The 44,175-nt window shown below is 71.2% G+C and carries 49 protein-coding genes; 34 read left to right on the top strand and 15 right to left on the bottom strand.

What is annotated here, in order from left to right; genetic code table 11:
- Positions 1-125 precede the first annotated feature (125 nt).
- Positions 126-908, bottom strand: coding sequence for an SAM-dependent methyltransferase (locus CLV67_RS45165; protein ID WP_106330108.1), 783 nt, complete (start codon positions 906-908; stop codon positions 126-128).
- A gap of 393 nt (positions 909-1,301) precedes the next feature.
- On the opposite strand from CLV67_RS45165, the gene CLV67_RS45160 reads away from it, so the two are divergent.
- Entirely contained in the window at positions 1,302-2,138 is an 837-nt protein-coding gene (locus tag CLV67_RS45160) for a sulfite exporter TauE/SafE family protein (RefSeq protein WP_203737133.1), read from the top strand.
- A gap of 88 nt (positions 2,139-2,226) precedes the next feature.
- On the opposite strand, the gene CLV67_RS45155 is transcribed toward CLV67_RS45160, so the two are convergent.
- On the bottom strand, positions 2,227-2,718 hold the full coding sequence (locus tag CLV67_RS45155; protein ID WP_106330104.1) for a DUF3307 domain-containing protein: 492 nt from the start codon (positions 2,716-2,718) through the stop codon (positions 2,227-2,229).
- Positions 2,719-2,988: 270 nt separating this feature from the next.
- The gene (locus CLV67_RS45150; RefSeq protein WP_239166354.1) at positions 2,989-3,768 is read right to left on the bottom strand and encodes a LamG domain-containing protein; all 780 of its coding nucleotides are present in this window, start codon (positions 3,766-3,768) and stop codon (positions 2,989-2,991) included.
- A gap of 129 nt (positions 3,769-3,897) precedes the next feature.
- Between CLV67_RS45150 and CLV67_RS45145 the strand changes: the two genes are divergently transcribed.
- The 3 genes from CLV67_RS45145 to CLV67_RS45135 all read left to right on the top strand — a co-directional run bounded on the left by CLV67_RS45145 (position 3,898) and on the right by CLV67_RS45135 (position 6,167).
- Positions 3,898-4,359 carry a hypothetical protein gene (locus CLV67_RS45145; protein ID WP_146169554.1) on the top strand — a complete coding sequence of 154 codons (462 nt, stop codon included), beginning with the start codon at positions 3,898-3,900 and terminating at the stop codon, positions 4,357-4,359.
- A 269-nt stretch (positions 4,360-4,628) separates the two neighbouring features.
- Positions 4,629-4,958 (top strand): hypothetical protein, encoded by a 330-nt coding sequence (locus tag CLV67_RS45140; protein ID WP_106330100.1) that lies wholly within the window; start codon positions 4,629-4,631, stop codon positions 4,956-4,958.
- A gap of 105 nt (positions 4,959-5,063) precedes the next feature.
- Complete coding sequence (locus tag CLV67_RS45135; RefSeq protein ID WP_146169553.1) at positions 5,064-6,167, top strand: WD40 repeat domain-containing protein; 1,104 nt, start codon at positions 5,064-5,066, stop codon at positions 6,165-6,167.
- A gap of 15 nt (positions 6,168-6,182) precedes the next feature.
- Here the strand turns inward: CLV67_RS45135 and CLV67_RS45130 are convergent, their stop codons facing one another.
- From CLV67_RS45130 to CLV67_RS45120, 4 genes are read right to left on the bottom strand one after another with little or no spacing between them, the layout of a single operon-like run.
- Positions 6,183-6,608 carry a cupin domain-containing protein gene (locus CLV67_RS45130; protein WP_373873161.1) on the bottom strand — a complete coding sequence of 142 codons (426 nt, stop codon included), beginning with the start codon at positions 6,606-6,608 and terminating at the stop codon, positions 6,183-6,185.
- 20 nt (positions 6,609-6,628) lie between these two features.
- On the bottom strand, positions 6,629-8,056 hold the full coding sequence (locus CLV67_RS45125) for an FAD-binding oxidoreductase (RefSeq protein WP_106330093.1): 1,428 nt from the start codon (positions 8,054-8,056) through the stop codon (positions 6,629-6,631).
- Between the two features lie 39 nt (positions 8,057-8,095).
- A complete protein-coding gene (locus CLV67_RS52410) occupies positions 8,096-8,251 on the bottom strand; it encodes a hypothetical protein (protein WP_170154246.1) in 156 nt (51 codons plus the stop codon).
- A 23-nt stretch (positions 8,252-8,274) separates the two neighbouring features.
- Positions 8,275-9,171 carry a S66 peptidase family protein gene (locus tag CLV67_RS45120; RefSeq protein ID WP_106330143.1) on the bottom strand — a complete coding sequence of 299 codons (897 nt, stop codon included), beginning with the start codon at positions 9,169-9,171 and terminating at the stop codon, positions 8,275-8,277.
- 112 nt (positions 9,172-9,283) lie between these two features.
- Between CLV67_RS45120 and CLV67_RS45115 the strand changes: the two genes are divergently transcribed.
- Genes CLV67_RS45115 through CLV67_RS53995 form a run of 4 tightly spaced genes read left to right on the top strand, consistent with a single transcriptional unit; the run spans position 9,284 to position 13,813 of the window.
- A complete protein-coding gene (locus CLV67_RS45115) occupies positions 9,284-10,633 on the top strand; it encodes an SMI1/KNR4 family protein (RefSeq protein WP_106330091.1) in 1,350 nt (449 codons plus the stop codon).
- Between the two features lie 11 nt (positions 10,634-10,644).
- Positions 10,645-11,283, top strand: coding sequence for a response regulator (locus CLV67_RS45110; protein ID WP_203737140.1), 639 nt, complete (start codon positions 10,645-10,647; stop codon positions 11,281-11,283).
- 47 nt (positions 11,284-11,330) lie between these two features.
- Positions 11,331-11,873 carry a D-alanyl-D-alanine carboxypeptidase family protein gene (locus CLV67_RS45105; RefSeq protein WP_106330087.1) on the top strand — a complete coding sequence of 181 codons (543 nt, stop codon included), beginning with the start codon at positions 11,331-11,333 and terminating at the stop codon, positions 11,871-11,873.
- Complete coding sequence (locus CLV67_RS53995) at positions 11,870-13,813, top strand: sensor histidine kinase (protein ID WP_239166355.1); 1,944 nt, start codon at positions 11,870-11,872, stop codon at positions 13,811-13,813. The genes CLV67_RS45105 and CLV67_RS53995 overlap by 4 nt, the downstream gene beginning before the upstream one ends.
- On the opposite strand, the gene CLV67_RS45095 is transcribed toward CLV67_RS53995, so the two are convergent.
- Positions 13,810-14,274 carry a GNAT family N-acetyltransferase gene (locus CLV67_RS45095; protein ID WP_106330085.1) on the bottom strand — a complete coding sequence of 155 codons (465 nt, stop codon included), beginning with the start codon at positions 14,272-14,274 and terminating at the stop codon, positions 13,810-13,812. The genes CLV67_RS53995 and CLV67_RS45095 overlap by 4 nt on opposite strands.
- Before the next feature lie 39 nt (positions 14,275-14,313).
- On the opposite strand from CLV67_RS45095, the gene CLV67_RS45090 reads away from it, so the two are divergent.
- The 3 genes from CLV67_RS45090 to CLV67_RS45080 all read left to right on the top strand — a co-directional run bounded on the left by CLV67_RS45090 (position 14,314) and on the right by CLV67_RS45080 (position 15,604).
- Positions 14,314-14,688: a hypothetical protein gene (locus tag CLV67_RS45090; RefSeq protein WP_146169552.1), complete on the top strand. Its 375-nt coding sequence runs from the start codon at positions 14,314-14,316 to the stop codon at positions 14,686-14,688.
- Positions 14,689-14,816: 128 nt separating this feature from the next.
- Entirely contained in the window at positions 14,817-15,287 is a 471-nt protein-coding gene (locus CLV67_RS45085; protein ID WP_106330081.1) for a hypothetical protein, read from the top strand.
- A complete protein-coding gene (locus CLV67_RS45080; protein WP_106330079.1) occupies positions 15,284-15,604 on the top strand; it encodes a winged helix-turn-helix domain-containing protein in 321 nt (106 codons plus the stop codon). Before CLV67_RS45085 ends, CLV67_RS45080 begins: the two co-directional genes overlap by 4 nt.
- Positions 15,605-15,869: 265 nt before the next feature.
- Here CLV67_RS45080 and CLV67_RS45075 read toward each other — a convergent pair whose 3' ends face one another.
- Positions 15,870-17,045, bottom strand: coding sequence for a sensor histidine kinase (locus CLV67_RS45075; RefSeq protein WP_106330077.1), 1,176 nt, complete (start codon positions 17,043-17,045; stop codon positions 15,870-15,872).
- On the bottom strand, positions 17,042-17,698 hold the full coding sequence (locus CLV67_RS45070) for a response regulator transcription factor (protein ID WP_106330075.1): 657 nt from the start codon (positions 17,696-17,698) through the stop codon (positions 17,042-17,044). The genes CLV67_RS45075 and CLV67_RS45070 overlap by 4 nt, the downstream gene beginning before the upstream one ends.
- Before the next feature lie 105 nt (positions 17,699-17,803).
- On the opposite strand from CLV67_RS45070, the gene CLV67_RS45065 reads away from it, so the two are divergent.
- From CLV67_RS45065 to CLV67_RS45050, 4 genes are read left to right on the top strand one after another with little or no spacing between them, the layout of a single operon-like run.
- Positions 17,804-18,334, top strand: a complete 531-nt coding sequence (locus CLV67_RS45065) for a hypothetical protein (protein WP_106330073.1) — start codon at positions 17,804-17,806, stop codon at positions 18,332-18,334.
- Positions 18,331-19,368 (top strand): peptidoglycan-binding protein, encoded by a 1,038-nt coding sequence (locus tag CLV67_RS45060; RefSeq protein WP_106330071.1) that lies wholly within the window; start codon positions 18,331-18,333, stop codon positions 19,366-19,368. The genes CLV67_RS45065 and CLV67_RS45060 overlap by 4 nt, the downstream gene beginning before the upstream one ends.
- Entirely contained in the window at positions 19,365-20,021 is a 657-nt protein-coding gene (locus tag CLV67_RS45055) for an ABC transporter ATP-binding protein (protein WP_203737134.1), read from the top strand. Before CLV67_RS45060 ends, CLV67_RS45055 begins: the two co-directional genes overlap by 4 nt.
- Positions 20,018-21,229 (top strand): ABC transporter permease, encoded by a 1,212-nt coding sequence (locus tag CLV67_RS45050; RefSeq protein WP_106330069.1) that lies wholly within the window; start codon positions 20,018-20,020, stop codon positions 21,227-21,229. Before CLV67_RS45055 ends, CLV67_RS45050 begins: the two co-directional genes overlap by 4 nt.
- On the opposite strand, the gene CLV67_RS45045 is transcribed toward CLV67_RS45050, so the two are convergent.
- Positions 21,230-21,553: a hypothetical protein gene (locus CLV67_RS45045; RefSeq protein ID WP_106330137.1), complete on the bottom strand. Its 324-nt coding sequence runs from the start codon at positions 21,551-21,553 to the stop codon at positions 21,230-21,232.
- A gap of 132 nt (positions 21,554-21,685) precedes the next feature.
- The gene (locus CLV67_RS45040) at positions 21,686-22,693 is read right to left on the bottom strand and encodes a hypothetical protein (protein ID WP_106330067.1); all 1,008 of its coding nucleotides are present in this window, start codon (positions 22,691-22,693) and stop codon (positions 21,686-21,688) included.
- A 124-nt stretch (positions 22,694-22,817) separates the two neighbouring features.
- Between CLV67_RS45040 and CLV67_RS45035 the strand changes: the two genes are divergently transcribed.
- The 5 genes from CLV67_RS45035 to CLV67_RS45015 all read left to right on the top strand — a co-directional run bounded on the left by CLV67_RS45035 (position 22,818) and on the right by CLV67_RS45015 (position 28,009).
- The gene (locus tag CLV67_RS45035; RefSeq protein WP_106330135.1) at positions 22,818-23,225 is read left to right on the top strand and encodes a helix-turn-helix transcriptional regulator; all 408 of its coding nucleotides are present in this window, start codon (positions 22,818-22,820) and stop codon (positions 23,223-23,225) included.
- The gene (locus tag CLV67_RS45030) at positions 23,222-23,632 is read left to right on the top strand and encodes a VOC family protein (RefSeq protein ID WP_106330065.1); all 411 of its coding nucleotides are present in this window, start codon (positions 23,222-23,224) and stop codon (positions 23,630-23,632) included. Before CLV67_RS45035 ends, CLV67_RS45030 begins: the two co-directional genes overlap by 4 nt.
- Before the next feature lie 28 nt (positions 23,633-23,660).
- Positions 23,661-24,008: a VOC family protein gene (locus CLV67_RS45025; RefSeq protein WP_106330063.1), complete on the top strand. Its 348-nt coding sequence runs from the start codon at positions 23,661-23,663 to the stop codon at positions 24,006-24,008.
- A gap of 49 nt (positions 24,009-24,057) precedes the next feature.
- Positions 24,058-26,400 (top strand): ATP-binding cassette domain-containing protein, encoded by a 2,343-nt coding sequence (locus CLV67_RS45020; RefSeq protein ID WP_106330061.1) that lies wholly within the window; start codon positions 24,058-24,060, stop codon positions 26,398-26,400.
- Between the two features lie 319 nt (positions 26,401-26,719).
- The gene (locus tag CLV67_RS45015) at positions 26,720-28,009 is read left to right on the top strand and encodes a hypothetical protein (protein WP_146169551.1); all 1,290 of its coding nucleotides are present in this window, start codon (positions 26,720-26,722) and stop codon (positions 28,007-28,009) included.
- 88 nt (positions 28,010-28,097) lie between these two features.
- Here CLV67_RS45015 and CLV67_RS45010 read toward each other — a convergent pair whose 3' ends face one another.
- Positions 28,098-28,889, bottom strand: coding sequence for an MBL fold metallo-hydrolase (locus CLV67_RS45010; RefSeq protein ID WP_106330057.1), 792 nt, complete (start codon positions 28,887-28,889; stop codon positions 28,098-28,100).
- A 468-nt stretch (positions 28,890-29,357) separates the two neighbouring features.
- Between CLV67_RS45010 and CLV67_RS45005 the strand changes: the two genes are divergently transcribed.
- The 12 genes from CLV67_RS45005 (at position 29,358) to CLV67_RS44950 (ending at position 41,203) form a co-directional block, all read left to right on the top strand.
- Positions 29,358-30,821 carry an APC family permease gene (locus CLV67_RS45005; RefSeq protein WP_106330055.1) on the top strand — a complete coding sequence of 488 codons (1,464 nt, stop codon included), beginning with the start codon at positions 29,358-29,360 and terminating at the stop codon, positions 30,819-30,821.
- Between the two features lie 22 nt (positions 30,822-30,843).
- Positions 30,844-31,845 carry a hypothetical protein gene (locus CLV67_RS45000; protein WP_146169550.1) on the top strand — a complete coding sequence of 334 codons (1,002 nt, stop codon included), beginning with the start codon at positions 30,844-30,846 and terminating at the stop codon, positions 31,843-31,845.
- Positions 31,846-31,849: 4 nt separating this feature from the next.
- On the top strand, positions 31,850-33,124 hold the full coding sequence (locus CLV67_RS44995; RefSeq protein ID WP_106330051.1) for a histidine decarboxylase: 1,275 nt from the start codon (positions 31,850-31,852) through the stop codon (positions 33,122-33,124).
- Positions 33,125-33,163: 39 nt separating this feature from the next.
- Positions 33,164-33,688 carry a P-loop nucleotide/nucleoside kinase family protein gene (locus CLV67_RS44990; protein WP_170154244.1) on the top strand — a complete coding sequence of 175 codons (525 nt, stop codon included), beginning with the start codon at positions 33,164-33,166 and terminating at the stop codon, positions 33,686-33,688.
- 75 nt (positions 33,689-33,763) lie between these two features.
- Positions 33,764-34,714: a GlxA family transcriptional regulator gene (locus tag CLV67_RS44985; RefSeq protein ID WP_106330048.1), complete on the top strand. Its 951-nt coding sequence runs from the start codon at positions 33,764-33,766 to the stop codon at positions 34,712-34,714.
- Positions 34,715-34,718: 4 nt separating this feature from the next.
- Positions 34,719-35,363: a DJ-1/PfpI family protein gene (locus tag CLV67_RS44980; protein ID WP_106330046.1), complete on the top strand. Its 645-nt coding sequence runs from the start codon at positions 34,719-34,721 to the stop codon at positions 35,361-35,363.
- Between the two features lie 10 nt (positions 35,364-35,373).
- Positions 35,374-36,003, top strand: coding sequence for a lysophospholipid acyltransferase family protein (locus CLV67_RS44975; protein WP_106330044.1), 630 nt, complete (start codon positions 35,374-35,376; stop codon positions 36,001-36,003).
- A 93-nt stretch (positions 36,004-36,096) separates the two neighbouring features.
- Positions 36,097-37,635: an ABC transporter substrate-binding protein gene (locus CLV67_RS44970; protein WP_106330042.1), complete on the top strand. Its 1,539-nt coding sequence runs from the start codon at positions 36,097-36,099 to the stop codon at positions 37,633-37,635.
- Positions 37,632-38,597, top strand: coding sequence for an ABC transporter permease (locus CLV67_RS44965; protein ID WP_239166356.1), 966 nt, complete (start codon positions 37,632-37,634; stop codon positions 38,595-38,597). Before CLV67_RS44970 ends, CLV67_RS44965 begins: the two co-directional genes overlap by 4 nt.
- Positions 38,590-39,414: an ABC transporter permease gene (locus CLV67_RS44960; RefSeq protein ID WP_106330040.1), complete on the top strand. Its 825-nt coding sequence runs from the start codon at positions 38,590-38,592 to the stop codon at positions 39,412-39,414. Before CLV67_RS44965 ends, CLV67_RS44960 begins: the two co-directional genes overlap by 8 nt.
- A complete protein-coding gene (locus CLV67_RS44955) occupies positions 39,411-40,541 on the top strand; it encodes an ABC transporter ATP-binding protein (RefSeq protein WP_249037988.1) in 1,131 nt (376 codons plus the stop codon). The genes CLV67_RS44960 and CLV67_RS44955 overlap by 4 nt, the downstream gene beginning before the upstream one ends.
- Positions 40,538-41,203, top strand: coding sequence for an ABC transporter ATP-binding protein (locus CLV67_RS44950; protein ID WP_106330036.1), 666 nt, complete (start codon positions 40,538-40,540; stop codon positions 41,201-41,203). The genes CLV67_RS44955 and CLV67_RS44950 overlap by 4 nt, the downstream gene beginning before the upstream one ends.
- On the opposite strand, the gene CLV67_RS44945 is transcribed toward CLV67_RS44950, so the two are convergent.
- Positions 41,187-41,885 (bottom strand): hypothetical protein, encoded by a 699-nt coding sequence (locus CLV67_RS44945; RefSeq protein ID WP_146169549.1) that lies wholly within the window; start codon positions 41,883-41,885, stop codon positions 41,187-41,189. The two genes, CLV67_RS44950 and CLV67_RS44945, sit on opposite strands and share 17 nt — an antisense overlap.
- A 134-nt stretch (positions 41,886-42,019) precedes the next feature.
- Here CLV67_RS44945 and CLV67_RS44940 point away from each other — a divergent pair, with 134 nt between their 5' ends.
- Positions 42,020-43,153, top strand: coding sequence for an NAD(P)/FAD-dependent oxidoreductase (locus CLV67_RS44940; protein WP_203737136.1), 1,134 nt, complete (start codon positions 42,020-42,022; stop codon positions 43,151-43,153).
- A 191-nt stretch (positions 43,154-43,344) separates the two neighbouring features.
- Here the strand turns inward: CLV67_RS44940 and CLV67_RS44935 are convergent, their stop codons facing one another.
- Positions 43,345-43,713 (bottom strand): nuclear transport factor 2 family protein, encoded by a 369-nt coding sequence (locus tag CLV67_RS44935; RefSeq protein ID WP_106330030.1) that lies wholly within the window; start codon positions 43,711-43,713, stop codon positions 43,345-43,347.
- 124 nt (positions 43,714-43,837) lie between these two features.
- Here CLV67_RS44935 and CLV67_RS44930 point away from each other — a divergent pair, with 124 nt between their 5' ends.
- The gene (locus CLV67_RS44930; protein ID WP_106330028.1) at positions 43,838-44,059 is read left to right on the top strand and encodes a hypothetical protein; all 222 of its coding nucleotides are present in this window, start codon (positions 43,838-43,840) and stop codon (positions 44,057-44,059) included.
- The last annotated feature ends 116 nt before the right edge of the window (positions 44,060-44,175 follow it).

Here is a 44,175-nt window from a genome sequence, read left to right as displayed (position 1 = left end):
GCCAGCGCGGCAACCGTCACCGGATGCGCCAGCCACGCGAACGCCCTCCCCCGAACAGTGTTCACAGCCGACACACTGTCAGCGCACGATCACGCGCAGATCCCGGCTGGGAAACCGTTCGGGTGTCAGCGTTTGCGGGCCACGCCGCCGTAGAGGGCGACCTGCGCGTCGGTGAACCCGGTCTGCTCCTCGGGGCGCCACTGCAGGATCGGCACCACACCGGGGCCGACCGGCTCCAGCCCGTTGAAGAACCGGGCCACCTCGACCCGGTCACGCAGCCGGGAGTCGATGCCCTGCCGGCGCATGATCTCGGCGAACCGGGCCCACGCCTCGGGGTCGTGGTCGGCCGTGATGTGCGAGACGACAAGGTGGCTGCCGGACGGCAGCTCGGCCATCAGACGAGCGACGATGCCGTACGGGTCGGCGTCGTCGCCCAGGAAGTGCAGGACCGCGAAGAGCAGCACCCCGACCGGCTCGCCGAAGTCGAGCACCCGCCGCGTTTCGGTGAGGATCTTCTCCGGGTCCCGCAGATCCGCGTCGATGTAGGCGGTACGGCCTTCGGGTGTGCCGGTCAGCAGCGCCCGCGCGTGAGCCAGGACCAGCGGGTCGTTGTCGACGTAGACGATCCGCGCCGACGGATCCGCCGCCTGCGCGACCTCGTGCACGGTCGGCGAGGTGGGCAGGCCGGTGCCGATGTCCAGGAACTGCCGGATGCCCGCATCGGACAGGAACCGGACGGTGCGCCGCATGAACGCCCGGTTCTGCAGGGGCGCGGTCGCCGCGTTCGGGTTCGCCCTCAGGCCTTCGGCCGCCGCGGCCCGGTCGGCGGCGAAGTTGTCCTTGCCACCGAGCAGCACGTCGTAGACGCGAGCGGGATGAGGCCGCCCGGTGTCGAAACTGTCGGACATCCACAAAGGATAGCGGTCCGTGTTGACCCGGTCGCGCCGCGCGTCGCCGTCCTGAGAGCATCGTCGCGAACCTCCGGCCGCTCGCCGAGAGCCCGGGTGGCACACCCGCCGCCGCACCCGGCAGTAGGGTGGCCGGATGGGCGCATTGAAGCCGGTCCACCTGCTAGGTCTGCTGGCGTGCATGTTCGTCGTGACGGTCGTGGTGGCGGCGGTGCTGCTCGTGGTGTCGCTCCGCAACCGCCCGCCGCGTTCCTGACGGGTCCCGCCATCCAGGTTCTGGGACCGTCGGCCGCCGCATGATCATCTCTTTCTAGGCTTGACCCCGACCACGAACTGATGGACGGCGGCGACCCTCACCGGCGGCGACCGTTCCCGTGCGAGAGGCGAAAGCCCGTGCAACTCATCGAGGCTGCCCAGATCCTGGCGGCGGGCGCCGCGGCCGGCGCGATCAACGCGCTGGTCGGCTCCGGAACCCTGGTGACCTTCCCGATCCTGCTGGCCCTCGGCTACCCGCCGGTCGTTGCGAACGCGTCCAACGCGGTCGGGCTGGTGCCCGGTTCGTTCGCCGCGGCCTACGGCTACCGCGCCGAGGTCGCCGTGCACCGCCGCCTGCTGCTCCCGCTCGGCGCGGCCGCCCTGGCCGGCGGCATCGTCGGCGCGGGGCTGCTGCTGGTCCTGCCGGATGCCACGTTCCGGGCGGTGGTGCCGGTCCTGATCATCGGCGCGCTGATCCTGATCGTGCTCCAGCCGTGGCTGGTCCGGCTCCTGCGCCGCCAGGGCGTCACCGTCGGCGCAGGTGCCGGCCGGGAAGGCGGCGCAGCGGGCTGGGAAGGCGGAACCAAGGGCGCGGGCCCGGAAGGCGCGGCCAGCCGCGTGGCCGCCTCCAGTCCCGCGCTCGTCGCCGGGGTCTTCTCGGCAGGTGTCTACGGCGGTTACTTCGGTGCGGCGCTGGGCGTCTTGCTCCTGGGCCTGCTCGGAGTTCTGGTCTCATCGAACCTTCAGCAGGTCAACGGCCTCAAGAACATCCTCGCCGGAGTGGCCAACACGGTCGCCGCGGTGGTCTTCGTGGTCGCCGGGGTCGTCGCCTGGCTGCCGGCGCTGCTGATCGCGGTCAGTGCGGTGGCCGGCGGAATGGTCGCCGCCCGCTACGGCCGCCGTCTCCCCGACGCCGTCCTGCGAGCCGTGATCGTCGTCGTCGGCGTGATCGCCGTGATCCGCATGGTCGCCTGACCGCAGTTCACCACACCGGCGGAAGCGGCCGAGGCGAGGCGGGGAAAGCGGGAGGCGGGGAAAGCGGGACGTGCGGGAAAGCGGCCGGTCAGACGGGCGGGCCGGCGATGAGCAGGGCGGACACCGCGAGCCAGCCGATGTGCCAGGCCTGGTCCAGTTCGAACAGGCCGGTACCCGGACCGCTGTTCGCCGGACCCGACGGCCGGACCACACCCACATGGTCGAGGTAGCCGCCACGGCCCAGGAGGCGTCCCAGCCGGATGAGCGGCGTACGCAGGTCGGCGGCGAAATGGGTGACCGCGTTGAGCACGATGCCCGCCACGAGCCACCCGGGCTGCAGCGGCAGACGCAGCCACCAGGCCGCGGCGAGCAGGAAGAGCGTGGTCGTGGCCGTCCACGACATGACGTGCTTGGCGCAGTGCCAGACCGCGACCTTGCGTACGCAGCCGACCCTGTCGAGGCCCTTGCCGTAGGCCTGTCCGCTGGTCTGCACCCAATGATCACCGATGTAGTGCCCGGCGAGCATGACCGCGAACGCCACCGCCGCGGTGGCCGCCCTGACCAGATCTCCGTGCTCCATGCCGCGAACCGCCTTCGCCGAGAGTGCCGTCCCCCTGCCAACTCCAGCACCACAATGCCGTTCACGCCTGCAAACGTGTCCGCGCACACTGCGTCACGTCCGTCACGCCAACCCCCAAACCCCCTTGAAGGCCATCATGTCGTACGCCCAAAGCGGTCCCGTACCTACACAGGTGAGTAGCGCCTCGAAGGATCTTGCCCCAACCGCCACGAGTCCCAACCCCCGGCTGTGGCATACCGCTGTCTCAGCGCGCGTGAGAGACAGCGGGGTTCAGGCGTGCCAGCCTCGGAGGGTGTGGATGCGGGCGGTCTTGGGGTAGGTGTGGGAGCGGCCGCCCGTCTCGAACAGGTCGATCATCAGGATCAGCGGGTAGTCCGTGGCCTGGGCGAAGCGGGCCACCACCCGGCCCTCGCAGCCGATCACGGTTCCGGCCGGGCCCCAGATCGCGGTCCACGTGTGCGGCCGGGTCGCGTCCAGCGGGACGGTCACCTCGGTCATGTCGGTGCGCAGCCGGTCGTCGTGGTGGGCCTTGATGCCGGTCCGGGCGGTCACCTCGCTCCCGCGGACGGCCTCGGCGTCGATCTCGAAGACGCAGATCTCTCCGCTGTCGCGCGGGTCCAGGTGTTCGCTGCCGACCAGCCAGACGGCGAGCATGCTGCCCGGATCGGTGGCGGCGCTGACGGTCACGTCGATCCGGCCGGCCGACGGGGTCCAGAGCAGCCGCGTCTCGCCGGGACTGCGGACGGTCAGCCCGTCCGGCCGGTGCCGGTGGGTGCCCCGGTCCTCCCCGGCGGCGCCGGAGAAGTTGCCGGTCTGGATGTTGGAGACGCGCAGCGGGGCGTCCTCGGGCCGCCAGTCCGGCTGGTCCTCGTCGATCCGCAGCCGCAGCCCGTCACCGTCGAGGTCGTACCGCGCCCGGGATCGCGACGGGGTGGTCCAGTGCGGCAGATAGTGGTCGATCCAGACGTCCTCGCGCAGGTCCGGCCCGGTGAAGTCGTCGGCCAGGTCGGGTGCGCGGGAGGGCGGTGCGGGCAGCGCTTCGCGGGTCACGATGCCATCCCACCACACGGCGCACCTGGTAGCCCTGCGTGACCAGCGGCCCCCGCATGCGAACGACGTTCGTCACATCCGGTCCGGTCCGGGGCCCTCGAAACGGACCGGCCCGGTAGCCTCCGGGCCATGCGAGGAATCAGCACCGTGGCCGTCCTCACCAGCACCCTTCTGGTGATCACCGGCTGCGCTACCAGCGGACAATCCGTCGCGCCGGCCGCTACCGCGGCCCCGGCCGTGACGATCAGCGGCCTGGACGAGGCGACCGCCGAGGTCTGTGGAATCTCCCACCAGGCCACTCTTGGTGAGGGCGGCTACGACTTCGATGTGGCCACGGCCACCCGGATCGTGACCCTCGGTAAGGCGTCGAAGAGCACGATCATCACGGCCGCCGCCGCGGTGCTCGAGGTGCCGGTGCGTCAGGCGCAGGCGGCGGCGGGTGAGCCGACCGAGGCGGGCCATCTGGCCGAGCTGCGGACCGCGATGCTGAAGTTCCAGACCATCTGCCAGGACGCGGACGCGCTCGTCGGCAGCATCGAGGAGAGCCGGACCGCCGTCGACTCCGGTGCCGACCAGCAGGCCACCCGCTGACCGATCGCGGTGATCGCGGGAGCCCCGGGCCGGACGGTCCGGGGCTCCCGCCGTTCACCCTCGGTTGTGGACAGGACGCGGATCACGGTGATCGAAATCCGTCCCATGCCTGGTGGGAGCCGCGGCAGGCTGGTACGGTTCGCGCGCTCACCCGGGAGGAGTCGTGTGTTCGACAGAGATGATCGGCTGACCGGCCCATGTGTGCCGGATCGTTCCAGCGTTAGGTTCACCGTCCACACGTCACTGGGCCTTGGGGGAGTGCCTTGCACGTGAACGAGACGGCCCGCGACGCGTTGCGGCAGGTGGAGAGCGCGGCTCACCTGTACGCGACCGATGACGAGGAGATAGCCGCGTTCCGGGAGATCCTGTCCCGGCAGCACCCCAACGATCGGGGTACCTACGCGTGCGCCGCCCTCGACCGGGTGGTGACCGACATCGCCCTGGACCACCGCACCGAATGCGACGGCGGCCCCGACTGCCGCACGTGCGCGGGTCTGCGGGATGCGCTGACGATCGCGGTGGCCAGCATCCGCGCGATGATCGCCGACGAGATGACCTGGCGCCGCCGGGGCTACCGCCGCTGGTTCTGGTCGCGCTGACTCGCGCCGCTCCGCCAGAGGGCCGCTTCGTCCGTACGAAATCGGTGGGTTTATGGTGACCGTTTTCGATGGATGCGTGACCGGGCGGCAGACGGGGAGTTTCGCATGGTTGCCGAGGGGTCTCCGGCGCAGCCGGTGTCGCGGGGGAAGCGGGTGCTCCTCACGGTTCTGACCGTGACGGCCGTCTTCTGCGGTGCCGGCACGATCGTGATCGGCGCGACGACGGACTGGTTCGGACTGACCGGCGGCCGTGAGAAGGACCCGTGCGGGCAGCCGCTGGGTGTGGTCCCGGCCGAGTTCGCCGAGAAGGAGCACCCGGTCGCGGCCAGCCCGGACGGACGGTTCGTGCTCGACCAGGTGGCGATGGAGCTGTTCGACGTCGGCACCGGCCGCAAGGTGCGTTCCTTCGATCAGGACCGCCCGACCGCCTCCGCCGTGTTCACGCCGGACGGCAAGCTGATGGTGGCGTACGGTGAGGTACCCACGAAGAGCAACCTGATCGGCTGGGTGAACGCGGCCGTGGTGTGGAACGTGGACACCGGCAAGGCCGTGCGCACGTTCCCCGTGCCGAACAACATCGGGACAGGCGGGCGCCAGAACGACGTCCGGCTCATCCTGTCGCTCGCGATCAGCCCGAACGGCCGGTACCTCGCCACTGGCAGTGACGATCTGGTCCGCATCTGGGACGTCAGGACCGGGCGGCGGGTGAAGGACATCAGCGAGAAGTTCGGGTTCGCGATCAACCTGGACGGTGCCAGCACCCTGCAGTTCAGCGCGGACGGCAGCCGGCTCGCGGCCATCGGCAAGGGCGGCCAGGTGCTGATCTTCCGCACCGAGGACTGGAGGCCGGAGGCGGAGCCGTTCATCCCCGGCGGCGGCGTACGCACCCTCGCGTTCAGCCCCGACGGGAAGTACCTCGCGGCCGTCTCGTTCGACCGGCGGTCACGGGTGGTCGAGCTGAGCACCAACCGGACCATCGTCGTCGAGTACGCCATCCCGATGATGCGGACCGTGGCGTTCAGCCCGGACAGCGCCAGCCTGCTGTCGCTGTCGGAGTGGGGCGTCGCGGTGCGCAGCGAGCCGCTGACCGGCCGGGTGCTCGCGGTGGCCGACAGCTGCGACTACGCCGGCATTCCGCTGCACCTGCCCGGCGCGAAGACCTTCCTCACCGTCGAGCCGGGACAGTTCGCCAAGGTCGGCGTGCCCTGAGGCCTGCATCGCGCCTCAGGCCATCCGGAAGTCGGCGAAGTCGAAGCCGGGCGCCACCACGCAGCTGACCAGGACCGGCTCGTCACCGGCCGGCTCGGCGGCCTGCCAGACGCCGGGCGGGATCAGCACCTGCGGCTCCTGACCGGCCGCGACGTCCGGGCCGAGCAGCACCTCGTCGCCGTCGCCGGGCTCGTCGCCGCTGCCGCCACGGCGCAGCAGCAGCGGGCCGCCGGAGTGCCAGAACCACAGTTCGGCCGAGCGGACCACGTGCCACGCCGACCGCTCACCCGGGTGCAGCAGGAAGTAGATCGCGGTGGCGGCGTGCCGTGGCCCGTCGTAGCCGTCCGGCTCGAACATGACCGGGGAGCGCCAGGTCTCCCTGTACCACCCGCCCTCCGGGTGCGGCCGCAGACCGAGACGCTCGACGAGATCGGAAGCCATGGGCATGATCCTATGCGCCGTCAGATCGGGCAGGCCGAGCGGAACACGCGGCTCGGGTCGGCGGCGGCACGCACGCGGCGCAGCCGTTCGAGGTGGGCGCCGTGATAGCGGACCGGATCGGTGGGACCCGGCTCCAGGTAGTTGACGTAGCGCCCGGCCGACCACGGCGCCACGGCCCGGTGGCCGGAGTCGATCCAGGTGTACCCGTCGGCGATCGACGCCGCGTCCGCGACAGGCGGTTCCACCAGCCACTGCAGCATGCTGGCGGCACCGTGCCACGGAAACGCGGTGGCGTCGGCCGCGACCCGGGCCGGCGCCCCGGTCATCCGCTTCAGCTTGGCCAGTCCCGGCCGCCTGCTCGCGGCCCGCGCCTGCACCACGCCGAGCAGGGCGGTGATCCCGGCGGGCGGCAGCGACTGCCGGAAGATCTCACTGCCGATCAGGTGGGTTGCCCGGGCGGCGCCGGCGGCCCGCTCCCTGAGGATCTGCACGTGCGGCTTGCTCTCGATGACGGTGGTGACCGGGGAACGGCCGATGGCGGTGGTCATCGCGGTCACCTCGGCGGCGGCATCCGAGTCGAGGACGAAACCGGCGACGCGTACGGACAGCGCGCCCACCCGGTCGGCGGTGAACTGACACGACGACCAGCTGTTGTCGGGCGCCACCGCGATCCGGTTCTGCCAGCCGGTGGCCACCGCGGCGGCGTCCGTCCAGCCGAAGGTGAGCTGGAACGTCCCGGTGTTCCCGGCCGGGTGGGTGCGGATCCGCCACGAGGTGACCACCCCGAACTGCCCGCCCCCGCCGCCGCGCAGCGCCCAGAACAGCTCGGGTTCCCGGGCGGCGTCGACGGTCCGGTAGCGGCCGTCCGCGGTCACCACGTCGGCGGCCACGACGCCGTCGCAGGTCAGGCCGTACGCGGAAGCGGCACCGCCGATCCCGCCGCCGCTGGTCAGGCCGCTGATGCCGACCGAGCCGCAGGTGCCCGACGGGATCGAGACGTTGTAGGCGCCGAGGCCGGTGTAGACGTCGAGCAGCGAGGTCCCGCCGCCGATCGTCGCGGTGGAGGTCGGCGCGTCGTAGCCGACGCCCTTCATCGGCCGCACGTCGAGGACCAGTCCGCCCGTCGTGGTGGAGGCGCCCACGTAGGAGTGGCCGCCGCCGCGCGGCACGATCGGCAGTCCGGTCCGGACGGCGAACCGGACCGCCTCGACGACGTCGGCCGGGCTGGCGCAGTGCACGATCGCGGGCGGGAGGATGTGGTCGAAGCGCGGTGAGAACAGCCGCCGGGCCTGCTCGTAGGAGACGCTGCCGGGCAGGTCGAGGGTGCCTTCGAGCCCGTCGGCGAGGGCACGCCAGTCGGCCGCGCCGGGGCCGGGGGTTCCGCCCGGACGCGGGGACGCCACACCGATCAGGGCGGCGCTGAGCAAGGACCGACGTGACAACCGCATACAAATATCGTGACATATGCAGTTGTGTCCGTTATGGGATTACCGTTCCGGCGCCACCACCCAGTACAGCTGCTTGTGCCCGCGAGCCTCCAACTCGGCCGCCAGCTTCTCGGCCTCCTCACGCGACTCCAGGCGCCGCACGACGTACCGGTTCCCATTGTCGTCCTGCCGCCACACCACCCATTCGTCAGCCACGGGACCATCCTTCCGCAATGTCGCTACCGGGCAGGGGCCTCGACGGTCAGGGTGCCCGCCGCCGTGTCGATCCGGGCCGGCAGCCCGAGCCCGACGGCGATCTGTGCCAGGTCGTGGCCGATCGGCAGGCCGCCCAGCACGGGCACACCGAGCCCGCCCAGGTGCTCGGCCAGCACCGCGTCCGCCCCCGGACAGTTCGTGAAGTGGCCGAGCGCCACCCCGGCCACACCGTCGAGCCACCCGGCCCGCCGCAGCTGCACCAGCGAACGGTCCACCCGGTACGCAGCCTCGTTCACCTCCTCCAGCAGCAGGATCGCCCCCGCGACCGGCGGCTGGTGCCGGGTGCCGCAGCTCGCCGCGAGCAGGGTCAGGTTGCCGCCGAGCAGGATGCCGTCCGCCCGGCCGGGAACCCCGGCGGCCGCGGGCCCGGCCGTCACGACCACCGGCTCGGCGGTCATCATGCTCCGGCGGACCGCCTCGGCGGCCGGAGTGTCCTCCCGCAACGCCACGCCGACCGGACCGTGCACGGTGGCCAGCCGCGCCTCGCACCACAGGGCCAGGTGCAGCGCCGTGATGTCGGAGAACCCGACGACCACCTTCGGGTCGGCGCGCACGGCCGCGAAGTCGAGCCGGTCCACGATGCGCTGACTGCCGTAACCGCCCCGCAGGCACATCACGCCCCGCACTGACGGGTCACGCAGGGCGGCGTTCAGGTCGGCGAGGCGCTCGTCGTCCGTACCGGAGAGGAAACCGCTGCGGCCGAGAGAATGCCGCCCCTGTCTCGTCCGCAGACCCCACCCGGCCAGGATCCGCTCGGTGCGGGCCGCCTGGTCCTCGGGCACCGGCCCGGCCGGAGCCACGAGCGCCACCAGGTCACCGGCCCGCAGCCGGGGCGGCCGGACCGCCACGACGTCGATCATCCGTGCAGCGTAGGACCGCCGCGTCAGCGCCAGGGGCAGGGGCCGGGGCAGCGGTTCACCCGGACGGGTCGCGATAATCGCCCACACTGTCCGCCGACTCCGGGAGACGCCGATGTCCTCGATCCACGACTACGCCACCTGGGAGCCGCTGATCCGTGTGGTGAGCGAGGGCAACGCGAGCGCCCTGGCCACTCCGGGCGGCTATGTGACGGGCCGGGTCGGCGTCGGCTCCTGGAGCGTGCCGATGCCGCGCCGGACCCCGCCGCCGGGCCGGGCCATGCTGGTCTCGGACATGCAGGACGAGTGGGACGCGGTGCAGCGGGTCCGCGACACGCTGATCGCCGGCGGTGTGGACAGCGTCGGTTTCCTGCTGGAGACGCCGGGCCGCCCGGTGCTGCACCTGTTCGACCACGGACCGGCGGTGGAACCCGGCCTGCAGGGCTCCTATCCGGGGGCGCTGCTGCTGGTCGAGGGCGCCGTCGCGCACGCGTGGCGGCAACGTCCGGAGGAGTTCCCCGGTCGCGGCCCGGCCCCGGCGGCCGACGCCGCACTGCTGGAACGCACCCTGCGGGAACGCCTGCCGAACGCGATCGGCGCCACCGAGGACGAGATCGCGGCCGCCGAGGCACGGCTCGGACTGGCGTTGCCGGACGAGCTGAAAGCGGTGTACCGGGTGGTCCGGGCGCACTGGCAGGACGAGAACGAGGACCACATCGGTGTGCTCGGCGTCGATCTGGCACCGCTGGAGGGACTGGAGATCGCGGACGCCGCCTCCCGGCCGACGATGTGGCAGTTCGCCGCCGACGTGACCCTGCGGACCGGTCCCGGCGACGCCGTGCAGGACCTGGTCGGCTCACCCGGCTGGATCGTCTTCGGCGGCAACGGCGGCGGGGACCGGTTCGCCGTCGACCTGACGCCCGGGCCCGCCGGGCACACCGGACAGATCATCTTCATCAGCCACGAGGACAGCTCCGGCGCGACACTGCACGCCGACTCGCTGACCGATATGGTGGCCGGCCGCAAGCCGTCCCGGCCGGTCGCGGCGGCGAGCGAGGAGCCGCCGGCCGCGGTCTGGGTGAATATCAACAGCACCCGGAGCATCGCCGAGGCCGCACATCCGGGACTGGAGGTCCTGCAGATCGGGTTCTGGGACGGCGAGCCGTTCAGCCTCGAACCGGTCGCCGATCTGCCTCGGCTGCGGACGCTGAGCGCCTACCCCGGCACGCTCGCCGACCCGCGCGAGATCGGCCGGCTGACCGGACTCGAGTTCCTGATGCTGCCGCCGGAGGAGTGGCGCGTGCTGCTCGACGCCCGGGCCGTGCCGCGCAGCCTGCTGGCGGCCGGGATCCAGGTGAACAGCGGCAACCCGATCCCGGTCCTCGACCTGGCCGACGAGCTGCTGGCACTCTGGAACCGGCCCCGGATCGCCCGGACCGTTCTGGAGGGTTCCCGATCAGCGTGACCGTACGTGTGATGGTCGTCGACGACCACCCGATGTGGCGGGACGGCGTGGCCCGCGACCTGACCGAGGCCGGTTACCTGGTCACCGCCGCGGTCGGTGAGGGCGCCCAGGCCCTGCGCGTCGCCGCGGCCGCCGCCCCGCAGGTGGTCGTGCTCGATCTGCAGCTGCCCGACCTGTCCGGTGTCGACGTCATCCGTGGGCTGCTGGCGGCGGTTCCGGGCGTACGCATCCTCATGCTCTCCGCCAGCGGCGAGCAGCAGGACGTGCTGGACGCGGTGAAGGCCGGCGCCAACGGTTATCTGATCAAGTCGGCCGGCCGGGACGAGTTCCTGGAGGCGGTACGCCGGACCGCCGGCGGCGACGCCGTGTTCACCGCCGGGCTGGCCGGACTGGTGCTGGGGGAGTACCGCCGCCTCGCCGCCGTTCCGGCCGAACGGGACACCGACCGCCCGCAGCTGACCGACCGGGAGACCGAGGTGCTGCGGCTGGTCGCGAAGGGACTCACGTACAAACAGGTCGCCGACCGGCTGGTCGTCTCGCACCGCACGGTGCAGAACCACGTGCAGAACACCCTCGGCAAACTGCAGCTGCACAACCGGGTCGAGCTGGTCCGCTACGCGATGGAGCACGGAATACTCAGTACCGATTGAGTACGCGTACCCATGTGCGGCGATCCATCAGCGGCGATCTTTTGTGCATGCATGAAGAACGCCGCCGCGATCCGGTCTACCGGACGATCACCCGGATGACCGCTTTCGCCCTCGCCCCGGTCGCGTGCCTGGTCACGCCCGGCCGGGCCCGGCAGACCGCCTGCCGGTGGGCACTGTCGCTGCGCTTCCCGGCCGAGACCCTGGACGGCCTTCACCCGGATGCCCGCGTCGCGTTCGAGGCGGCCCGCACGCGGGCGCTGTGGTGGCACGGCGAGCTGATCGGCCTCACCTCCGGCTACCGAACGGCGGCCCGGCAGGCGGTGCTCTACGCCGAGGAGATCCATCGCAGCGGCTCGGCCGAGGCGGCCCGCCGGTGGGTGCTGCCGCCGCACGAGTCCCGGCACGTGGCGGGCACGGCCATGGACGTACGGCCCACCGAGGGCGCCCGCTGGCTCGAGGAGCACGGCGCCCGGCACGATCTCTACCGGGTCTACGACAACGAGTGGTGGCACTTCGAGTACCGGCCGGAGGGCCGCCCGCGCCGTCTGCCACACCCCGGGGTCAGCGGTGCCGCGATGGATCAAGCATGATCACGACCATGGATGTGCGGTGGCGGATCGCCCTGGCCGGGCTCGGTGGAGCCCTGGTGATCGCGGTGGCGGCGCCGAGGCACATGTTCGGCTCGATGCTGATGCCGGTCTCGATGAGCCGCCCCGAGTTCCACGGTCTCGGCTGGGCGATGGCCGCCACCCCGGTGCTCGTCACCCTGGCCGGGCTGCTGCTGGCGCGCTGGTGGCCGTACCTGCTGATGGCGGCCGGGCTGCTGGTGACGCCACTGGTGGCGTACGACCTCGTGCCCGTGCTCGTGCCGACGAAACTGCTGCTGGTCGCCAACCTGGTGCCGTACCCGCTGGCCCTGGCCGGTCTGCTCGGCGGCGCGCAGAGCCTGGTGCTGCGCCGGCATCCGGGACTCGGCTCGGTCGTGGCCGGGCTGTCCGTGGGTTCGGTGCTGTTCGTCTCCGCGCTGCGCGGCGCGGAGTGGTCGCGTACGGCCGACGCGCTGCCGTGGTTCGCCGTCCTGCTGGTGCTCGGCCTGATCGCTCTGGTTCCGGCGTTGCTCGGGCTGCGGCGGGGCGACCCGGAGGCGGTGGCCCCGGCCGGCACGCCGTGGTGGGGCCGGCGGCTCGTCCTCGCCGTGATCGGTGCCGGCGCCGTGTCAGTGGACATCCCGCTCGCCCTGCTGGGCACCGACCGGCTCGCCGGGCTTCTCGACGTGAGCGGGTCCTCGCTGCAGCGGAACCCGGCCGCGACGGCCGCGGTGATCGGCGCGATCGGCCTCGTCCTCACCGCGGTGCTCGCCGCGGCGGCCGGTCTGTGGGCCCTGGCCGGGACGCTGACCGCGGGCGCCCTGCTGGTCGGTCTGTCGGCCCCGATGCTGCTGGCCGTCTCGGTGTTCGGCTACGACAGGCGGCTCGGAGTGATAGGCGCGCTGGCCGGGGTGGTGATCGGTGCGGGGGTCGCGGTGACCCGGTGGCGGGTCGCCGGCGGTGTGGTGCTGAGCACCGGCGCTGCCGTCGCGGCGTACCTCGCCCACTCGGCCACCGGCGGGGAGCCGCAGAAGCTCATCGAGCAGCGGAGTTACGTCGCGGCGCTGGTGCTGATCGTCTTCCTGGCGGCGGCGGGGACCGCGGTGTCCGGAGCGATCGCGCCGGTGCTGGCACCGCGCGGATCGGTCCCGGTCGTGCTCGGGCCGCTGGTGGTGGCGCTGATGACCAACGGGCTGCGGACCGTTCAGGTGACCTATCAGGACGTGCCCGGCGGCTATTCGGGACTGCTGCTGCCCGCCCGGAACGTGAGCACGTCGGCGTTGCTGCTGCTGGGTGCGGCGGCCGGGCTGGCCGGGATCGGGGTGGCGCAGTACCTGACCGAGCGGTGGGCCGAACGCAAGCGGGCCGAGCAGATCCGCAAGGAGGCGGCCGAGGCCGAACGCGAGCGGCTGGCCCGGCCCATCCACGACGGTGTGCTGCAGGTGCTCGCCATGGTCAAGCGCGGCGAGGCGGGCAGTGAGCTCGCGGCACTGGCCGGGGAGCAGGAGGCGGCGTTGCGGAATCTGCTGCGGGGTGGGGGCTCGCTCGCCCGTACCGCCAAGGAGGATCTTGATCTGAACGCCGCGCTCGCCCTGCCGGGAGTGCAGCTGTCGGCCCCGGCCACCGCGGTGATGTTGCCCGGCAGAGCCGGAGACGAGCTGGTCGCGGCGGTGCAGGCGGCCCTCGACAACGTCCGGCGGCATGCCGGCGAGGGTGTGCGCGTCTGGATCCTGCTGGAGGACGAGGGAGATGGGGTACGCGTGACCGTCCGCGACGACGGCGCCGGATTCGCTCCAGGGCGTCTCGCGGAGGCCGAGAGCGACGGACGGCTCGGAGTGGCCCAGTCGATGCGCGGCCGGATCACCGACCTGGGCGGCACCACCACCATCCACAGCGCGCCCGGTCAGGGCACCGAGGTCGAGTTCTGGGTGCCGCGTAGCTAACCGAGCTTGAGCACCACGAACTCGTCCGGGCCGTCCTCGACGACCTCCAGCTCGTCGAAGCCGTGCCGTTTGAGTGCCCGGACCGACGCGACGTTGTGGACCGCGGCCTCGGCATAGAGCGGGCGTGTCTCCTCCTGACCGGGAGCGAGGAACAGCGACAGCGCCCGCGTGCCGATGCCGCGTCCCCAGAACTCGCGGCCCAGCCAGAAGCCGATCAGGCGGCGTCCGTCCTGCCACCAGGCCGCGATGTTGCCGGCCAGCTCGTCTCCGGCCATGATCGCGCGCACCCGGACGGTGGAATCGCCGAGCACCCGGCGCTCCCAGTGCTCGAAGAACGTCTTGCGGTCGCGGGCCGTCCAGTTTGCCCGGCGCAGCGCCTCGGGGTCGTTTTCCTGCAGGTAGAAGACCTCGACGTCACTCACGTCGACCCGGCGCAGGCGTACCGACTCACCGTCGTCCACCCATCGACTCTACGCGGCCCGCGGTGCAGGATCACGATCGTGTTCCGTAGAAGCATTCTCCTGTTCAGCTCCATAGCCGTGGTCACCGTCGCGATCCTCACGTGGGCGGTCGCCGACGTGCTGTACGACATCAGCCTGCCGCGCTGCTCCAGCGGCCGCCGGGTCGTCAGCTGCGGTGGTGACGAGGGCTGGCACGGCACGTCCGGGCTGGTCAGCGCCCTGCTCGCGACTCCGGCACTGTTCGCCCTCGTCGGCTCCTATCTCTACCTCGCGTCCCGGCTGGTCCGCGCCGAGAAGGCGAAGCGCCGGGACGCGTTGCGCCGTTCCCTGCGCGTGAGATTCCTGCTTGCCTTCCTGGCGGCCACGGTCGTCGCTCTGCCGGCGGTCCTGGCGGTGCGCTCCGCGATCTCCTGACACTGGTTCGCTCCCCGCGTTCTCCCGGTCGGGGCGTTTCGCGGCTTCCTGGCACGGAAAGCACTTGCCTACTGGGAAAGTGAGGCTGTATTTTCCTAGTAGGCAAGTGCTTTCTTGAGGAGGAAGTCATGGAGATTCCGCCGGTCGACGCCGAACTCGCCCTCGCCGAGATGCGGGCCCGCCGCGAGCAGGTCGTCGACACCAACCTGGTGCCCTCCTGGTTCTGGGTGGCCGTCAGCGTCCTGATGCTGGGGTTCGTGGCCGGCATCGAGACCCGGATCGGGTGGGTGATCGCGGTCGCCACGCTCGTCTACACCCTAGGATTGGGCGCCGTGATCCTCGCCCTCGTCCGCAAGGCCCGTGTGCAGGTGCGGCAGACCCTGATCGGCACCCGCGGCATCCTCACCATCCTCGGCTTCGCCGCGGCCCTGGTGGCGGTGGGTATCGGCCTGGGGTTCGCGTTCGAGGCCCTGGCGGTGCCGTTCCCGGCGACCCTGGCCATCCTGCCCGTCGCCGCCGGACTCGTCCTGGGCGGTCCCCGTCTGATGGCCCACCTGCGCAAGCTGATGCTGTCCCGGCCGCTGGCGGGTTCCCGGTGAGCAGCGAGCCCCGCTTCGACGAGCTGATCCACGCGCCGACCCGGCTCTCCCTGGTCAGCCTGCTCGCCGCCACCGACTGGGCCGACTTCCGCTTCCTGCGCGACAGCCTCGAGATGTCCGACTCAGCCCTGTCCAAGCAGCTCACCACGCTGGAGGAGGCCGGCTACGCGGAGATCCGCAAGGCCTTCATCGGCAAGCGCTCCCGCACGTCGGTCAAGCTCAGCCCGCGCGGTCACGAGGCGTTCGCCGGCCACGTCGCGGCGCTGCAGCAGATCGTCGCCCGCTCGGGCCTCGCGGTCCTTCCCGACCAGGTATAGACGCCTCAGGCCGCCCGACGACCACGACAGATGGTCGCCGCACACACTCGGGTCTCCCGTGTGCTTCCGACGTCGCCGGCAACGACGGCCCGGTCCCACATAGCGAATCCGTGGACGCCTACCGTCGCCCGCGCGACGTCAAGGTCGCACGCAGCAGCTGCGTGCGACCTCACCGCCGCAGACGCGGCCGGAGGGCTCGTACCCTGACCGCTCACCAGGCGCCAGAACCGTTTCGGAGCCACCGCCGGGCGCGCCGGGGCACGGCTCAGGCGGGCGGCAGGTCGACGGTGACGGTGAGGCCTCCGCCGGGGCGCGGCTCGGCGGCGACCGTACCCCCGTGGGCGGTCACGATCGACCGGACGATCGACAGACCCAGCCCGCTGCCCTCGGCCGAACCGACGCGGTCGGTCAGCCGGCGGAACGGCTCGAACAGTCCCGGAATCTCATGGGCCAGCACCACCGGCCCGGTGTTGGCGACCGTCAGCCGGGTGCCGGCGCACTTCACCCGAACCTCACCACCACCGATGTTGTACGCGATCGCGTTGCGCAGCAGGTTCTGCACCAGCCGTTCCAGCAGCTCCGGATCACCGTGCACCGGCGCCGGCCGCAGCTCGGTGCGCAGGCCGACACCGGCGGCCGCCGCCTCCGGGCGGGCCACGTCCACCAGCCGTTCGCTCAGCGCCGCCAGGTCGACGGGCTGGTGGGTGGTCAGCTCCCGATCCGAGACGGCCAGCACCAGCAGGCCCTCGAGGAGCCGCTCGTGCCGGGTGTTCACGGCCAGCAGGGTCTCGCCGAGTCGCCGCAGCTCGGGAGGGGGGTCCGGATGGCTCAGCGCCACCTCGATCAGCGTCCGGTTGATCGTCAGCGGGGTGCGCAACTCGTGCGAGGCGTTGGCGACGAAGCGGCGCTGAGCCCCGAACGACTCGTCGAGGCGGGCCAGCATGTCGTCGAAGGTGTCGGCCAGCTGCCGCAACTCGTCCCGGGGGCCGGTGAGGCCGATCCGCTCGTGCAGGTTGCGGCCCGCGACCCGGCGGGCGGTCGCGGTGATCTGCTGCAGCGGCCGCAGGGTCCGGCCGGCGATCAGCCAGCCGACCCAGATGCCGACGAGTGTCACCCCGGCCAGCGCGACGGCGCCGCGCTGCACCAGTGACGTCAGGGTCTGCCGGCGGAACTCCACGCGTAGCTCGTCGGCCAGCTGGAACCGCTGCAGCTCGACCGCCGGATACGTCTCCGTGACCGGGCTCGTCTCCGTGATCGGGCCCGCCACGCCCGCGGTGCCCGCCGGTACGGCCAGCACGGCCTCCCGGCTGAAGCTGTCGTTGTTCAACGCCTGGGCGAGCAGCACGTAGGTGATCGCCAGCAGGATGACCCCGGCCAGCAGGAACACACCCCCGTAGAGCGCGGTCAGCCGGGCGCGGACGGTCAGCCGGTGCGCCGTCACGGGATCTGGTACCCGGCGCCGGTCACCGTGTCGATCACCGGTGGCGCTCCCAGCTTGCGGCGCAGCGTCAGCATCGTCACCCGTACGACTCCGGTGAACGGGTCGGTGTTCTCGTCCCACGCCCGCTCCAGCAACTGCTCGCTGCTGACCACCGCACCGTCGGCCCGCAACAGCTCCTCCAGCACGGCGAACTCCTTGCGCGACAGGGCTACGTGATGCCCGTCGCGGTAGACCTGACGGCGGGTCGTGTCCAGCCGCAGCCCGGCGCGTTCCAGCACCGGCGGGGCGGCTGGCCGGGCGCGCCGGCCCAGCGCCCGCACCCGGGCGATCAGCTCCACGAACGCGAACGGCTTCGGCAGGTAGTCGTCGGCGCCCAGGGACAACCCGGCCACCCGGTCGGTCAGCTCGCCGGACGCCGTCAGCATCAGCACCCGCACCGGCCAGTCCGAGCTCACCACCGTCCGGCACACGTCGTCGCCGTGCACCACCGGCAGATCGCGGTCCAGCACCAGGACGTCGTAGCTGTGCACCGCCAGCCGTTGCAGCGCGGCGTCGCCGTCGTAGGCCACGTCCACGGCCAGCGACTGCAGCCGCAGACCCTCCGCGATCGCGTCCGCCAGTACGACCTCGTCCTCCACCACCAACACTCGCACGCGATCATCGTGCCGGGTCAGGCCGTTAGAAACCTGTTAGTGCCGACGCTGACGACGCTTTAACCGGCGTCCTGGTGTGGTGGCTCCCGACCGAGAGGAGCCGTGATGGGACACGGAACGACGCGGCTGATCGCCGTACCGATGATGCTGCTGGTTGCCGCGCTGGGCGGATGCACCGGCGACGGCGGGGGCACCGGAGCGGCCCCCACCGGGGGTGGCGCGTCGGCGGCCCCGGACGAGGCGGCGCAGGGCCGGAAGTTCGCCCAGTGCATGCGCGCCGAGGGGATCGACATGCCCGACCCCGGCGCCGACGGCATGGCCGGGATACCGGGTCTGGCCGTCGGCGACGAGGCCGGGGCCAAGAAGATGGACGCCGCCATGGAGAAGTGCCGGGACCTGCTGCCCGACGGCGGTGAGCCGCCCAAGGCGTCGGCCGAGGACATCGCCAAGGCTCGCGAGTACGCCAAGTGCGTCCGCGAGAACGGTGTGCCCGGCTTCCCCGACCCGGACGCCGAGACCGGCCTCTTCCGGATGGACCCCGACCAGGCCGACGACCTCGGCGACCTGGAGAAGGCGTCGAAGAACTGCCAGCAGTTCGGCTCGGGCATGATGCCCGGGATCACGGTGGGCCGATGACCCGCCGGACCCGGTGGCTGCTGGCCGGCACGCTGGTCACGGCTGGTATTGCGGCGGCCGTCGTGGCGGTCCTGCACGGCGCCGGGAGCGAGGAGCCGCCACCCGCCGCCGGACCCGGAGCGACCACCACGGTGCGGCGCCAGACCCTGGCCGCATCGGTCACCGTCGACGGCGAACTCGGGTACGGCGAACCCGTCCCGCTGCGGTCGTCGGCGAGCGGCACGGTGACGTGGCTGCCCAGGTCCGGCCGCGTCATCCGGCGCGGCGGCACCCTGCTGCGCGCCGACAACCGCCCGGTGGTGCTGCTCACCGGGGTGCTGCCGGTGTATCGGCCGCTGTCGCCGGGCGTGGAGGGCCCGGACGTGCTGCAGCTCGAGCGCAACCTGCGGGCGCTGGGACACGACGGCTTCACGGTCGACGACGAGTACAGCGACGCCACGGCCCAGGTGGTACGACGCTGGCAGAGGAAGCTGGGTCTGCCGCAGACCGGGACCGTCGACACGTCCTGGGTGACCGTGGCCGCCGGTCCGGTCCGGATCGCCGAACTCAAGGTGCGTGTCGGCGACCCGGCCACCGGCACGTTCGCCACCTACACCGGCGAGACCTCGGTCGTCACCGTCGACGCCGAGGCCGACGCGGCCGGATGGGCGGCCCCGGGGACGAAAGTGACGGTGCTCCTGCCCAACGGCCGGCGGACCGCCGGGACGGTCACCCACGTCGGTGCCGAGGCCGTCGCCGCCGAGGGCAAGGACCCGACCGTGCCGGTCACCGTGCGGCTCGGCGATCCGAAGGCCGCCGGTGGCCTGCGGGCCGGTCCGGTGGAGGTCACCTACACCGGGAAGCAGCGCAAGGACGTCCTGACGGTGCCGGTCGCGGCCCTGCTGGCGCTCGCCGAGGGCGGCTACGGCCTGCAGGTCGTCGAGGGTGGCGCCACCCGTGATGTGGCGGTCGAGGTCGGCATGTTCGCCGAGGGCCGCGCGGAGGTCAGCGGCGGCGGACTGGCCGACGGCACGGTCGTGGGGATGCCGTCGTGATCCGGATGACCGGGGTGGGCAAGACCTACCCGGGTGGCGTCGCCGCCCTCACCGACGTCACGATGCACGTCGAGGCGGGCGAGCTGGTCGGCGTCGTCGGTCCGTCGGGCTCCGGCAAGTCGACGATGCTGCACCTGCTCGGCGCCCTCGACCTGCCGTCCGGAGGCGTCGTGCGGATCGACGGGCACGACGTGGCGGCGCTGCCCGACCGCTCCCTGTCGGCGCTGCGTGCCCGTACGATCGGCTTCGTCTTCCAGCAGTTCCACCTGGCACCCGGGGTGCCGTCGCTGGACAACGTCGCCGACGGCCTGCTCTACACCGGCGTACGCCGCCGGGAGCGCCGCCGCCGGGCGGCTCAGGCCTTGCGACGGGTCGGCCTGGAACATCGGGCCCACCACCGCCCGCACGAGATGTCGGGCGGCGAACGGCAGCGGGTGGCGATCGCGCGGGCGATCGTCGGCGACCCGGCGGTGCTGCTCGCCGACGAGCCGACCGGCAACCTCGACTCGGCGTCCGGCGCGCAGGTGATGGAGCTGCTGGGCGGCCTGCACGCTGCCGGCACCACGGTCGTCGTGATCACCCACGACCGTGAGATCGCCGCGGGCCTGCCCCGTGTCCTGCGGATGCGCGACGGCCGGCTGGACGCGTCATGAGCGCGCCGCGACGCCCTGGACCGGCCCGGCCGCGTCCGGCCCGGCTCGCCCCGGCGGATGTGGTCCGGGTCGCCGCCGCCGGCCTGCGCACCAGGCCCCTGCGGATCGTGCTGTCGGCGCTGGGGATCGCGATCGGCATCGCCGCGATGGTCGCCGTCGTCGGGATCTCCGCCTCCAGCCGCGCGGACCTGGACCGCACCCTGCGGGCACTGGGCACGAACCTGCTGACCGCCGCTCCGGGGCAGACCCTGACCGGCGCGGACGCGAAGATGCCGGCCGAGGCCCCGGCGATGGTACGGCGGATCGCCGCCGTCGAGTCGGCGACCGCTACCGGGCGGCTGGACGCGAGCGTCTACCGCAACGAGCACATCCCCACCGGGGAGACCGGCAGCATCGCCGTCCTGGCCGCCCGGCCGGACCTGCTCGGCACCGTCGGTGCCCGGACGGCGGCGGGGCGCTGGCTGACCGAGTCGGCCGACGGCCCGGCCGTGGTGCTGGGGTCCGCCGCCGCGCGACGGCTCGGCATCGCGTCGCCCGGCCCGCGGGTGTGGCTGGGCGGCCAGTGGTTCAGCGTCGTGGGCATCCTGGCGGCGGTGCCACTCGCGCCCGAACTGGACTCGGCGGCGCTGATCGGCTGGGCCGCGGCGCAGCGGCTGCTCGCCTTCGACGGCGCGCCGACGACCGTCTACACCCGCTCGGCGGAGCCGGCGGTCGAGCAGGTCCGCCGGTTGCTGGCGGCGACGGTCAATCCGCAGGCGCCCAACGAGGTGAAGGTGTCGCGGCCCTCCGACGCGCTGGCCGCCGCCCGGGCCGCCGACGGCGCTCTCAGCGGGCTGCTGCTCGGTCTGGGGGCGGTGGCCCTCGTCGTGGGCGGGGTCGGCGTCGCGAACACCATGGTGATCTCGGTGCTGGAGAGGCGGGCGGAGATCGGGCTGCGCCGGGCGCTGGGCGCCACCCGGGGCCAGGTCCGCCTGCAGTTCCTGGGTGAGTCCCTGCTGCTGGCGACACTCGGCGGCGCGGCCGGCGTGCTGACCGGTGGCGTGGTCACGGCCGGTTATGCCGGCTACCGGTCGTGGCCGCCGGTGATCCCGGTGTGGGCGCTGGCCGGTGGTGTCGCCGCGACCGTGCTGGTGGGCGTGGTGGCCGGTCTGTATCCGGCCGGACGGGCGGCGCGCCTGCCACCGAGCCGGGCGCTGTCGAACGCCTAGCTAGCCGAGTGGGACACGGCGGCCGAGGCCCCACTCCGGGGCCTCGTCGTCGGTGACCATGGCGAACGCACCGGCAGGCACGTCGTCCAGCGCCGCGACCCGGGAGGCCGCGGCCAGCAGATCGGCCTCACCCGCCCCGCGGATGACGAAGACGTAGACGTCGCCGAACTCCTCGCCGTCGTCGGGCACCTCGACCGTCCCGTCGTCCTCCAGCTCGCTGAGGAACTCTTCGACCGTGTCGATCCACGGGAACGGGTAGTCGCCGGGCTGAAGCCCCGGATTGGGTGTCAGCGGCACATGTATCTCGACGACGGTGTCAGCCATGCCTCCCAGCTTGGTCGCCAGAACCGCACTCCGCAGGATCTTGACCGGCGGTGCGGCACAGCCGGTCAAGATCGGGCGGTGCGCTACCGCTGTCTCCAGGCTGGTGAGACAGCGGTAGCGCACAGCCGGGGGTCAGTCGACGGTCGGGGGGAGGGACTGGGCGGCCTTCAGGGCGGCCGCGGCGGCGGTGAACGGGTTGTGGGTGTAGGCGCGCGACAGCGTTCCGGTGTTCGAGAAGTAGGAGGCGGCCAGCTTGGCCGGGTCGGTGGCGATCTCACCGCGGTTCACCGCGTCGTTGCCGTCGTCCCAGCCCCACGGCGCGTTGGCCGAATTGGTGCCGCAGGAGTAGGTGCCGGTGCCGCAGCCCCCGGTGGTGTCACCGGCGAAGGTCCCGAGCGACGCGAACAGCTGGGTGTTGTTGCGCTGTGCCCACAGCCCGCCCGGCGCGAAGATGTCGACGAGCTGATAGCGGACGTCACGGTCGTCGGCGTGGCCGGGCGACTCGGACACGGTCAGGGACGGGTAGTAGACGATGCCGTCGCCGTTGATGTCGTACTGCGGCCGCGCCTTGAGCCCGTGCCCACCCCGCTCCTGGGCGGTGACCGGGTGCTGGAACGCGTCGTGCGGCGACGACTGCAGCTGCAGCGTCCCGTCGATGGTCTCGCTGCCGCCGGCCCAGCCGCTGGAGGACGGCTTGTAGGAGAAGAAGTCGCTGTGCGCCACCGTGACCGCGCCCTTCAGCGAGCCGTACTCGGAACCGTCCTTCTCGACGATCTCCAGCACGCCTTCGCCGTCGTTCTCGTGCTCGGTCTCGAAGAACGGGTGGTCGATCCAGTCACGGGGGTGGAAGAAGAGGTACGTGAGGTAGTAGTGCGTGCTCGTCTCCAGGACCGAGTAGTAGACCGCGGCGTCAGTGTTCGTCCCGGTGTTGTCCCAGTTGTCCCGGCCGTTCAGGTTCCCGTCGAAGTCGTAGCGCGTGATGTGGTCACTCTTGCCGCCGAGCGCGTGCGAACCGGTCGTGTCCACGTCCTGGTAGTGGATCGGGGCCCAGCGCAGGGCGATCTCCGCCCGGCTGGGCGCGGCCTGTGCCGGGGTGGTCAGAGCCGCCGCGACCAGGACACCGGCCGCCATTGAGCGCATGATTCGCACACGTCCTCCTTATATAGGTGGACGTAAATATAAAAGGTTATTCACATAAGGGGGCGGCCGGCAGGTGAACTATTCTTGGCCGGTGACCGACGCCCGGCTGCGCGAGCTCAAGCTGATGCGCCGTGTCCGCGACCGGATCGACCGCGACTACGCCCAGCCGCTCGACGTCGAGGCGCTGGCCCGGCACGTGCACCTGTCGGCCGGGCACCTGAGCCGGCAGTTCAAGGCCGCGTTCGGCGAGTCGCCGTACAGCTATCTGATGACCCGCCGGATCGAGCGGGCGATGAACCTGCTGCGCCGTGGCGACCTGAGTGTCACCGAGGTCTGCTTCGCCGTCGGCTGCTCCTCGCTCGGGACGTTCAGCACCCGGTTCACCGAGCTGGTCGGCATCTCGCCCAGCGCGTACCGCAAGCTCAGCCACGGGATGGAAGGCCTGCCGGGCTGCATCACCAAACAGGTGACACGACCGGTCAGGAATCGAGAAGCCGCAGATGAGAAGGCATCCCTAGCATCGTCGGCATGAGCGTTGTCATCCACTCCGCGTTCCTGCCCACCGACAATCCCGACGAGTCCCTCGAGTTCTACCGCGACGGCCTCGGCTTCGAGGTCCGCCTCGACGTCGGCTACGGCGACATGCGCTGGATCACCGTCGGCCCGCCCGGCCAGCCGCAGACCTCGATCGTGCTCCAGCCGCCGGCCGCCGACCCGGGCGTCACCGACGAGGAGCGCCGCACCATCGCCGAGCTGATGGCCAAGGGCGCCTACGCCGGGATCGTGCTGGGCGCGACCGACCTGCAGGAGACGTTCGACCGGCTCGCGGCCACCGGCGCCGAGGTCGTCCAGGAGCCCGCCGACCAGCCGTACGGCCTGCGCGACTGCGCCTTCCGCGACCCGGCCGGGAACCTCGTCCGCATCAACCAGCTCACCTGAGATCGGGAGACGACCTAGCGTGACTGACATGACGACCGAAGGCATCAAGACCGTCCTGCACCCGGTGACCGATCTGGAGAGGGCGAAAGCGGTCTACACCGCGCTGCTCGGCGCCGAGCCGACCGCCGACAGTCCCTACTACGTCGGCTACGACGTGGCGGGCCAGCACATCGGCCTCGTGCCGGGCGGCGGACCCCAGGGCCTCAAAGCGCCGGTGGCGTACTGGCACGTGGCCGACATCGATGCGAAGCTGGCCGGACTGACCGCCGCCGGGGGCGTGGTCAGCGAGGCTCCGCACGAGGTCGGCCCGGGCCGCCGGGTGGCGAGCGTGACCGATCCGGACGGCAACGTGCTCGGCCTGCTCCAGGACAGCTAGCTCATTTACCGGGCTCATCTCACAGGGCTCACTTCACAGGGGGAGAACGATGAGCGCCCACCGCTCGATCCGCGTGCACGGCGCCCGGGTCAACAACCTCAAGGACGTCAGCGTCGAGATCCCGAAACACCAGCTCACGGTGTTCACCGGGGTCTCCGGCTCGGGCAAGAGCTCACTGGTGTTCGGCACCATCGCGGCCGAGTCCCAGCGGTTGATCAACGAGACCTACAGCGCTTTCGTGCAGGGGTTCATGCCGAGCCTGGCCCGGCCGGACGTGGACGTGCTGGAGGGTCTCACCACCGCGATCATCGTCGACCAGGAGCGGATGGGGTCCGACCCCCGCTCCACGGTCGGCACCGCCACCGACGCCAACGCGATGCTGCGGATCCTGTTCAGCCGGCTCGGCGATCCGCACATCGGCTCTCCACAGGCGTACTCCTTCAATGTCGCCTCGATCTCCGGGGCGGGCGCGGTGACCATGGAGAAGGGCGGCGTCACCACCAAGGAGCGCCGCAGTTTCAGCATCACCGGCGGCATGTGCCCCAAGTGCGAGGGCCGTGGCAACGTCAACGACTTCGATCTCACCCAGCTGTACGACGAGACGAAGTCGATCAATGAGGGCGCGATCTCGATCCCCGGGTACAGCATGGAGGGCTGGTTCGGCCGGATCTTCCGTGGCTGCGGCTTCTTCGACGTGGACAAGCCGATCGGCAAGTACACCAAGCGGGAGATGCACGACCTGCTGTACAAGGAGCCCACCAAGATCAAGGTCGACGGGATCAACCTGACCTACACCGGTCTGATCCCGGGTATCCAGAAGTCGTTCCTGTCCAAGGACGTCGACGCGATGCAGCCGCACATCCGCGCCTTCGTCGAGCGGGTCATCACCTTCACGAAGTGCCCGGAGTGCGACGGCACGCGCCTGGCCGAGCACGCCCGCAACTCCAAGATCAGGGGTGTGAGCATCGCCGACGCGTGCGCGATGCAGATCAGCGACCTGGCCGTGTGGGTGCGCGGCCTCGACGAGCCGTCGGTCGCCCCGCTGCTGGAGAAGCTGCAGCACACGCTCGACTCGTTCGTCGAGATCGGCCTCGGTTACCTCTCGCTGGAGCGTCCGGCCGGCACCCTCTCCGGCGGTGAGGCGCAGCGCACCAAGATGATCCGGCACCTCGGGTCGGCGCTCACCGACGTCACCTACGTCTTCGACGAGCCGACCATCGGCCTGCACCCGCACGACATCGAGCGGATGAACGAGCTGCTGCTGCGCCTGCGCGACAAGGGCAACACGGTGCTCGTGGTGGAGCACAAGCCCGAGGCCATCGCCATCGCGGACCGGGTGGTCGACATCGGTCCGGGCGCCGGCACGGCCGGGGGCAACATCTGCTTCGAGGGTACGGTCGAAGGCCTCCGCTCCAGTGGCACCATCACCGGCCGCCACCTCGACGACCGTGCCACGCTCAAGGACGCGGTCCGCGTCTCCTCGCAGAAACTGGAGATCCGCGGCGCGGCCACCCACAACCTGCGGGACGTGGACGTCGACATCCCGCTCGGCGTCCTGGTCGTGGTGACCGGGGTGGCCGGGTCCGGCAAGAGCTCGCTGATCCACGGCTCGGTCGCCAAGCGCGACGGCGTGGTGTCGATCGACCAGACGGCGATCCGCGGCTCCCGGCGGAGCAACCCGGCCACGTACACCGGCCTGCTCGAGCCGATCCGCAAGGCCTTCGCGAAGGTCAACGGAGTGAAACCGGCACTGTTCAGCGCCAACTCCGAGGGCGCCTGCCCGACCTGCAAGGGCGCCGGCGTGATCTACACCGACCTGGGCATGATGGCCGGGGTGGCCACCACGTGCGAGGAGTGCGAGGGCAAGCGCTTCGCGGCGGAGGTGCTCGACTACAAGCTCGGCGGCAAGGACATCAGCGAGGTCCTGGCCATGCCGGTGACCGAGGCCGAGCCGTTCTTCGGCGCGGGGGAGGCCCGGATCCCGGCCGCGCACGCGATCCTCAAGCGCCTGGTCGACGTGGGTCTGGGCTATCTGACCCTGGGTCAGCCGCTGACCACGCTCTCCGGCGGTGAACGGCAGCGGATCAAGCTCGCCACCCACATGGGCGACAAGGGCGGCGTCTACGTCCTCGACGAGCCGACCACCGGTCTGCACCTGGCCGACGTCGAGCAGCTGCTGGGCCTGCTGGACCGCCTGGTCGACGCGGGCAAGTCGGTGATCGTGATCGAGCACCACCAGGCGGTCATGGCGCACGCCGACTGGATCATCGACCTCGGCCCGGGTGCGGGCCACGACGGCGGAAAGATCGTCTTCGAGGGAACGCCGGCCGATCTGGTGAAATCACGTTCCACGCTCACCGGAGAGCATCTGGCCGACTACGTCGGGTCCTGATCCTTATTCCGTTTTCCGGCCGAGACCATTTCGTGTCGTGATTTCGAGCACTCGCAGAATATCGCGGCAGCGCAACGAATAGATCTCGGCCGGGAAACGGGAGTCGGGTGAAGCTTCCGGTCGAAATGTCCTACGGGAAGCGTTGAGGTGCGGAAACACGCTCTGCTGGACCGCTGTGAAGTCGGGCTTTCGGTCAGAGTGTGCGACCGGACGACCCCGCGCGGGGGAATTGGCGCGCGAGTTGTTGATTGATGCTCGTACACTGCCAAACCGCGGCACGGGGGAGTGTCGTCCGCCTCTCGAATGGAGAATTCTGCGCATGAAGCGCTTTGTGGCCGCAGCGGTGGCCGGCGTCACCGCCCTGACCCTCACGGTCGGGTGTGCCAACCAGCTCCAGCAGCTCGAGCCCAAGCTGGAGCTCAAGAAGGCCGCGGAGAACCTCGGCGCGGCGAGCAGCACCGGCTTCACCATCCGGCCGGGCGGCAGCGTCGACGACCTGATCGCGCTCGCCAAGAAGGAGTCCGGGTCGGAGGGCTTCACCGACGAGGACGCGGACATCCTGCGCAAGCTCTACAACTCGTCCTTCACCGTCGCCTGGGACAAGGGCGGTGAGGGCGTCGCCGACGACAAGGCGCTGCTCAACGCCACCATCGACGGCGTCACCGGCGCCGAGATCCGCGTGATCGACAAGATCGCGTATGTGAAGGTCCCGGTCCGGGCGCTCGCCGCCAAGTTCGGCGCCCCGGCCGACGAGGTCGACCAGATCGCCAAGGAGGCGGGTGCCGAGATCCCCGGCATCGACAAGCTCATCGAGGGTGGCTGGATCTCGATCGACAGCGCCGAGATCGAGGAGTTCACCAAGAAGGCGGGCGTCAGCGCGAGCCCGGCCAGCCAGCAGGACAGCGACAAGATCGCCGCCGAGCTGAAGACCAGCGCGCAGAACCTGCTCGACGGCGCGGACGTGGTCCGCGACGAGAAGGACAAGAAGCACCTCGTGGTGACCACCTCGACGACCAAGGCACACGCCGAGGCCAAGCGTTTCGTCGAGGCGCTCGAGAAGATCGCGACGAAGGAGCAGTCCTCGATCCTGGAAGAGGCGATCGGCAGCGAGCTCGACAAGGCGCCCGCCGACAAGCCGATCGTGCTGGACCTCTGGATCGACAACGGCAAGTTCGAGGCCTTCGAGATCAACCTGCTGCAGTTCGTCGAGGGCAACACCGGCCGCGCCTCGGTCCGGGTGGACATCGCGAGCAGCGCCGACATCGTCGCCCCGACCGGCGCCACCAAGATCGACCTGGCCCCGATCTTCCAGGCGCTGGGCGCGGGCCTCGCCGGCACCGGCGCCGGCCCGGACACCGGCCTGGGCGGTGGTGAGGCCAAGACCTGGGCGGAGCTCGTCGGCCGGCAGGCCATCGTCTCGGCGCTCGGCAAGGGCGGCAAGCCGTCGAAGTACCTCAAGCAGGCCGCCGAGGACATGGCGTTCTCCGGCGTCGAGGTCAAGGTCGTCCGCACCGGCGTGGCCGAGGTGACCTCCGGCAGCAGCGTCGCCTGTGTGACCGTCCCGGCCACCACCAGCGGTGACCCGAAGGTCGTCGACGGTCCCTGCTGACGTTTCGCAGATCCGGCCCGGTGCCCGGTCCGCCCTCGAAAGGGGCGAGCCGGGCACCCGGCGTTTCGGGCCGGACGGCGTACCCCCGCTACATCGAAGGCTCGGCGGCGGCGCGGCGCAGCAGTTCCGGGTCGTGGGCGTTGACGATCGTCAGCTCCGGCCCGGCCTCCGCCCAGAGTTCGGCCAGCCGGGCGTGATTGGCCTGCACCAGGGCCCGGTCGTGGGCGATCATCCGCTCCGACCGGACCAGCATCCGCGGCGCCGGGGTGCGTCCGTCGAGCTGCCCGCGGTGATAGAACGCGTCCCCGGCATGCAGGATCCACCGCTGCCCGGCATCGACCGCGACGGCCGCGTGGCCGCGCGTGTGGCCCGGCAGGCCGATCAGCACCACGCCGGGGCGGATCTCGGTGCCCGCGGCGAAACCGCGCCACACGTCGCCGGATGCGGGAGAGTGTTCGACCAGGTGGGGGCCGTGCTCGCGCTGGGCGGGCAGGTACCGGTAGCGCTCGGTCCGGGTGCGCGGGCGCTGGGCGGCGTCGGACTCGGCGGCCGTCAGATGCACCCGGGCCTGTGGGAAGTCGGCCAGGCCGCCGGTGTGGTCGGCGTCGAAATGGGTGAGCACGATGTCGCGTACCTCGGCCGGATCGTGACCGAGACGTTCCACCTGCCGCACCGCGCTCTCGTCCGGGTCCAGGACCGGGCGGATCAGGAACCGCGCCGCGCCGACCCGCCGGGCCGGCTCGGCGGCGTCGCGCAGGCCGAAACCGGAGTCGACCAGCAGCAGCCCGTCGGGCGTCTCCACGAGCAGGACGTGGCAGACGAGGCCGCCGGGCGTCAGCGCGGGACGCATGGTCCCGCAGTTGAGGTGATGGACCCGCATGCCGCCTCCGTTTAATTCATCGAAACATGAGTTCCGGCACGGAAATCTTATGCGGTGCGATCGAATGGCGATGTCACCGTCTGTGCACACCGCTGATTTTCAGCGTTGAAGATCGTTTTCCGTCGCTTTGGCGGGCACTGTCGATGGATTCCAGCTCGCGTAGGCATTGCCGGTTCCGAATACTCATGAGTAACGGTGATCGGCCGCGTCGAGCGCCACGTGAGCGCGGAACCGGTCCCGAGCGTGGTGACCGAATGTGAGTTTTCGGTCTTGTGGCACAGCGCTCGCATTGAATGTGACTGATAGCCATACCCACCGTTCAACGCGTAAGGTGCATGCGGCGAGTTGATCTAGTGATCTGCTGGCCCCTGAGGGGAGGGGCCCGGAAAGGACCGATTAACCTACTGCATCCGTCCACATAGGACTTCTCTCCTACCGACTCCTCCCCCCTCAAGGAGATAGATAATCATGGCTACAGTAGCCGCGGCCATGGCCCGTCGAACAGTGACTGCGGGCGCTGCCTGGGCTCTGGGCGCCACCACGTCCGCCCCGATGGTCGTACTCGTCGGCGGTATCGTCGCGACCTACGCCGGGTCTGAGGTCACCGCGCTGCCTCTGCTCTTCGCCCTGGTCGGCGGCGTGGTCACGCTGCTGCTCGTCGGGTACGCCGCCATGGTGCGGGCGGTTCCGCACTCCGCGCCCTACTACGCGATCACCGCCCGAGGGCTCGGCCCGACCGCCGGCGTCGGTGCCGGTTTCGTCGCGCTCCTCGCGTACAACGCCCTGCAGATCAGCCTCTACGGCCTGTTCGGCGCGATCATGTCCGGGATAACCGGCATCGGCGCGTGGTGGGTCTTCTCCGCTGTCGCGATCGGCGTGGTCACGGTCCTGGGCACCCGGCGCATCGTGCTGTCCACGCAGATCGTCATGGGCGTGCTGATCCTGTCCCTGCTGGTCGTCGGCCTCTTCGTGGTCGTCGGCTTCCTCGACCCGGCCGACGGCATCCCGGCCGCCGCCTTCGACCCGGCCGGACTGAGCGTTCCCGGCCTCGGCCTGGCGGTCGCGCTGACCCTGGCCGCCTATACCGGGCCCGAGGGCATGGCCGCGTTCATCGAGGAGGAGGACAGCGCGGCCGGCAAGCGCGGACAGCAGATCAGCCGCGGCATGATGATCTGTGCGCTCAGCCTCATCGGCGTCTACACCGCCGCGGCGTGGGCCATGCAGTCGGCCACCGGATCCGGCGAGGTCGCCGCGGCCGCCGCCGCCGACTCGAACCTGCCGATCACCATCCTGTCCGACCAGGTGCACCCGGCATTCGGCATCCTCGGCGTGGTCATCCTGGTTCTGGCGATCCTGACCTCGCTGATCAGCTTCCACAACATCATCAACCGGTACGCCTTCGCGATGAGCCGCGAGCAGGTCCTGCACCAGTACCTCTACCGCACCGGCGCGGGCACCGCGGCCGACGCCCCGGTCGGCGCGAGCCGGGCCCAGAACGCTCTCGCCGCCGTGGTCGTGCTCGTGTGGGCCGTCTCCGGTGCAGACCCGCAGACCACCCTGTTCGGCTGGGCCAGCACCGTCGGCGCGATGGGGCTGCTCGCCCTGCTCATCGTGTCCGCGGCCGCCGCGCTGCGCTACTTCGCCCGCAACGCCGACTCCGGTGAGAGCGGCTGGAACACCACGGTCGCGCCGCTGTTCGGCCTGGCCTTCGGTCTGGCCATCCTCGTCACCATGCTCCTTCAGCTCGACGCCCTCGTGGGCGCCAAACCGGGTTCGCTCGCTCCGTACGCCCTGCCCGCCCTGCTCGTCGTCGCCGCCCTCGCCGGGATCTGGCGGGCCGCCGTCCTGCGCCGGTCCAAGCCACAGGTCTACGAGGGCATCAGCCACGGCGTGCCGAGCGTGTACGCGGTCCCGGACCGGATCGACCTCTGAGCCTGCGAAGGAATCCTCCAACATGTCGTACAACGTTCCCGGCCGACATGCTCAGCCCTCCTGGGAGGACGGCGCGCAGCCTTCTCCCTGGGGGCCTGCAGTGAACCCGCAGCAGTACCCCCCGCAGGACCCCTACCCGCCGCAGCAGCAGTCCTATCCGCCGCAGCAGCCACAGGAGTACCAGCAGCCCTATCCGCAGCAGTACCCGCCGCAGCAGCCGGCGTGGCATCAGCACGCCACGCCGCAGCAGCCGCCACCGGCGCCGCAGTGGCACCAGAACCAGTCCGGGCCCAGTCCGGAGGACCGGCGCTGGGCGTACCTGCGGCACAGTGCCGGGACGAGCCTGCGCGGGATAAACGCCATCCACGTCACCCGGGCGCTGGAGCGGCTGCACTCGCGCGACCAGCCCCTGGCCCCGCACGGGGTGACGCTGTTCTTCATCACCGAGGCCCCGTCGCAGCACCTGGGCTACCAGGTCCTCAGTGCCTCCCGGTGGGGGTACGCCGGACCCGAGTACGACAACCTGCTGGCGTTCCTGACCGGTCTGAACGCCACCGCGGAGACCTTCATCACGCAGCACGAGAAGGTCGAGCGGATCTGGGACCCGCGGGACCCGGACTACCTGATGGTCAATGTCGGTGACATACAGCGTCCCCCGACACCGACGCGTTACGTCGGGATCGGCATGGAAACCCTCAACACCGACACCCGCCAGTGGTACGACGTGGTCCCCGTCCTGCTCAGCTCGGGCATCAGCAGCCTGCAGGCCATGAGTTACGTCCCGGGGGAGGGCGCCGTCCGGCTCGTCGACGGCTCTGAGATACGGATGGTCCGCGACGACAACCGCCGTGGCCGGGGCAATGATTTAATCTGCAACAATCCGCTCGACGCGACCCAGGTCTACTCCACCACGCAGAATGTGCCGGACAAGCTCGGGGTCCAGTTGCGACAGGCGTGGCCGGCGTTCCTCGAACTGGAGAAGACCTTGAGAGACCACCTCAACCCAGCCGGCCAGGTCTGGTGAATGAGTGGACGCCTCTGGAATAAGCCCCGAGGATTGGGCGGAGGCGATCCGGCTGGACCGGGCGCCGGGGCTGACCGACGTCGACGCCGTCATGTCGACGCTGGTCAGCCGCGCGGCCCGGGCCCAGCGCCGGACCATCGGGTTCCCGGCGGCGACCGACATCGACTGGTCGCGCACACAGCGGCTGTTCACGCGGCTGTTCAACAACGTCGGGGATCCCAGCACGGCACCCTCCGGGGAGGCGCACACCAACTCGCTGGAGGTGGAGGTCGTCCGGTGGTTCGCCGACGTCGTCGGGCTGCCGCAGAACGACCGGTGGGGGTACGTGACCTCAGGCGGCACCGAGAGCAACATCGCCGCGCTGCGGGTGGCCAGGGACCGGTACCCGGACGCGGTGCTCTACCTGACACACGCGAGCCACTACTCGATCCGTAAGACCGCCAACCTGCTCGGACTGCACCCCAAGGACGTCGTCGTGGTCCGCGACAGCTGGTACGGCGAGATGGACTACGGCCACTTCGAGAAACTGGTCGCCCGTTACAAGGGCCGGCCGGCGATCGTGGTCGCCACGGCCGGCACCACCCTCTGGGAAGCGGTCGACCAGACCGACCGGATCGAGACCATCCTCGACGCGTACGGGGTGATGCGCCGCCACGTGCACGTCGACGCCGCCCTGTCCGGCATCCCGCTGGCACTCGACGGGACGCTCGGGCTCGGGGCGGGCAGCCCGATCGACAGCATCGCCATCTCCGGCCACAAGTTCCTGGGCACCCCCATCCCGTGCGGTGTAGTGGTGATGCGCGACAGCGTCCGGGTGTCCAGGGGCGAGCACATCACCTACACCGCCACCGTCGACAGCACGGTCCTCGGTTCCCGCTGCGGGCAGGCCGCGGCCGTGCTGTGGGCGGCCATCGCGATGTACGGGCGCAACGGGCACCAGGCCCGCGCGCTGCGGGCCCGGCGGGTCGCCGCCTACGCCGTCGAACGGATCGGCTCCACCGGCTGGCCCGTCTTCCGGCACCCGGACGCGTTCACCGTGGTGCTGCAGACCCCGCCGCTGTCGCTGGCCGCCGAGTTCGGCTGGGTCCTGTCGGTGGACGGCGACTACTGCCACATCATCTGCATGCCCGGGGTGAGCCATGAGGTCGTCGACGAGTTCGTGGCAGACCTGAGCCGGGTCGTCGCCCGCTGGGCGGTGATGGCCGAGTGCCGGACCCGCCCGCAGAACAGCGGCTGGCGTGCCGTCGGAGCGGGGGAGGACCGGGTCCTGTCCGGTTGATCGGTGCGCCGGGTGCCCCCGGGTGACAGCATTCAGTCTGTGGCGCACCGGCTGATTCTGATCAACGGGCTTCCCGGGTCCGGGAAGAGCACCCTTGCGGGACGGCTGGCCCCGGCGCTGCGCGTACCCCTGATCGGCAAGGACGCCCTGAAGGAGGCGATGGCCGGCGCTGTGCCCGGTGTGCCGCCGAGCGCGGTGGGCCGGGTCGCCGCGCAGGTGATGTGGGAGCTGGCGGCCGCCACACCGGGCGTCGTCATCCTGGAGAGCTGGTGGTTCCGTCCCCGCGACCTCGGCTACGTGACCGAGGGCGTGGCCCGCTCGGGTGCCCGCAGCACGGTCGAGATCTGGTGCTCGGTGCCGGTCGAGGTGGCGCTGGACCGCTATCGCCGCCGCGGCCGGCACGCCGTCCACGAGGACGACCGGCGCCTGGCCGAGGACTGGCCGCGCTGGGCGGCCGAGGCAGAGCCGCTCGGCATCGGTCCGACACTGATCGTCGAGACCGACCGGCCGGTGATCGCCACCCGCCTGATCGAGGCGATCAGCGAGGCCATCGGCGGCGTCTGAGCGCACCCCGGCGATGGCCGGAAAGGTGGGACTCCCGACGTTGCCGCCATCGGCCGTCACCGCGACGCTGGAGGGGTGACCGTTCTGATCCTGCTCTTCGACGGTGTGCAGAGCCTGGACGTCACCGGGCCGCTCGAGGTCTTCACGGGCGCCGGCTACCGGGTCGTCACCGCGAGCCCCGGCGGCGCGCCGGTGCGCACCTCCAGCGGGCTCACCATCGTGCCCGATTCCGATCTGTGCGCGGCACCGCTGCCCGCGACCGTGGTCGTGCCCGGCGGCGAGGGCACCCGGGCCACGGACCCGGACGTGGTCGCCTGGCTGCGCCGCCACGGCGGATCCGTCCCACGGGTCATGTCGGTCTGCTCCGGCGCGTTCCTGCTCGCCGAGGCGGGACTGCTGAGCGGGCGGCGGGTCACCACCCACTGGTCGGTCTGCGGCGCTCTGGCCCGCCGGTTCCCAGACGTCGACGTCGATCCGGAGCCGATCTTCGTACGGGACGGCCCGATCGCCACCTCGGCCGGCGTCACCGCCGGCATCGACCTGGCCCTGGCCCTGGTCGAGGAGGACCACGGCCGCGACACCGCGCTGCTGATCGCCCGGCACCTGGTGATGTTCCTGCGGCGTCCGGCCAACCAGACACAGTTCAGCGCCCAGCTCTCCGCCCAGGTCGCGGCCCGTCCCGGTCTGCGCGAGGTGCAGCGGTGGATCGCCGACAACCCGGCCGCCGACCTGTCGGTGCCGGAGCTGGCCCGCCGCGCGAACCTGTCACCGCGCCAGTTCGCCCGCACGTTCACCGCCGAGGTCGGGCAGAGCCCCGGCCGCTACGTGGACGCGACCCGCCTGGAGACCGCCAGGCGGCTGCTCGAGGACCGTGCCGCCGGGGCAGGGGCCGCCGGGGTGGAGCAGATCGCCCGGGCCACCGGTTACGGCACTGCCGAGGCGATGCGCCGCGCCTTCGTGCGGGTGCTGGGTGTCACACCCTCGGAATACCAGCGGCGCTTGAGTCCCGTACCCAAGGAGGTTTGAGGAAATGCAGGTCGTGATCCTTCTCTTCGAGCGTTTCACCGCACTGGACGCCGTCGGACCGTACGACGTGCTCAGCCGGATCCCGGGCACCGAGGTGGTGTTCGCCGCCGAGCGGGCCGGGCCGGTCGGCAACGAGGTGGGTGGACTCGCCTTGACCGCGACGGCTACGTTGGCGGACGTGCCGCATCCGGATGTGATCGTGGTTCCCGGGGGACCGGGGCAGACCGATCACATGACCGACGGCCCGGTGCACCGGTGGCTGCGTGCCGCCGACGGGGCCAGCACCTGGACCACCTCGGTCTGCACCGGCTCCCTCATCCTCGCCGCCGCCGGGCTGCTCACCGGCCGCAGGGCCACGTCGCACTGGCTCGCCATGGATCAACTGGCCCCGCTCGGCGCCGTGCCCACCGGGGAACGCGTGGTCACCGACGGTAAGTATGTGACGGCCGCCGGGGTGTCCGCCGGGATCGACATGGCCCTCGAACTGACCTCCCGGATCGCGGACGCGACCGTCGCCCAGGCCGTGCAGTTGGGTATCGAGTACGACCCCCGGCCACCTTTTGCGGCCGGTTCGCCGCATGCCGCGCCTCCGGAGGTGGTAGCGGTGGTGCAGGCCTACCGAAATTTCATCCTTACCGGGGTTCACTGAGAGGGCGCACGTGTACGAACTGGTCAAGAAGGTCGTCCGGCTGCGGGTCGAGGGTGCCGAGCACGTGCCGCCGAGCGGGCCGCTACTGCTCGCCTCCAACCACCTCTCCATCACCGATTCGACGTTCCTGCCGATGGCGGTGGCACGGAAGGTGACGTTCATGGCGAAAGCCGAGTACTTCACCGGGCGTGGTCCGGCGGGCCGGTTCGTGTCGTGGTTCATGTCCCGCGACGGTCAGGTCGCGGTGGACCGGGACGACAAACGGGCCGCGGTCGCGTCGCTGGACACCTGTCTCGAGGTGCTGCAGCGGGGGGACGCGTTCGCGATCTACCCGGAGGGCACCCGATCGCCGGACGGGCGGCTGTACCGCGGCCGGACCGGGGTGGCATGGCTGGCGCTGAAGTCGGGGGCACCCGTGGTGCCGGTGGCGATGTTCGGCACCGACCGTGTGCTGCCGCCCGGCAGCGTGATCCCGCGGCCGGCCCGGGTGCGGGTGGTGTTCGGCAAGCCGGTGCAGCTAGCCGCGATCGCCACGGACCCGGAGAACGCCCGGGAGCGGCGGGCCGCCACCGAGGCGATCATGGCGGCGATCGGCGGGCTCTCCGGGCAGGAGTACGTGCCGAAGTACGCCCGCGCCTGAGATCCTTTCATCAGTTGCCAACTGTTTGCAATAGTGCCGTCGACATGATCACGCACTATTGCAAGTAGTTGGCAACTACTCAAATATGACGGCATGCTTCGTCTCATGGGGACGGCCGCCGCCGTCCTGCTGGCCCTGACCGCCTGCTCGAATCCGGACGCCACCGGCTCCACATCGGCCGGCAACACCTTCGTGGTCGCCACCTCCGGCGAGCCCGACACCCTCAACCCGGTGCTCGGGTACGGCACGGACGGCGCCGCACTGATCTTCGACGGGCTGGTCGCCCGGGACGCGAGCAACACCCTCATCCCCGCCCTCGCCGCCGAGTTGCCGGCCGTCTCCGGCGACGGCCGTACGATCACCGCGAAGCTGCGCAGCGGCGTGACCTTCCACGACGGCACCCCGCTCACCGCCGGCGACGTCGTGTTCACGTACACGTCCGTACTCGACCCGAAGGTCGACTCGACGCTGCGTTCCGACCTGGACATGCTCGCCGGCGTCACCGCGCCCGACCCGTCGACCGTGGTGTTCGCGCTGAAGTACGCCTACGCGCCGTTCCTGCAGCGGCTCACCCTCGGCATCGTCCCGGCCGGGGCGCTGGAGGGGCAGGACGTCAACAAGGCCGGCTTCAACCAGAAACCGGTCGGCACCGGGCCGTACCGGGTCACCTCGTGGACGCCCGGCGACCGGCTCGTGCTCGCCGCCAACGACACGTACTGGGGCGGCAAACCGGCCAACAGTGGTGTGATCGTCGCGTTCGTCGCCGACGACAACGTCCGCGCCCAGCGGGCCCGCGCCGGCGAGTTCGACGCCGTCGAGCTGGCCCCGAAGCTGGCCACCGCGTTCAGCGGGTTCACCGTCCACAGGGTTCCGACCGCCGACTACCGCGGCGTCATGCTCCCGATGGGCGACCCGGTCACCGGTGACGTCGCCATCCGCAAGGCCCTCGACGCGGCCGTCGACCGGCAGGCGATGGTCACCGGTGTGCTGGCCGGGGCCGGCGATCCGGCGTACGGTCCGGTCCCGCCCACCTCCGCGTTCTACACCGCGACCGAGCCGGCCCCCGTGAACCTCGACGAGGCGGGCTGGGTCGCGGGTGGCGACGGCATCCGGGCGAAGAACGGGCAGCGCGCCGAGTTCTCGCTGATGTACCCGGCCACCGACAGCCTCCGCAAGGAACTGGCGCTGGCCGTGACCGCCGACGCCAGGAAGGCCGGCATCGAGGTCAAGCCGGAAGGGCTGACCTGGGACGCCATCGAGCCGCGCATGGGAGACGACGCCCTGATCATGGGCTGGGGCACACCGTACGACCCGGATTTCGTCTCCTACAAGCTCTTCGGCGGTCAGTTCGCCGGGCAGGGGTTCTTCAACCCCGGCTCGTACCGGTCCGAGATCGTCGACAAGGCGCTGCAGGACGGCCGGGACAACGCGGACACGGAGCGGCGCAAGGCCGCGTACGCCACGTTCCAGCAGCAACTGGCCGCCGACGCTCCCTGGGTGTTCCTCACCTACCTGCAGCACACCTACGTGGTCCGCGACGACGTCGCCGGAGTCACGCCGCGGGTCGAGGCACACGAGCACGACGTCGCCAACAGCCTCTGGTGGAACATCCACACCTGGACCCGCAAGTGATCAGGGTGATCCTGCGGCGGCTCGCGTTCGCCCTGCCCGTGCTGATGGCCACCAGCATCGGCATGTTCCTGCTCGGCGCGGCGTCCCCGATGGACCCGGCCAGGCAGTACGCGGGCGCCGCCGCGTTCACCATGAGCGAGGAGAACCTGCACCAGATCCGCGACAACTGGGGTGTCGACGATCCGCTGCACGAGCAGTACCTGCGATGGGCGGGCAACCTGCTCCAGGGCGACCTGGGCTGGTCCACCTCGCGGCACCAGGCGGTCGGGGAGGTGATCGCCGGCCGGGCCGGCTGGACCCTGCTGCTGATCGGGCTCACCCTGGTCGTGGTCCTGATCGGCAGCCTGGTGGCCGGCACGATCGCCGCCTACCGGCGGGGCGGGCTGCTCGACCGCGGGGTGCGGGCCGCGGCGTACGCCGTCCAGTCGATGCCGTCGTTCTGGCTCGCGCTCGCCGCCATCGCCGTGTTCTCGCTCGGTCTGGGCTGGTTCCCGGCCGGTGGCCTGACCGACGTGCGGGCCACGTCGGTCACGTTCGCGGACGTCGCCCATCACCTGGTCCTGCCGGTGACCGTGCTGGCGATCTCGCAGGCACCCTGGTTCCTGCTGTTCGTCCGCGACTCGGTGGCCGAGAGCCTGCGCGAGGACCACGTGCTCGCCGCCCGGGCCCGCGGGCTCGCCGGACGGACCGTTCTGTTCGGGCACGCACTGCGGACCGCACTGCTGCCGTTCCTCACCCTGGTCGGCACCCACCTGCCCGAGCTCGTCGGCGGATCGGTGCTGGTCGAGACGGTGTTCTCGCTGCCCGGACTCGGCGCGGTCAGCGTGCACGCGGCACTGGGCAGCGACTTCCCGCTGCTCGCCGCGATCACCCTGATCACCACGGCGGTGGTGCTGACTGCCAACCTGTTCACCGACCTGGCCTACACGGCCGCCGACCCCCGGGTGCGCATCGATGGCTGACGTCCTGATCCGGCGCCCCGCCGCGCCCCTGCTCCTGCTGGCGATCGGCGCCGCGCTGCTCGTCCCGCTGTTCTTCCCGCTCGATCAGAGCGCGGTCGCCCTCGGCCGGGTCGCCCTGCCGCCGTCGTTCACGCATCCCGGCGGCACCGACGACCTGGGCCGGGACGTGCTGCACCGCAGCATCTACGGACTGCGGGTGTCGCTGCTGGTCGGTGTCGTCGCCGCGCTGGCGGCCACCGTCATCGGCGGCCTCGTCGGCGGGCTCGCCGGGATGCTCGGCGGCTGGGTCGACCGGGTGCTGATGCGGATCGTCGACACCATCGCGGCGCTGCCGCACCTGCTGCTCGGCATCTTCATCGTCGCCATGCTGCGGCCGAGTCTCGGCGCCGTGGTCCTGTCGATCGGGCTGACCCACTGGCTGTCGACCGCGCGGATCGTCCGGTCCGAGCTGCTGTCGCTGCGCACCCGCACGTTCATCGACGCGGCCGTGGCCGGGGGAGCGAGCCGAACCCGCGTCCTGACCAGGCATCTGCTGCCGCACGTGGTTCCGAAGATCGCCCTGGCCACCACGCTGATGATCCCGCACGCGGTCTGGCACGAGACGTCGCTGAGCTTCCTCGGCCTCGGCCTGCCGCCGCACATGGCGTCCCTCGGGAACATGATCAATGACGGTCAGCGGTCGCTGCTGACCGGTTCCTGGTGGGCGAGCCTCGTGCCGGGCCTGGTCATCGTCGTCGTCACCCTCGCCATCGCGGCGCTGGCCGCCCGATGGCGCGACCGTCTCGATCCCCGAGTCCGAGCGGAGCTGAACCTTTGACCGACCTCCTGGAGATCACCGGACTCACCGTCCGCTTCCGGTTGCGCGATGCGGTGGTCCAGGCCGTCACCAACCTCGATCTGACGGTACGCCGGGGCGAGCTCCTGGCCGTCGTCGGCGAATCCGGGTGCGGCAAGTCGGTGCTGGCGCACGCCCTGCTGGGCCTGCTGCCGGCCAACGCCGGGGTCACGGGCCGGGCGTTGATCACATTGCCGCCCGCGGCCGGGGTCGCCCGAACCTCGACGGACAGAACGTTCGTTCTGCCGGGAGGTGGGGAGCGCCCGGGGGACAGAACGGTCGTTCTGCCGGGAGGTGGGGAGCGCCCGGGGGACAGAACGGTCGTTCTGCCGGGAGGTGGGGAGCGCCCGGGGGACAGAACGTTCGTTCTACCGGGAGGTGGGGAGCGCCCGGGGGACAGAACGGTCGATCTACTGGGGTGCGGGGAGACGACGCTGGCCCGGCAGATCCGGGGACGGCGGATCGGCCTCATACCGCAGAGCCCCGCCACAGCGCTGACCGTCGTGCGCAAAGGCCGCCGGCTGCTGGCCGAGACGCTCAAGCAGCACGGCCGCGACCCCCGGCTCGCCGATCAGGTGGCGGCCGAGGCCGGGCTCGACCCGGCGGACCTGGAGCGCTACCCGTTCGAGCTGTCCGGCGGTATGGCCCAGCGGCTGTGCACGGCGCTCGCCCTGGCCAGCGACCCGGAGCTGCTGATCGCCGACGAGCCGACCAGTGGGCTCGACCGGCCGCTCGTCGACCACACCCTCGACCTGCTGCGCCGCCGATGCGACGAGGGCGCCGCCGTCCTGCTGATCACCCATGACCTCGCGGCGGCGGAGCGGGTCGCCGACACCGTGGCCGTCATGTACGCCAGCCGCATCGTCGAGCACCGGCCCGCTGCTGATCTGTTCCGGGCGCCTGCCCACCCGTACAGCCAAGGGTTGTTGAATGCCCTGCCGGACCGTGACTTCCGGGCCATCCCGGGCCATCCGCCGATGTTGACCGCGTTGCCGCCGGGCTGCGCGTTCGCCGCCCGTTGCACGCGGGTGACCGACGCATGCAAGGTCCAGCCGGCCGGACCGGTCGCCTGCCATCACCCGCTGACCACCGCGGAGGTCCCCGCATGAGCCTCGTCGCCGACGGCGTCAGCGCCGGATATCGTGGCCGCCGCGTCCTCACGGACGCCTCCCTGACGGTCGAGGCGGGCGAGACGGTCGGCCTCCGCGGTCCCTCCGGCAGTGGCAAATCCACTCTGGTACGGGTCCTCGCGCTCCTGCACGCCCCCGAGACCGGGCACGTGATCCTGGACGGCGAGCGGATCACCGGCACACGGCACCGGGTGCCGGCGTCCGTGCGTACCAGAATCGGGGTGTTGTTCCAGAGCCCGCGCGCCTCGGCCGACCCACGCCTGACCCTCGAGCAGCTGATCGCCGAGCCGCTGCTCGCCGTCCGCCACCCGCGCGACCTGATCGCCGGACGCGTCGCCGAACTCGCCGACCGGGCCGGGCTCACCGCCGACCTGCTGGCCCGCCGCCCGCACGCGGTCAGCGACGGCCAGCTGCAACGCGCCTGCCTGGCCCGCGCGCTGGTGCACCGGCCCCGCCACCTGCTCTGCGACGAGGCCACCACCATGCTCGACGCCTCCACGCAGGCCCTGGTCGCCTCGGTGATCATCGGCGAGCAGCGGGCCACCGGCATGGGCGTTCTGGTCGTCTCGCACGATCCGGCGCTGCTGGAGCGCTGGGCCGACCGGGTCGAGGACCTGACAACCGTCACACGATCTCACTGAACGGTTTGCCCTCACGCAGCTCGCTGATCAGGGTGTGCACGGCGGACGGACCGCCGTGCTCGCTCACCCAGCGGCTCACCACGCAGCCGGCCAGCAGATACTTGCGGTCGTCGCCCGGCGGTCCCGCCGTGTCCCAGTCGGCGCCGGTGATCCGCGCCGCCTCGGCGTGCGGCACCAGGCACCGATCGGATTCGGTCGCCGGCTTGAGGTAGCGGACATCCTCGGAGATCAGCACCGCGAGCCCCTCGTCGAACCAGTCGGGCACCGTGTCGTACGCCGAACCGAGCCGCTTGTGCAGCTCCAGGTGAGCGAGCTCGTGCGTCGCGATCGTCTCGTTCGCCCCGTCGGGTGACAGCATCAACGCCCACCGCCCGAACGCCCGGCCCTTCTCGCCGCCCCCGCCGATCCCCGAGTAGCAGTCCTTCGTCGCGCAGATCAGCACCCGCGCGTCGCTCGTCCGCTCGCCGTAGAAGCCGCCGATCCGCCGGTCCGCCGCCGCGACGATCTCCCGGAACCGGTCGTCGTCCTGCTCGGCGTAGATGCCGCCGCCCAGGTCGGAGAGGCCGTAGCATTGCGGGCAGGCGATCGCCGCGATCGAGGGTGCGGCCAGGGCCGTCGCCCCGATTGCGAGGCCGAGCAGCCCGGCGGCCACTCCCGCGATGATCCATCGGCGTCCACGCATACCCGGCCTTTCTCTGCACCCGTCCGGAAGGCCCATCGACATGCCGGACCCGAGCCTCCACTATGGCCCAGAGATCGGCTCGGCCGCGTTCCGTAAGGCTACCTGGGGAGAATATGACTAATTTCGATGTAATCGTGGTGGGGGCACGCTGCGCAGGGTCCCCGCTGGCGACGCTGCTGGCCAGGCGCGGCTACCGGACCCTGCTGGTCGACCGGGACACGTTCCCCAGCGACACGGTCTCGACCCACGTCCTGCACCCGCCGGGCGTGTCGGCGCTGCAGCGGTGGGGCCTGCTCGACGCGGTCGTGGCCACCGGCGCCCCGCCGGTCGGGCGGTACTCCACCGACTTCGGTCCGGTCACGATCAGCGGCGCTCCCGGCACACCCGAGTCGCCGTACGCCTACGCGCCCCGCCGCATCCTGCTCGACAAGATCCTGCTCGACGCCGCGGCCGCCGCCGGCGTCGAGATCCGCGAGGGCTACACCGTCGAGGAGATCCTCTTCGACGACGACGGCCGGGTCACCGGTATCCGCGGCCAGGACGGCACGGTCGAGTACGCCACCATCGTGGTCGGCGCCGACGGCCGCAACTCGGTGGTCGCCAAGGCTGTGAACGCCCCCGCGTACGAGGAGCACCCGCCCCTCACCGTCGGCTACTACTCCTACTGGAGCAACCTGCCGACCGACACGTTCGAGGCGTACAGCCGTCCCGGGCGCGGCTGGGCCGTCTGCCCCACCAACGACGACCTGACGCTGGTGATCGGCGGCTGGGCCCACAGTGAACTCGCCGAGCACCGCAACGACATCGAAGGCACCCTGTTCAAGACGTTCGAGTCGGCGCCCGGCTTCGCGGCCCGGATCGCCGAGGCCAAGCGGGAGAGCAAGTTCGTCGGCGCGTCGGTGCACAACTACTTCCGGGTGCCGCACGGCCCCGGATGGGCGCTCGTCGGCGACGCCGGTTACAACCGTGACTACATCACCGCGCAGGGCATCACCGACGCGTTCCTCGACGCCGAGTTGCTGGCCGACGCGATCACCGGCGACGACCTGCCCGGATACCAGGCCCGCCGGGACGCCCGGGCCATGCCGTTCTACCAGATGACGCTCGGCATCGCGTCGCTGCAGCCGCCGGACGAGCAGATGATCCAGCTGGTCATGGGCATCGCCGGCAAGCAGGAGGCGATGGACGCCTTCACCCGCCTCAACTCCGGCGTCACGTCACCGGCCGAGTTCTTCGCTCCCGAGAACCTCGGCCGGCTGCTGTCCTGACCCTCTCGGCGGTGCCCGGTCGTCTCGTTGCGGCCGGGTGTTGTCGTATCCGGTTTCCTTCGGTGCCCGGTCGTCTCGTGGCGGCCGGGTGCTGTCGCATCCGGTTCCTTCGGTGCCCGGTCGTCTCGTGGCGGCCGGGTGCTGTCGTATCCGGTTTTCTTCGGTGCCCGGTCGCCTCTCGCGGCCGGGCTTCAGGCCAGGCTCATCTGGGCGGCCACGATTCTCCAGACCCCCTGGTCGTACGTCCACGTGCGCGCGTATCGCAGCCGCGCCGACATCGGCTGCCCGCCGAACGTGCCGCTCACCGCACAGAGCGCGAACGTGGCCCCGGTAGTTCCCACAGCGAGGATCTCCAGATCCTCCTCGACCAGCGAGTCGATCTTCGAGCTCCCCGACCGGTACGCGTCGAGGTCGTCGGACTTGCGAAAACGGGTGCCGTCCGGCCCGACCGCGACCAGCCGGTCGTCGAGCAGCCGGTCCAGCGCCGCCACGTCCCCGTCCCGCTGCGCCTGCTGCAGGCGGTGCTCGGCGTCGAGAAGTGCGGCCTCGGTAGCGGGCATCGTTGCCTCCGTACGGTCGTCTCAGCTGGTCCTTCGATCGCACCATACCGCCCGCGGGTGACCGAAAATGATCAAGTAGGCTGCGCGCCCGGAAGATCCATTGTCGACATTCGTGGGAGATATCGTGGCTGTCACCGCCGACCTGCAGAAGGTGCTGGACAAGGCGTACCAGGACAAGTCCCTGGAGGAGATCCTGGACGCGCCGGTGGAGGCGCTGGCCGGCGTGAGCGAGAGCGGCGGCAAGCTGATCCGTGACGCCCTCGGCGTCAAGACCATCGGCGAGCTGGGCCGTAACAAGTACTTCCGGGCCGCGCAGGCGCTGGCAGCCCTGGCCGACGCCCGCTAAAGAGGTCGGCTCGCGGGATCGGCCTCGCCGGGGCCCGCTCGGAAGGGCAGGCTCAGGGGCTCGACCTTGATCATCGCGGTCGCGTGCCGGGCGATGATCACGTCGTCAACCGGTCG

It is taken from the genome of Actinoplanes italicus, assembly GCF_003001815.1.
Lineage (GTDB): Bacteria > Actinomycetota > Actinomycetes > Mycobacteriales > Micromonosporaceae > Actinoplanes > Actinoplanes italicus.
Note: the sequence above shows the minus strand (reverse complement) of the source record. Positions and strands in the feature narration are given on the sequence as shown.

What these genes read in the sequence shown, in the direction of transcription:
- CLV67_RS44980 (WP_106330046.1), top strand. Translation starts at nt 34,719, where the DNA reads ATGCAGGTCGTGATCCTTCTCTTCGAGCGTTTCACCGCACTGGACGCC.
- CLV67_RS45115 (WP_106330091.1), top strand. Translation starts at nt 9,284, where the DNA reads ATGTCCTCGATCCACGACTACGCCACCTGGGAGCCGCTGATCCGTGTG.
- CLV67_RS45110 (WP_203737140.1), top strand. Translation starts at nt 10,645, where the DNA reads ATGGTCGTCGACGACCACCCGATGTGGCGGGACGGCGTGGCCCGCGAC.
- CLV67_RS44960 (WP_106330040.1), top strand. Translation starts at nt 38,590, where the DNA reads ATGGCTGACGTCCTGATCCGGCGCCCCGCCGCGCCCCTGCTCCTGCTG.
- CLV67_RS45130 (WP_373873161.1), bottom strand. Translation starts at nt 6,608, where the DNA reads ATGGCTTCCGATCTCGTCGAGCGTCTCGGTCTGCGGCCGCACCCGGAG.
- CLV67_RS45020 (WP_106330061.1), top strand. Translation starts at nt 24,058, where the DNA reads ATGAGCGCCCACCGCTCGATCCGCGTGCACGGCGCCCGGGTCAACAAC.
- CLV67_RS45015 (WP_146169551.1), top strand. Translation starts at nt 26,720, where the DNA reads ATGAAGCGCTTTGTGGCCGCAGCGGTGGCCGGCGTCACCGCCCTGACC.
- CLV67_RS45165 (WP_106330108.1), bottom strand. Translation starts at nt 908, where the DNA reads ATGTCCGACAGTTTCGACACCGGGCGGCCTCATCCCGCTCGCGTCTAC.
- CLV67_RS45005 (WP_106330055.1), top strand. Translation starts at nt 29,358, where the DNA reads ATGGCTACAGTAGCCGCGGCCATGGCCCGTCGAACAGTGACTGCGGGC.
- CLV67_RS45125 (WP_106330093.1), bottom strand. Translation starts at nt 8,056, where the DNA reads ATGCGGTTGTCACGTCGGTCCTTGCTCAGCGCCGCCCTGATCGGTGTG.
- CLV67_RS45060 (WP_106330071.1), top strand. Translation starts at nt 18,331, where the DNA reads ATGACCCGCCGGACCCGGTGGCTGCTGGCCGGCACGCTGGTCACGGCT.
- CLV67_RS45000 (WP_146169550.1), top strand. Translation starts at nt 30,844, where the DNA reads ATGTCGTACAACGTTCCCGGCCGACATGCTCAGCCCTCCTGGGAGGAC.
- CLV67_RS44945 (WP_146169549.1), bottom strand. Translation starts at nt 41,885, where the DNA reads ATGCGTGGACGCCGATGGATCATCGCGGGAGTGGCCGCCGGGCTGCTC.
- CLV67_RS45155 (WP_106330104.1), bottom strand. Translation starts at nt 2,718, where the DNA reads ATGGAGCACGGAGATCTGGTCAGGGCGGCCACCGCGGCGGTGGCGTTC.
- CLV67_RS45085 (WP_106330081.1), top strand. Translation starts at nt 14,817, where the DNA reads ATGGAGATTCCGCCGGTCGACGCCGAACTCGCCCTCGCCGAGATGCGG.
- CLV67_RS44935 (WP_106330030.1), bottom strand. Translation starts at nt 43,713, where the DNA reads ATGCCCGCTACCGAGGCCGCACTTCTCGACGCCGAGCACCGCCTGCAG.
- CLV67_RS45050 (WP_106330069.1), top strand. Translation starts at nt 20,018, where the DNA reads ATGAGCGCGCCGCGACGCCCTGGACCGGCCCGGCCGCGTCCGGCCCGG.
- CLV67_RS45120 (WP_106330143.1), bottom strand. Translation starts at nt 9,171, where the DNA reads ATGATCGACGTCGTGGCGGTCCGGCCGCCCCGGCTGCGGGCCGGTGAC.
- CLV67_RS45045 (WP_106330137.1), bottom strand. Translation starts at nt 21,553, where the DNA reads ATGGCTGACACCGTCGTCGAGATACATGTGCCGCTGACACCCAATCCG.
- CLV67_RS44950 (WP_106330036.1), top strand. Translation starts at nt 40,538, where the DNA reads ATGAGCCTCGTCGCCGACGGCGTCAGCGCCGGATATCGTGGCCGCCGC.
- CLV67_RS45135 (WP_146169553.1), top strand. Translation starts at nt 5,064, where the DNA reads ATGGTTGCCGAGGGGTCTCCGGCGCAGCCGGTGTCGCGGGGGAAGCGG.
- CLV67_RS45040 (WP_106330067.1), bottom strand. Translation starts at nt 22,693, where the DNA reads ATGCGCTCAATGGCGGCCGGTGTCCTGGTCGCGGCGGCTCTGACCACC.
- CLV67_RS53995 (WP_239166355.1), top strand. Translation starts at nt 11,870, where the DNA reads ATGATCACGACCATGGATGTGCGGTGGCGGATCGCCCTGGCCGGGCTC.
- CLV67_RS45065 (WP_106330073.1), top strand. Translation starts at nt 17,804, where the DNA reads ATGGGACACGGAACGACGCGGCTGATCGCCGTACCGATGATGCTGCTG.
- CLV67_RS45105 (WP_106330087.1), top strand. Translation starts at nt 11,331, where the DNA reads ATGCATGAAGAACGCCGCCGCGATCCGGTCTACCGGACGATCACCCGG.
- CLV67_RS45030 (WP_106330065.1), top strand. Translation starts at nt 23,222, where the DNA reads ATGAGCGTTGTCATCCACTCCGCGTTCCTGCCCACCGACAATCCCGAC.
- CLV67_RS45010 (WP_106330057.1), bottom strand. Translation starts at nt 28,889, where the DNA reads ATGCGGGTCCATCACCTCAACTGCGGGACCATGCGTCCCGCGCTGACG.
- CLV67_RS45025 (WP_106330063.1), top strand. Translation starts at nt 23,661, where the DNA reads ATGACGACCGAAGGCATCAAGACCGTCCTGCACCCGGTGACCGATCTG.
- CLV67_RS45145 (WP_146169554.1), top strand. Translation starts at nt 3,898, where the DNA reads ATGCGAGGAATCAGCACCGTGGCCGTCCTCACCAGCACCCTTCTGGTG.
- CLV67_RS45035 (WP_106330135.1), top strand. Translation starts at nt 22,818, where the DNA reads ATGCGCCGTGTCCGCGACCGGATCGACCGCGACTACGCCCAGCCGCTC.
- CLV67_RS44970 (WP_106330042.1), top strand. Translation starts at nt 36,097, where the DNA reads ATGCTTCGTCTCATGGGGACGGCCGCCGCCGTCCTGCTGGCCCTGACC.